The following is a 42,774-nucleotide window of genomic DNA, read 5'->3' on the forward strand; positions in this document are numbered from 1 at the left end:
TGATCGTCTCGGCCGTCGAATGCGAACCGAACCAGTCGGACATGACGATGCCGTCGAATCCCCATTCCTGGCGCAGCACCTTGGTCAGCAGCCACTCATGCTCGCTCGTATAGGTGCCGTTGAGGCGGTTATAGGAGGACATGACGGCCATCACGCCGGCGCGTTTGACAGCCTGTTCGAAGGGCGGAAAGTAGATTTCGCGCAGCGTCCGCTCGTCGACATCGGAAGACATGGTCTGCCGCTCTATCTCGGATTCATTGCCGGCGAAGTGCTTGATCGTCGCCGCGATCCCCTGGCTCTGCACGCCTTTGATATAGGCGACGGCGAGTTCCGCGGTCAGCATCGGATCCTCGGAATAACATTCGAAATTTCGCCCGTTGAGGCCGGAACGATGGATATTCACCGTAGGCGCGAGCAGTACGGCGGCACCCTTGCTCTTCGCCTGGTGGGCAAGCGCCACACCCATGCGCTCAACCAGATCGGGATTCCAGGTGGCGCCGAGCGCGATGGCGGTGGGAAAACAGGTCGCCTTGACGCCGCCGACCAGCGAACCGGCGCCGCGGGCGCCATTCGGTCCGTCCGTCACCTTGATCTTCGGCACATCAAGACGCTCGACGGGAACCGTCGTCCAGAAATCGGCGCCGGACAACAGGGAGACCTGCTCCTCGAGCGTCATCTTGTCGAGAATGGAATCGATCATGCAAAACTCCCCTTCAATGGAATTCGGTTGCCGTGAAGTATTGCCGGAGCAAGCGGTGCTAACTGATCCGGCGGCAAACGCGCACTTCTCAGCACGTAAGGTAGCTCTTAAACCTACCGATTACTCGGTATTGTTAAGATGTCAACTGGCGAAGCCTGATGTATGGATAAAGAGCGCAGGAAAAACGGACGGGAGAGACGATGGTAGAGTTTTCCGAATCGAATACCGGACAGGACGAAAAGCGACGACGCAGATCCCGCAAGGGCGAAGCGCGCCGCGCGGAGATCCTGACGGCTGCGATGCGGCGCTTCGCCGAAGACGGCTACCAGAATGCCGCCATCGCGGATGTTGCCCGCGACGTCGGCCTGTCGCTGCCCGGCCTGCTGCACCATTTCCCGACCAAGGTCGATCTGCTGCTCGCCATTCTGGACAAGCGCGATCGCGAAAGCGAAAGCTTCATCGGGCCCCATCGTTCCGATCTCCGCGGCCTGCTCAAGGGCATGGTCGAGGTCTTCCGTCGCAACGCCGATATGGTCGAGGTCATCAGGGCCTTCGCCATCCTGAATGCCGAGAGCTTGATGAAGGATCACCCGGCCAAAGGATGGTTTCTCGATCGCGCCGCCCAACTGCAGAATGACATCGCCGCGACCTTCGAAGAGGCCGTCGCCGATGGCTCGATCGACGGCAAGATTGACGGCAGGGCAATGGCGGCCGAACTGATCGCGGTGATGGACGGCCTTCAGATGCTCTGGCTGCGCGATCCCACCCGCTTCGACATGGTCGGCGGGTTGGAAGCCTATATCAGCCGGCTGTTGGCGAGCCTTGGTCCGCAAGGCTGAGCCTTGGCTTACGGCTCTACTCGCGGGCGGTCGAGGATAACGTCTTATCGGAAACCGGCCTTCCATCAAAGCGCGCTAACCAGACCATAATGCGGCTTACAGCTTCGTGATACCTCTGCCCGACAAGCAGACCGGTATGTGTCGTACCCCAGAGACCTAGATACTCGCTGCCGATGTGACGCGCTGTCGCCCGGCCGCGATGTTCATCGGATTCGTCATTGATGGCGCAGATGACGAGGCTGGGACAGGCGATCTTCTCGCCTTTGATGGAAATCCCCTCCTCCCCGAAATGAAAGGAAAATGCGCTGAATGCCTTTGCAGATTCCATGGAGAGGTACTTCCGCTGGAATTCGATATCCTCGAATGTTTCATCCACACTGATTTGCTCCTCGCGCACGGGAGCAGGCACGACGAGGCCGGGCATTCGCAACGCGAAATCGCGATAGGGGGCCTCCGCATGCACTTCCCTGCAAATGCTGGAATCGATCAAGACCAGCCCGGCTATCTGCACACTTTCCGCCAGTTTCTGGCTCAGGATTCCGCCCATGCTGAATCCGATCACGATGGGAGGAGTTCCACATTCTTCGACGATTTCGGAGATCACCAGCCGGATGTCTTCCAGGTAATCTTCAAACAGGATTTTTGTGAAATCCACCGACCTGCTTTTGTAGTGGCCTCGCAGGTTGACGCAATAAGACTTCCATCCAGCCGACATGAAATGAGGAATGTATTTGCTCCACATCCAACTCCCGGTAAAGGCGCCATGGACGAAGAGCAAAGGCGGCCGGACGGACTGCCTCGAAGCGCCGTATGCGTGAAATATTTCCAGAAATAGGTCATTCTCTCCGACGTATTTTTCCGCGTGCTCGGGTCGTTCTTTTGCATAGTCCCGCATGCGTTCACTCCTTTGATATTGCCAGACGCCGTCCGAATAGGCGGCAATCGAGATCACCCGACCGCTGCGGCTGCAGCCGAAGGATAAGGCCTCGAAAAGCGCCTAGCATCGTGAGACAGAGGATATTTCCTACGCAATATTGATCAATGGTGGCCTGTGGACGTACATAAAGGACAAAATATCTCTAATCGGGTGTTATTGTGGACAGTCTCGCAAGCGTTGTCGCCTTCGTCCACGCCGTCGAACAGCAGAGCTACGTCGCAGCCGCCAGGGTTGGCGGAGTTTCGCCGTCTGCGATCGGAAAGGCAGTGGCGCGTCTCGAAAGCCGACTGGGCGTGCGGCTCTTCAATCGGACAACGCGCAGTATCAGCCTGACTGAGGAAGGAGCGGTCCTCTACGAGCGCTACAAACGCATCATCGACGACATGGATGACGCAGAGGCCACAATCTCACGAAGCCGGGAACGTCCAAGGGGACGCCTTCGCGTCAGCGTTCCGCATATCGTCGGGCATCACCTTCTCATGCCGCTTCTGCCCATTTTTACCGAGCAATTTCCGGAGATCGAACTGGACATCGATTTCGAAGACAAGGTCACAGACCTGGTCGCAGAGGGCCTGGATGTCGTCGTTCGGAGTGGTGAGCTTGCCGATGCTCGATTGATCGCCCGCCATCTTGGCGACCAGCATTTCGTCGTTTGCGGAAGTCCCGATTATTTCAAGCGCCATGGGCAACCGCAGACGCCTGATGACCTCTCCCAACATGCTTGCATTCACTTCAAATACCCATCCAGCGGCCGGCTCGCGCCGTGGGCATTCCGATCACCATACGATCGGCTAATTTTGCCAAGAAGCCTTACATTCAACAATACGGACGCAGGGCTACGGGCAGCACGGGACGCTTTGGGGCTCGCGCATCTGCCTGTCTACGTCGCAGAACCCCATATGCGAACCGGAAGTTTGGTCCCCGTCCTGACCTCCTTCATGGTGCCGTACGGCTCGCTCTCGCTCGTATGGCCGTCCAATCGTCAGCTTTCACCAAAAGTCCGCGCTTTCGTGGATTTTGTAGTTGCGAACTTTGCCGCCCGACCCGACGCATTTCGACCGCTGGATGCGGCCGGCGGCTCATCCAATTCTGGGGGGTAGCGGCCGCTTTCACGAGCGCCCGCCAGTTCTTCAAATCATGGTGCGACATGCTTGCCATAGGCCATTTGATTCCCGGCAGGTATGGCGGTTAGCTGTCAGGTTTTCTTCAGCTTCCAGGTTCGGATTTCGAACGGCATGATGTCGGCAGGTCCCTTCCGCTCCATCGGCTCTTCGAGAATGTTCAGCGGTTGCGATGCTGACCATCCGGAAGGTAGACCGAGGGAGAGGTTGCCGCGCCGGCCAGCTGGTTCGTAAAGGCGCAGGATGAGACCATCGCCTTCTTCCGCCGGCTTCAGGCCTGAGAACGCGACAGGGATGCCGTTGACCACAAGCGGCGCGAAGGTGCCGGTGGAGAGGCCGCTGGCCTCAGCAGCGACGAGCGGTTGATTGAGATCGATCGCCTCGTCGAGGACGCCGCCTTCATGCCAGGTGCCTTCATGCGGCATCAGCGCATAGGTAAAGCTCTGCTCGCCTTCATCGGCCAGCGGATCCGGATAGATCGGACCGCGCACGAGGCTCATGCCGATCACATTGCCGCGGGCGCTATGACCGTATTTGGCATTGTTGAGCAGTGCGACCCCGAAGCCCGGCTCGCTGATATCGACGAAGCGGTGCGCGACGGCCTCGAACATCGCCTGTTCCCAGGACGTATTCGTGTGCGTTGCCCGCTCGACGATGCCGAAGGCGCATTCGAACGTTGCCTTCCGGGCCAATGCGGCGACCGGGTTCAGCGTGCGCAGAAGGGTGCGGCGGTCATGCCAGTCGATCGTCGTTTCGATGTCGAGGCGCCTGGCGTTGGCCGTCAGCACATAGGTCTGCGTGACGCTCGAATTCCGGTAGCGGTAGACGACGCGGATCGCCGCTCGGTGCGGCCCTTCTTCAACGAGCGTGATGGTTTCCGGGGCATCGAGGCGGACGGCCTTTTCGGCATAATCCGCATCGATGTCCCAGGCGTCCCAGTTGCGCGGCTTGTCGGCCGGATAGACCCAGAGCTGATTTGCCGAGCCGTCGACCGCTTCCCGGCCCGTAGCCTTATGGATGAGGCTCACGACCGCCCCGTCCTTGCCGATGGCGACCGAGAGGTGCTCGTTTTCGAGATGGCCGGGGCCGGCCTTCAGCCCACTCGCGGGCTTGAGGGTGCCCTTGTCGAAGACCGCGACGGACAGGGGGGCGACGACATCGGCGGCCGAGACGACCGTGCCGTCGGAGAGCGTTGCGCTGAGCGATCTGGCCGCAAGAGACGGATTGACGACGACGAGGGCATCGCCAACCCCGCCCTTCGGCAGCTTGGCCGACAGCGCCTGCAATGCCCTCGCCTGCTCGATCTTGGCACGGTCGATGACGCCGCCCAGTTCCTGCTCCGCATCCTGATAGACTTCACGGATGCTCGAGCCCGGCAGAATGTCATGAAATTCGTTCTTCAGCACGACGCGCCAATCGGCTTCGAGGCTCTGGGGCCTGTCTGCTCCGAGCATGTGCCCAAGCGAAGCGATGGTCTCGGCGGTGATTAACGCACGTTCGGCCTGGCGGTGCTTGCGCTTGACGCCGCTTTGCGACGTCAGCGTGGCGCGGTGCAGTTCGAGATAGATTTCGCCATCCCACACCGGAAGGCTCTTTTCCCCCGCGGTGCGGTGCGCCTGCTCGTAATAGCTTTTGACGGTGCCCCAGCGTGCCTGCGGGATCGCCGGGAAATCGCGCAACTGCACTTCGCGCTCTACCATCTCGGGCGTGACGCCGCCGCCGCCGTCGCCATAACCGACGGCCAGAAGCGAGGTATCGTGCTGCGTCTTGCCGCGGAAATTCTTCCACGTCGGCACGTAGCAATCGGGTTGCACGAAGCCGTTATAACCCTGCATCGGATTGTCGAACGTATGGGTCAGCACCTGGCTGCCGTCGAGGCCCTTCCACCAGAAGAGGTCGGAGGGAATATGATTGGTCTCGCTCCAGTTGACCTTGATGGTGAAGAAACTGTCGATACCGCCCTGTCTCAGGATCTGCGGCAGCGCGCCTGAAAAGCCGAAGCAATCCGGCAGCCAGCAGACCGTATGGCGCGTGCCGAAGGTCTTCTCGAAATAGCGCTGGCCATAGAGAACCTGACGGGCGAGACTTTCGCCGGTCGGCATGTTCGTGTCGGGCTCGACCCACATGCCGCCGACGGTTTCCCACTTTCCTTCCGCAACCTTGTTCTTGATGCGCTCGAGAAGGTCCGGGTCTTCCTCTTCCATCTGCGCGTAATAATGGGCGGTCGATTGATTGAAGCGGAAATCGTCGGAGCGCTCCATCAGCGAGAGCGCCGTATTGAAGGTGCGCCGCATTTTCCGACGCGTCTCGCGATAGGGCCAAAGCCAGGCAAGATCGATATGCGCATGGCCCGTCAGCAGCAGTTCTCCGTTCGGCGGAAAGCGCTTCTGCAGCTCCTTCAGCCGCGCCGTCAGAGCCTCGAAGGCCGCGGCTGCCGAAGCACTTTGCTCTTCCGTGAGGCCTGCCGGATTAGCTTCAAGCTCCGGCAGTTCCCAGATTTTCTGCTGCATGACGGCGCCGGATGTGCGGGAGATATAAGCCGCCGTATCCGACGGCCAATCGAGACTGCGCAGCGCATGCTCGGCGGCATCCATCAGATGCGGAACGACTTCATGTTCACCCAGCGCATCGATTGCCTCGGCAACCTGCTTCAACAGAAGGTGCAGGCGGTGAGCTGGGCCATCGAGCCAGATAAACCGGGACTTGTTGAGCCGCGGAGCGCGATTGGGTTCGCCGAATGGAAAGCGGGCGACGGTTTCCGTTGCGATCGAAAAGCGGCGACCCTTCACCGGGAATTCCTGATGATAGGGATCGAGGCCGAATGTTTCGGTCTCACCGCCGGGGTAGCTCAGCGTAATCAGGCTCTCGCCGCCGAGATCGAGCTGCAGGCGAATGTCTGCGAGAGGCCACGCCTCCGGCGCTTCAGCGGTCGCGGCAAAATGCACCACCCCCTGGCGGTGCGGCCAATCCTGCTGATGCGCGATCGGCTCGCCCTCGAAAGTCCAGCCGTCGATCACAGCACTTTGTCGATCCCGCCAATGAGCCAACTCGGCAATGCGAACTTTGAGACGATCGAGGCGCTGGGCAATGGTCAGAGGCATGGCTTATCCTGTTGAAAATCGACGGCTGACAATTTTGTCGTCATGCTTTGGGGCCGGGGTCATGGTTTGGGGGAGATGAAGATGGCGCGATCAAGATCGCGATTTGCCCGGCCCTCTCCTCCAAGCAGGCCTGCAGCCTTAGATTAAGTAACTTTGATTTCCCGTCAAGTCCGTAAGAAATTCATTGCGGCAGACGAAGGCGTGTTACAAAAGCGTCGTATAGCTCTAAGGACGGCGACTATGCGGTATCTTCGATCAGGGCCGCGTCGGCTTCAAACCCAGGACACAGGCGCCCCGCGCGCCAAAACAGTCGGTCTGCGGTCCGGTGAAATTGCCGATCGAAATATTCGCGTCATTCTGGAAGCCATCCGCCGCCACGGCCCGTTGACGCGGATGGAGCTTGGCCGGCATTGCGGCCTTACCGGCCCCGGCATTACCAATATTCTCCGCCGACTGGCCGAGGAAAAGCTTGTCACCTCCAACCGCCGCAATGGCCTTGGCGGAGGCGCCACCGCTACCGAGTTTGCCTTGCGCCCGGAAGGTGCTTTCTCGATCGGCGTCAAGCTTCGCCAAAGGCGTGGCGAGGCCGTGCTCATCGATCTGAGTGGTCAGGTCCATGACCGGGTCTATATCGAGCTGGACCCCGCAGACAAAGTCGGCCTCGTGCATGCGGCGGTCAGGGATATGGTCGACCGTCATGCCGCATTGCCGATCATCGGCCTTGGCATCGCCGCCAACGACTGGACGCAGGATCAAAGCGATCAGATCGCCGCGATGTCGACGATCGCGCGTCCCTATGTCGAGAACGAGTGTACGGCGAGCCTTCTCGCCGAACGCACGATCGGCAGCTCTGGCAGGGAAGGCGGACTTGCGATGATCATTATCGACGACGACGTTCAAGCCGGCTTTCTCATTCGCGGTATTCCCTATTCCGGCGTGCATGGTCGGGCAGGCAGCATCGGCGAAATGCTGACCGGCCCGGATAATGTCCAGCTGAACACCGTCGTCGGTTTCGAATCCCTGCGATCGCGGATCGGCGACCAGGACTTCACCCGCCTGCTGCAAGGAGAAGAATTCCCCTCGTCGTCACTGTCGCAATGGATACGGGAGGCCGCTGGTCATCTGCTCGACCCGATCATCGCCATGGCTGGATTCCTCGCTCCGAGCGTCGTCATGATCGGGAGCGATCTGCCACAGGGTGTGATCGAAGCGCTGATCCATCAGCTTTCCATCGAGCGGCGCGACACCTCGACGAGGCCGTTGCTGACGCCCTGGATTTCGCCGATGAAACCCGCGAGCTTCAGTGGCGGCGGCGTTGCGCTCGGTGCAGCCCTTCTGCCCTTCCTCAACACTTTGCTGCTGCCGCCTGCTTCGGCCTGATGGCCGGCTCAGCCGAGTGCTTCATCGGCGTGGCTAAGATCGGAAGCCAGCGCCTTGTCCAGGACTTTCTGGATATTGGCCGCCCGCCGGAATGATGGTTCCTGCGTCTTTCCCGCCCGTACGGCCTGGACGAAACGCTGGTAGTTGGTCTCGACCGGATCGAAGGGAACGTCACGCCAGGTCGCCGTGTGCACGTCTTCTCCGAGACAGGCGCGCAACGTCGAGTTTCCGGTATCGTAGATCATCTCGATCGAGCCGGTTTCGCCGTAGACCCTGAGGCGCAGCTGATCCATCTGTCCGGCCGCGGTGCGCGTCGCCTGGATCGTCCCGATCGCCCCATTGGTGAAATCGACATTCATCGTAAAGCTGTCATTCGCATCAAGATCATATTCGCCGATCTTGTGGCCCGGCGCCTTGTCGAAGGTCTTCAGCCGCGCGAAGACATGGGCAACGTCAAGCCCTGAACCGTAGGACGCAAAATCGACGATGTGAATTCCGATATCGCCGAGCGCGCCGTTGGATCCATGTTTTTTGCTCAGCCGCCACAGCCATTTGCTTTCGCTCTTCCAGTCGCCCCAATGACGACCGACCAGCCAGCTTTGCAGATGCGACGCCTCGACATGGCGCACTTGCCCGATTTCGCCGGCGAGCACCATCTGCCGGCCTTTCTGGAGAGCCGGCGAGTTGCGATAGGTGAAATTGACCATGCCGACCTTGCCCGATCGCTCGATGGCTTCGGTCATCTCCATGGCCTTGATCGCATCGGTGGCGAGCGGTTTTTCGCAGAAGACGTGCTTGCCGGCTGCGATCGCCTGCAGCGTCGTCGGGTGGTGAATGCGGTCCGGCGTGACGTTTGCCACTGCGTCGAATTCGCCCCAGGCGAGAGCTTCCTCAAGGGTCGTGAAATGGTTGGCGATGCCATGTTCGGTGCAAAAGGCCGCGAGCCTTTCCGGGACGATATCGACGCCGCCCACGACACTGACGCCTTCGATCGCCTTGAACTTGGCGGCATGCTGGTTGGCCATTCCGCCGGTACCGAGAATGAGTAAACGCATCTTATCCTCCCCTAGCGCATCCTATCGGATGCGGGTGTGTCAGAGCTGAGCTCCGGCGTGCAGCCGGGCAAAATCGCACTCCTGCCATCGCGGCCATCCGCGATCGGCTTCTCTCTGTTTCAGGAAAACTGCGGTCGATGCGCCGTGCGCCCGACAGGACGCTCCATCATGTTAATGGCGCGGATCCTTTTCCGAAAATCGATCTCGATTTTCGGAAATTATGCACTAGCTGCTGTTGATTGTCGCCAGCATCTCAACCTCCCAGGTTCTGGCCTCCCAAGCTGTGGCTTGACATCAAATCAAAGTAACTTAATCTAATTAATGCAGCACGGAAATGAGGAGAGGTCAACCGACCGCCAGGCTGTATCCGTTCAAAATGGGGAGGAGACCCATCATGAAGAGCGCCACCATCAGCGTATTTGCGCTGAGCACCATGTTATTTTCAGCATCTACTTCATTTGCCCAGGAACTTGCCACGAAGGACAGGATTGGCCTTGCCGATGCGCCAAAATCCCTCGTCGTCCGTTTGACGAACGACAGTCCCAACAATTCGGATCCGGCGATCGCCGAGGGCTATCAGAAGCTCTTCGTCGATTTCATCAAGAAGCATCCGGACTGGAAATTGCAGATGCAATTCATGTCCTCTGACATCGGCACGGAACAGGCCAAGATGCTGGAGCAGGCCAAGGCCGGCAACGCGCCTGATTGCGCCGCTGTCGACTCCTTCGTCCTCTCGCAGTTCATGGTCAATCACGTGCTTGCGGACTTCACGCCGTATTTTTCGAAGGAGGAAGTGGATGACCTGTTCCCCTTCATCCGCAGCGGCATCACCGATAAGGACCAGACGGTCCGCGCCTGGTGGTGGGATACGGACCTTCGTGTGCTCTACCGCAACAAGTCGATCGTTGCGGATGCGCCGCAGACATGGGACGACCTGAAAAAGGCCGCGCTCGCCTCCACCAAGGAAGGCATGGAAGGCGTTCTCTTCAATGGCGGGCGCTGGGAAGGGACGACGTTCGACTGGCTCGCGAATTATTGGGCGCTCGGCGGCAAGCTCGTCGACGACTCGGGCAAGCCGGTATTCGGCGAAGGCGAGAACAAGGAGAAATTCCTGAAGGCGCTGAATTATTTCAAGGATCTCGTCGATTCCGGCGCCGCGCCCAAGCGCGTCAGCACGATCGCGAATTACGACGATATGAATGCAGCGGCCGCAGCGGCGACGACAGCTCTCTTCATCGGCGGCAACTGGCAATATGCGCAGCTGAAGGCCACGCTCGACGAAGACGAGTTCAACAACTGGACCTTCTCGCCGATTCCCGGTCCCAGTGCCGATCAGCGCTCGACCGGCACCGGCGGCTGGACGATCGCCTCCTTCAGCAAGGACAAGGACAAGGTCGAGATGTGTGCCAACCTCGCCCGCGAGGTCTATATGGGCCCGGCAAACGCGCTGCAGCAGCAGTTGCCGACCAGGAAATCGCTGTTCGACAAATATGAGGTCTTCTCCACCGAAGCCAACAAGACCTTCGCCAAGGCTCTGGTCGACGGACAGGCGCGCCCTGGTGTGCCGATCTATCCCGAAATCTCCAACCAGATCCAGATCATGATGGGCGACGTGCTCTCGGGGACCAAAAAGCCGGAAGACGCCTTGGATGCCGCCTTCAACGCGGCGCTGGAGGCGTACAAGCGTCTCTAGTGCTTCCGACCGTGACGGCGCCTGCCTGCCAGGCGCCGTCGACCTACGGCGCGCGCCTTTTAATACGCGCAAAGGACGCTGTAACACTTTGAACCTACGCATTCTGCTTTCCGAAAGTCGATTCCGATTTTCGGGCCGATGCGCAAGCCAAACCCGGACAGAGAAGCTTTAATGAGCCCCATCGCCATCGAGGCTGTCAGCCCGCCTCAAAGCAGATCGTTCATGCGCCGTTTTGCCGGCGCGCCCCTGCCCTGGATCATGCCCGTGATCATCGTCATCGGCATCTTCTACCTTTATCCCGTCATCGACGTTTTCAGACTTTCATTCACCAACGCCACGCTGATCGGCGACAATCAGGATTATACGCTGGGGTCGATCACCAATGCGTTGAGCTCGCCGCAGCTGCCCGACATTTTATGGGCGACCCTGATCTTTGTCGGCGGCAGTGTCATCGGTCAGCAGATTTTAGGTCTTGCGGTGGCTGTCGTGGTCATCCGCGGTGAAAAGCGCGGCTTGTTCGGCACCACCATCCTCAGAACGACGGCGCTGGTTGCCTGGGTCGTGCCCGGAATTGCCGGCGGCATCATCTGGCAGATGCTCTTTTCCGAAGCGCCTTATGGCGCGCTGAACAGCATTCTGAGGCTGATGCACATGCCGACCGTCGCCTGGCTCTCGGACCCTGCTATTGCGCCGTGGTCCACCCTCATCTCCAACATATGGCGCGGCACCGCATTTTCGATGGTCGTCATGTATGCGGCGCTGAAGTCGATCGATCCCTCGCTCTATGAAGCGGCCGAGGTCGACGGCGCGACGGCATCGCAGCAGTTTTTCTTCGTCACCCTTCCGCAGCTGCGTGCGGCGATCCTGGTCAATATGATCCTCATCACGATCCAGACGGTGAATACCTTCGATGCGATCATCACGCTGACGGGCGGCGGTCCGGGGCGTGCGACCGAGGTCATCTCACTCTACGTCTTCAATATCGTCTTTAGAAACTACGACCTGTCCGGCGGCAGCGTGCTCTCCGTGCTCATGCTGATCATCAGCCTCGGGCTCGCCTTCGTCTATGCGTCGTTCCTGCCGAAGGAGGAAGAGCAATGAGCGGACGGACCGGAACGCGGCTCGGCGATGCCATGAGCTATCTCTTCATGCTGGTGATGTTCGTGTTCTTCGCCGGCCCCCTCACCTATCTCCTGTCGATGGCGATGCGTGACAAGCGCGAGATCTATCGCGGCGCGGCGCGATATATTCCAAACAATCCCACCATCGATAACTTCATCACGGTTTTGAACAACAGCTACTTTCCGATCTATCTCTGGAATGGTCTCAAGCTTGCCGCCCTCAGTGGGCTGGGCGTCCTGATCGTCGCACTGCCAGCGGCTTACGCCTTTTCCCGATTTCAATTCCGGGGCAAGGGCCTGTCGATGATGGGGCTGCTTCTCTTCCAGATGATCTCGCCGCTCGTCATCATGGTGCCGCTCTATCGCTACATGAACCGTCTCGGCCTGCTGGATACGCATTTTGCCGTCGTCATGGTCTACATCGCGCTGGGAGTTCCGCTGGCGACCTGGCTGTTGAAGAGCACGGTCGACGGCATCCCGCGCAGCCTCGACGAAGCGGCCATGATCGACGGCTGCAACAGGTTTTCCGTCTTCTGGCGCATCGTTCTGCCATTGTCGGCGCCGGGCATAGCCTCGGTCTTCATCATCACGGTGATCGCCGGCTGGTCGCAATTTCTGGTGCCTTTTCTGTTGCTCACAAAAAATGATCTGATGCCGATCGGCGTCGGCATCTTTAACTTCCGCGGCATGCAAACCGACTCGTCCATCCAACTGCTTGCCGCCGCCTGCCTGATCGCGGTCGTTCCGGCGATCGTCGCCTTCCTGTCGCTCCAGCGGCTGATCCTCGGTGCGATGACCAGCGGCGCAGTCAAGGGATGAGCGGTCAGTCTATGCGCAAGGAAGGATTTCGAGCATGAACCAGACACTCGGCGCCAGGCTGTCCCCGGATCTGACCGGCGCCAATGTCGAAGATGCTGGCGAGCACAACAGGGCGGTCGTTCTGCGCTGCATTCATCGCCAGGCGCCGATTTCGCGCGCCGAAATCGCCAGGCGGACGGGTTTTACCAAACCGGCAATCGCCCGGATCGTCGATCGCCTGCTGGACGAGGGGCTGATCATGGAAGCCCGCCGGCGGCATGGGTTGAGAGGCCAGCCGGCAATCGAACTCGAAATCAATCCGGATGCCTGTTTTGCCATCGGGATCAACATCGATCGCGACCATCTGACGATCCTGGCCGTCGATGCCGTCGGCAATGTCCGCGCCCGCGTGCATCACGAGAAACGTTTCATCCTGCCGGCGGAATTCCTGCAGCTAACGGCCGATGCGATTTCGCATTTCCAGCGCAGCCGGCTCATTGACGACGCGCGCCTCGCCGGCATCGGTCTAGCGATGCCGGATTGGCTTGGCGAGATTTCGCTCCTCGGCAAGCCCAAGACCTATCAGGAATGGACAGCATTCGATGTGCGCGCAGCATTGGAAAACCTGACGCAGCACCCCGTCTTCATCGAAAACGAAGCCAATGCCGCCGCCCTTGCCGAACTCGACTATGGACTGGGTGCCGAAAGCAGCAGCTTCTTCTACATCGCCATCAATCCATGCCCGGGTGGTGGCCTCGTGCTCGATGGCAACGGTCATCGTGGCGCCATGGGCCTCAGCGGCGAAATTGGCTGGCTTCCGATTGCCGACGGCGGGGACGGGAAGGCCCATAAGGTCCAGCTTCTCGGCGAGATATTCTCGCTGTTCTTCCTCTATGATTTCCTCGCGCAGCATGGCGTCGAGGTGAGTGTTCCGCACGATCTCCTGACGTTGGATGCGCATGGCAGGCGCCTCGTGTCGCAATGGCTGAAGGAAATGAGCGCGCATCTGGCAGTCGCCGTCAAGCATATCGGCATGATCGTCGACCCCGACGCCGTCCTCGTCGGCGGCCGACTGCCGATCCGCATCGTCGACGAATTGCTGCGCTACGTGCACGAGCATCTCGATGCCGAGGACACCAGCCTTCCCTCGCTTCATCGCGCCTCGCTCGGAGAGGATGCCTCGGCCATGGGAGCGGCGGCCATGCCGATGGCAGCAGCCCTGATGCTCGCATCGGCGGATGCTGCTCAACGCACACGTTCGCCGCTCAAGAATATGGACCGCCTGAACAGTTGAAACGGCCGGCAAGGCCCCACGGATTTTGGTGAAGACGGGAGGATTTTGGTGAAGATCGGCTTTTACACCTCGACATTCAACGATCGCCCCCTGGAGGAAGTGGTGGATTTCGCCGCATCGGCAGGTTTCGACGCAATCGAGATCGATGTCGGCGGCCATATCAAGACGCCCGATCGGGTGGAGGCAGCCGTCGCGCTCGCACGCAGCCGCAACCTCTTCGTGTCGTCGATCACCTATTTCGGCAATCAGCTGGATGCTGACCGCGCAAAGCGTGAGGCGCTTCGGGCGAAGACCGCCGAATTTGCCGGCGCGATCGGTGAAGCGGGTGTCCCAATCTTTGTGATCTTCCCAGGCCGGGACGACACCGCAAGCGACGAAGCCAACTATGATGATTTCGCCGATTTCGCCAACGGCCTGATCGCGCAGACGCAGTCCTACGGCCTGACCTTCGCAATCGAGAACTGGCCGGGTCCGAAGGACAATTTCATCGGAACGACGCCAAGAGGATGGCAGGAGCTTTTTCAGAGAATCAGCGATCCCCGCTTCGGGCTGGAATTCGACCCCTCCCACCTCATTCGCATTGGCGTCGATCCCTACGAGGCGATGGCGACAGTGAAGGATCGTATTGCCATCCTTCACGCCAAGGACACGGCAATCGATCCGGGGAGCCTGCAGGCTGTCGGCTACCACGGCAAGGGTTGGTGGCAATACAAGCTGCCGGGGCTCGGCCTCATCGATTGGCCGAGGTTCCTGCGCCAGGCTCGCGCGGCTGGCTTCGACGGCACGTTGTCGATCGAACATGAGGATGCCGCCTATGGCTGGCCGGGCAAGGACTTAGCCGCTCGCAAAGACGGCGAGCGCCTCGGCCTCGATTATTTGAGAAATGTCCTGAGCGGACTTTGATAGCGATTTCGGGAGGACGGTTATGGCCCATGTTTCGGTCAACAATGCGCGCAAGGATTATGGCGCGTTCAAAGCCATCAAAGGCGTATCGGTCGACATTGGCGACGGCGAGTTCGTCGTTCTGGTCGGCCCCTCTGGCTGTGGAAAATCCACGCTTTTGAGGATGATTGCCGGCCTGGAGGGCATTACCTCAGGGCAGATCCAGATCGGAAAGCATATCGTCAACGAGCTTGCGCCCAAGGATCGGGACATCGCCATGGTGTTCCAGAATTACGCACTCTACCCGCATATGACCGTTGCAAAGAACATGGGCTTTTCGCTGCGGCTGAAACGAATGCCGCGGACGGAGATCGATCAGCGGGTGGGCAACGCCGCGAAGATTCTCGGCCTCGAAAGTCTCCTGGAGAGATATCCGAAGCAGCTTTCTGGCGGCCAGAGACAGCGCGTGGCGATGGGCCGGGCAATCGTGCGCGACCCGGCCGTCTTTCTCTTCGACGAACCCCTGTCGAACCTCGATGCCAAGCTCAGGGTGCAGATGCGCTCGGAGATCAAGGAATTGCATCAACGGCTGCAGACGACGACCATCTATGTCACCCACGACCAGATCGAAGCCATGACCATGGCCGACAAGATCGTCGTCATGAAGGACGGTCTGATCGAGCAGTCGGGTTCTCCGTTGGAATTGTACGATCGTCCGAACAACCTTTTCGTCGCCGGATTCATCGGCTCGCCGGCGATGAATTTCATCAGTGGCCACATGACGGAAGATGGGTTTCGAACCGCCGATGGCCTGCTCCTGCCGAGCGAGCGCCGTCCGCCTGAAGCCGTGACCTACGGCATTCGTCCCGAGCATCTCCGGTTGGACCCGGGCGGCATCGAGGTCACAACGGTGGTCGTAGAGCCCACGGGTTCGGAAACGCTGCTCATCGCCCGGTTGGGAACGCAGACGCTCACTTGCGTCTTCAGGGACCGGATCAGGGCAGCCCCCGGCGAGGTGCTGAGGATTGCGCCAATCCACGATGCGGTTCATCTGTTTGCCGGAGACGAGCAGCGGATCACATCAGGCGAAGCTCCGTTGAACTGACCCGGCCGATTGCCCCCTCCCCTTCGGCCGGCGCCAGCCGGGGGCGCGTTTTCCGCGCCCCCGGCCCCGAAACTCTCAGTCCTTCACGGTCGGTTTTCCGCGCTCGGTTCAGGCTGCGTCGCGATACGTTCGGGTGTCGGGCCGTGTCCTGCCCAATTCGAACTGCGTGACCAGTTCGCGCAGGCGCTCGGCCTCGCTGGCGAGCGTGATGCTGGCGGCTGTGGTTTCCTCCACCATCGAGGCGTTCTGCTGGGTCACCTGGTCGAGCTGGACCATTGCCGAATTGACCTCCGACAGGTTCGTCGCCTGTTCGCGCGCCGAGGCCGCCAGCGCTTCCATGCGCTGATTGATATCGGCAATGAAGCGGCCGATATCGCCAAGCGCTGCGCCGGTGTGGCTGACCAGTTCAACGCCGCTGGCGACGTTGGCGGATGCCCGCCCGATCAGGTCCTTGATCTCTTTGGCGGCTTGGGCCGAGCGTTGCGCAAGTTCGCGCACTTCCTGGGCGACAACGGCGAAACCTTTGCCGGCTTCGCCGGCCCGGGCGGCCTCCACACCGGCATTGAGCGCCAACAAATTGGTCTGGAAGGCAATCTGATCGATGACGCCGATGATGTTGTTGATCTGCTTGGAGGATTCCTGGATCTGATCCATGGCCTCGACCGTCTGGGCCACCACCTTGCCCGAAGCCATGGCGCTGCGGTTGGCGTCGTCGGCGACGCTGCGAGCCTCTTTGGCGATCTCGAAAGCTTCCGTGACCTTGGCGGTAACGGCGTTCAGCGCCGCGGCGGTCTGTTCGAGCGTCGCCGCCTGCCGTTCGGTGCGGCCGGAGAGTTCGTTGGAGCCGTTGCTGATTTCGCGAGTGCCTGAATTGATGATCGAAACGCTTTCGGAAACGGAAAGAAGCGTATCGCCGAGTTGCTTGACGGAGGCGTTGAAATCATGCCTCAGCGGCTCGAATTCCGGCGCAAACGCATCCGCAAGCTTGAAGGCGAGATCGCCCTGGGCGAGCCGCTTCAGGCCGGCGGCAAGGCCTGATGTGGCGACCGTCAGCCGTTCCGCCGCGCTCAGCTCCGCCTGCTCCTGGTCCGCCAGGCGGTTTGCTTCCGCCAGGCGACGGTTCTCCTCGGCCTCGCTTTCGAGTTGGCCGCGGGCGATGGCATTCTGACGGAAGACTTCCACCGAACCGGCCATCAGGCCGATTTCGTCGCGACGCCCCGCATAGGGGATCACCTTATCCGTCTCACCGGCTGCGAGTTCCTGCATGGATTGGGTGATGCGCTGGATCGGGCGCGACACATGCCGGGCGATGGCGATGAGAATGCCGAGGCCAACGATCGCGGCAATGGCCCCCAATGCCAATTCGATTTCGATCTTCGATTCCAACGCGCTGCCCGCGGCGGCGACGCTCTCGGTTGCTATTTTGTCGACGATCGTGTTGACGGCGGCAATGCCGGTAAGGATCGCCTGCTGCGAGCGCGCCAGCTTCTCGGCCGTCGGGACTTCGTCCGCTTGCTGCAGCCCGAGACTGATCCTGACGTCCTTTTCCCAGGCATCATGGGCCTGGCGGAGCGACCGGACGCCCTCGGTCAGCGAACCGGCGAGATCGACGCTGCCAAGCTTATCGAGCGACTGCACCAGCGCGCCGTTGCTCTCTTCGAACCCGGCCTTGATCTCGGCCGCCGGGACGAAATTCGTCATCGACAGCACCCGGTCCACCACGGAAGTGGCTTCCTTGAACTGCTGTTCGATATGGGCCGAGGCTATCTTGGCGTTCACCGCCTGCTGCACCACCGCAGCGACCTGGGTCTGGCCGAGGATCGCCTGGTAGCCGATCAGGAATGCGCTGCCGAAGCCGACGATGATCGTGACCACCATCGGAGCGAGAATCTGCATGCGTATGGAGAGTTTCATTGCCTGCACCTCAGTTCGGCAGCGTCGGCAGGGGGATGTCTTGCTTTTCGGCGGTCAGAGTTCCCAAGAACGCGATCAGATCTTTGTTCTCCTGGTCCGTCAGCAGGAAGGGAGACATCGCCCGATCAAGGGACGGACGGCTGACGCCGCCGCTTTCATAATGGACGATCACCTCATCCATGCTCTTCAGGCTGCCGTCATGCATATAGGGGCCACGGTAGAGCGTGTTGCGCAGGCCGGGCGTCTTGAAGGCATATTTGTTGTCAGGGCTGCTCGCATCGATCTTGTAGCGGCCGATATCGTCGCTCGGCAAGCCGATGTCATGGAACTTGTTGTCGGTGAAGTTCCAGCCTGTGTGGCAGGAGGAACAGCCGGCGGCGCCGGTGAACAGCTCGAAGCCCCGTTTGGCGCTGTCGGAGACCGCCTTCTCGTCGCCGTCCACCCAGCGGTCGAAGGGCGACCAGTTGGAAACCACTGTCCGCTCATAGGTGGCGATCGCCGTCAGCATCGTCTCCTTGGTGACTCCCTTGTCAGGGAATACCTCGTCGAACCACTTCTTGTAATCAGGTATACCTTGCATTTCGGTCACGGCGGTGTCGAGCTTGCCGTTCATTTCCGCGGCAGCCGTAATCGGACCTGCCGCTTGCTCCTCCAGGTTCGGCGCGCGGCCATCCCAGAAGAAGGGCGAGACCCAGGCAACATTCAGGACCGTCGGCGCCTGGCGCGCGAGCGCGGTATTGGCCGCGCCGATCGGCGTCGTCACCGGTGTCTCGAAGCCGAAGGAAGGGTTATGACAGCTGGCGCAGGTCATGTTCTTGTTGCCGGAAAGCCGCGGGTCGAAGAACAGCATCTTGCCGAGCGTCGCCAGTTGAGGGGAGTAGGCCGTCACGCCCTCGAAAGGGACTGTCAGCGGCCGCTTATACGCGGAAAGATCGGCGGCCGCGCCAGGCTGGACGACGGTCAATGCGAGTAAGGAGGCTGCAATCAGGAAACGCATCGTTCTAGCAAGTCCGAACTTGGTTCTGGATTATGCTAAAATTAGCGTCATTACGTTAAATCTATGTAAAGCAATCAATACCTGAGTTACACACGAAAGTTTGGGGGGCCAACGTGACGCTCGCGGATATTGATCGCCTCGAAAGACAATATCAGGCTCCAACTATTGCCCTTCAGAATGACGACCACGGTTCCGGCCTTGCTTGGCGCACTCAGGAACGAGCCGAGCAAATGTCGAGATATGAGGCTTTGAGGAGATCGACCAGCTGGAACCAGCGAAACGATCTATGCAAACTGGAAAAGTTCTCCGCACCATCACGCGGCAAACTGCAAACGACTTCAAGGTAGCTTGTTTGAGCAAACCTCATCCCCGCTCTAGCTGACGGCGCTTCTCTTGCCGAGGAGGGCTGCGCGGATCTGTTCGCTTTTGCTCAACGAGGTAGGAGGAACCGGTGGTGTCGGCTCTGGCGCGTCGGCTTTGCCGGTGGTCTGCTTGACGCTCAGGAAGCGTTTTTGCGCGACCATCCGGTCTTCGGACGACAGTGGTTCGACGGGTTCGCCGTCAAGGCCGTGGCGCATGGAATCGGGCTGGGCGCTGGCAAAATAGTAGCGCCGGCAGTGGACATAGGCAGCGGTCGCCCGCCGCAGCGTCGTGACGCCGGCATCGGGCTTCAGGAGCGGTCGGAGTTCATTGAAAAGGCCGACGGCAAAAGGGAGGACCGGATCTCCCGCCTTGGCCGGAAGGACGCCGACTGGCCGGATCAGCAACGTGCTGATCGCGTTTGCCTTCTCCACGTCGAGCTCGGTTGCCGCAATCGGTCCGCGGCTGATCTTCCAGGGCTTGTCCATGCGTCCTCCATGTAACGTCCATAGCGACCGACTGTGATAGTATCTTGACGGACAGGGTGAGCAACGGAAGTCGCACATCGTCGGTTCCACTGCAAGCCTGCGAACGCAGCGCGGGAGCCGTGTGGCGAAATGCCGTTTCCCAGAGCTAATGGAGCATGGTGTCGTCGGCTGCCATTTGCATCTAATCGTTTTTATCGAGAAATATGCATTGACCTGCCACATCGATTACACTTCATATCCGCGCCCAAGATGGAGTGACCGGCCGGGGGAGGATATATGCGGGTTTTCTCGAGCATTGACGAGCTGCGCCATACGCTCGATGCGCTGAGGCGGCAGGGTCGGACCGTCGGCCTCGTCCCGACGATGGGCTATCTCCACGCCGGTCATATGGAGCTCGTCTCGCGCGCTCGCGCCGAAAACGACATCGTCGTCGTCTCGATTTTCGTCAATCCGCTGCAGTTCGGCCCGGCGGAAGACCTCAGCAAATATCCGCGCGATCTGGAGCGCGATGCCACCATGCTGAGGCAAGCCGGCGTCAATTTCCTCTTTTCGCCCGGCGTTGAGGATATGTATCCTCGCCCGATGCTTGCTGTCGTCGACGTTCCCGATCTCGGCCGCGAACTCGAAGGGGCGGTCCGGCCCGGACATTTTGCCGGCGTCGCCACTGTCGTCTGCAAGCTTTTCAACATCGTCCAGCCGCAGACCGCCTATTTCGGAGAAAAGGATTACCAGCAGGTCGTCATCATCAAGCGCATGGTGGACGATCTGGCCGTGCCGGTGCGCGTGATATCCGTGCCGACGGTCAGGGATAGCGACGGCCTCGCATTGTCGTCGCGCAACGTCTATCTCAGCGAGGCGGAGCGGCGTGCCGCGGTGATTGTCCCTCAGACCCTTGACGAGGCGGAGCGCCTGGTCGCCGGCGGCCTTGCCGATCCGGCGGAACTCGAGGCAAGGCTCACGGCGTTTCTTAGTCGCGAATCTCTGGCAAAGCCCGAGGTCGTCGCCGTCAGGGATGCCTCGACGCTGCAGCCGGTGACGTCGATCGCAGAGCCTGTCGTCGTGGCGCTTTTCGTTCGGGTCGGCTCGACACGGCTTCTCGACAACAGGGTTGTTGTCGACAACCGAGTTGCCGGGAGCAACCGGGTTATCGGCGGGCGGGGCTTGCCGGGAAAGGGAGTGACCAGATGAGCGCGGCCGGAATTCAGAAGCGCCTGACACCAGCGCGCATTTCAGCCATGAAGGGCGGCAAGCCGATCGTCTGCCTGACCGCCTATACGACGCCCATGGCGCGGCTGCTTGACGAACATTGCGACCTCTTGCTGGTCGGGGATTCGCTCGGCATGGTGCTCTATGGCATGGAGTCCACCATCGGCGTCACGCTCGACATGATGATCGCCCACGGCAAGGCGGTGATGCGCGGCGTCGACAAGGCCTGCGTCGTTGTCGACATGCCGTTCGGCACCTACCAGGAATCGAAGGAGATCGCCTTCCGCAACGCTGTCCGCATCCTGCAGGAAACCGGCTGCGATGCCATCAAGCTCGAGGGCGGCGAGGAGATGGCCGAGACCATCGCCTTTCTGACCAAGCGGGGGGTCCCGGTCATGGGGCATATCGGTCTGATGCCACAGCAGGTCCAAACCGCAGGCGGCTATCGTTCTGTCGGTCATTCCGAACACGAGACGTCGAAGATCCGGCGCGACGCTCATGCCATCGGCGGCTCCGGCGCCTTTGCCGTCGTCATCGAGGGCACGGTAGAGCCGCTCGCCCGCGAGGTGACCGGCGCCATGCACATCCCGACCATCGGTATCGGCGCCTCTTCCGCCTGCGACGGTCAGGTTCTGGTCTCCGACGACATTCTGGGGCTCTTCAACGATTTCATCCCGCGTTTCGTCAAGCGCTACGACGAACTCGGCAAGAGGATTTCGGCCGCCGCCGCCGCTTATGCCGGCGAGGTCCGGTCGCGACAGTTTCCGGCCACGGAGCATACGTTCAAGCGGCGATCCTGAGGCGAGGCAATACCAGGTCCATCACCGCGCGACATACTGTTCGCGCATGCTGTCGGCCGAGCGGCGAACGGCCTCGGAAACCTGCACGAGCTGCTTGGCCATGGGCGTCGAATGGCGCCAAATCATTCCGATCGTTCGCGACGGCTGCGGAGACTGGAAGCGCGAAATCGAAACATGCGCCGAGCGCGTTTCGAGAGGAACAGCCATCTCCGGAATCAGGGTGATGCCAATACCGGCGCTGACCATCTGAACCAGAGTGGATAAAGAGCTGCCTTCCATGACTTCCCGGGGCCGGGCCGGCCCTATCTTGCAGAACGACAAGGCCTGATCGCGAAAGCAATGGCCTTCCTCAAGCAGCAGCAACCGCATTTCGCGCAGCGCCTCGCGTTCGGGCACCGGCTTGCCCTCGTCTTCGGGCCGCCGGACCAGTACAAACTCTTCCTTGAAGAGCTCGTGCTCGGTTAAGGAGGGTTCGGACACGGGCAAAGCAACGATTGCAGTGTCCAGCTGGCCTTGCGCCAACTCCTGAACCAGCTTCGACGTCTGCGTCTCGCGCACCTCGATTTGGATACCGGCAAAGCTCCTGTTCAGATCGTTGATGATCGCTGGCAACAGATAGGGTGCAATCGTTGGGATGATGCCGATGCGCAGCCGCGTCAGGAAGGGATCGCGCGAGGTCCGCGCCAGCTCCGCCAACTCATCCACGCCACGCAGTATATCGCGGATCCTGAGAGCCACGGTCTGACCGAAGGCGGTCAGCTTCACCTCACGCGCATTACGCTCGAAAAGCTCACCGCCCAACTCTTGCTCAAGTTCTTTGATTTGCATTGACAATGCCGGCTGGGAGATCGCACAGGCGTCGGCAGCGCGTCGGAAGCGGCCATCTCTGGCCAGTGCTTCAAAATAACGTAGCTGTTTCAGGGTAAGGTTCTTCATAACCTCAGCTTATCGCAACGATCAGTAAATCCAACTTAAAATTATGACGCGCTTCCGATATGAAGACTGCCACAAGGGGAGAGTGGGGCGTAAGCTCGGCTCATCTTTTTTACGCGCAGACAGATCAAGCAACGAAGGAGACGATCATGGACAATCCCACTGACAGCGCAGGCAAATGTCCTGTTGCCCACGGCAATACGCCTCGCAGCCGATCGAATCGCGACTGGTGGCCGGACCAGCTGAATGTGCAGATTCTTCACCACAATTCCGGCCGCGCCGACCCGCTCGGGCAAGCCTTCGACTATGCCGAGGAGTTCAAAAAGCTCGATCTCGACGGCCTGAAGAAGGATCTTCACGCGCTGATGACGGATTCACAGGATTGGTGGCCGGCCGATTTCGGTCATTACGGCGGCCTGTTCATCCGCATGGCCTGGCACAGCGCCGGCACCTACCGCATCACCGACGGTCGCGGCGGCGCCGGCCAGGGCCAGCAGCGTTTCGCGCCGCTCAACAGCTGGCCTGACAATGCCAACCTCGACAAGGCCCGCCGCCTGCTGTGGCCGATCAAGCAGAAATACGGCAACCGCATCTCCTGGGCTGACCTTCTGATCCTCACCGGCAACGTCGCGCTCGAATCCATGGGCTTCAAGACCTTTGGTTTCGCCGGCGGCCGCGCCGACGTCTGGGAGCCTGAGGAACTGTTCTGGGGCCCTGAGGGAACCTGGCTGGGCGATGAGCGCTACAGCGGCGAACGCGAGCTGGCAGAGCCGCTCGGCGCCGTGCAGATGGGCCTCATCTATGTCAACCCCGAAGGCCCGAACGGCAATTCCGATCCGCTGGCTTCCGCCCGCGACATCCGCGAAACCTTCGCTCGCATGGCGATGAACGACGAAGAAACCGTGGCGCTGATCGCCGGCGGCCACACCTTCGGCAAGACGCATGGCGCCGGCGACCCGTCCCTGATCGGCGCCGAGCCGGAAGGCGGCGCGATCGAGGACCAGGGTCTCGGCTGGAAGAGCTCGTTCGGCACCGGCGTCGGCAAGGATGCCATCACCGCCGGCCTCGAAGTCACCTGGTCGCAGACACCGACCAAGTGGAGCAACTACTTCTTCGAAAACCTCTTCGCCTTCGAATGGGAACTGACGACGAGCCCGGCCGGCGCGAAGCAGTGGCAGGCCAAAAATGCCGAAGCCTCCATTCCGGATGCCTACGACGCCTCGAAGAGGCACCTGCCGACCATGCTGACGAGCGATCTCGCGCTGCGTTTCGATCCGACCTACGAGAAGATCTCGCGCCACTTCCTCGAAAATCCCGGCGAGTTCGCCGACGCTTTCGCCCGCGCCTGGTTCAAGCTGACCCACCGCGACATGGGACCGAAGGTGCGCTATCTCGGCCCGGAAGTTCCGGCCGAAGACCTGATCTGGCAGGATGTGATCCCGACCGTCGACCATCCGCTCGTCGACGACAAGGACATTGCCGAACTGAAGGAAAAGGTTCTCGCCACCGGCCTTACCGTGCAGGAACTGGTCTCGACCGCCTGGGCGTCGGCCTCGACCTTCCGCGGCTCCGACAAGCGCGGCGGCGCCAATGGCGCGCGCGTCCGTCTTGCCCCGCAGAAGGACTGGGACGCCAATCAGCCCGCCCAGCTCGCCAAGGTGCTCGGCGTTCTCGAAGGCATCCAGAAGGACTTCAACGCCGCCCAGACCGGGGCCAAGAAGATCTCGCTGGCCGACCTGATCGTCCTCGCCGGTGCTGCCGGTGTCGAGAAGGCGGCAGCGGCCGGCGGCAACGCCGTCAGCGTGCCCTTCACGCCGGGCCGCATGGATGCTTCCGAAGCCCAGACCGACGCGCATTCCTTCGCAGCGCTCGAGCCGCGTATCGACGGCTTCCGCAACTACGTGAACGGCAAGCGCCATCAGTTCATGAAGCCGGAAGAAGCGCTCGTCGACCGCGCCCAGCTCTTGACGCTGACCGGACCTGAAATGACCGCCCTCGTCGGCGGCCTGCGCGTGCTGAAGGCCGGCGCCCCCGAGCACGGCGTCTTCACCTCGCGTCCCGAGACGCTGACAAACGACTTCTTCGTCAACCTGCTCGACATGGGCACGCAGTGGGTTCCTGTCGCCGGCAAGGAAGGCGTCTATGAAGGCCGCGACCGCAAGACCGGCGCTGCCAAGTGGACCGGCACCCGCGTCGACCTGATCTTCGGCTCGCACTCGCAGCTTCGCGCCTTCGCCGAAGTCTACGGCCAGGCCGACGCCAAGGGGAAGTTCGTCAAGGACTTCGTCGCCGCCTGGAACAAGGTCATGAACGCCGACCGCTTCGACCTCGTCTGATCGGCAGCATTTTACCCGGGCGCAGTTTCGGCTGCACCCGGGCATTTTTTCATCGGAGGCGGGAATCTATCGCCCGACCGTCCAGTCCTCGACAAGCAGACCATCGACGCGGCGGAATTTCCCGACATTGTTGGTGACGAGAACCAGATCCCGGGTCCTCGCCTGAGCGGCGATCAGAACATCATAGGGGCCGATCGGCGTTCCCTTTGCCGCCAATGCGGCACGGATCTCCCCAGCGGCCAACGCATCCTCCTGCTCGAAGCCGACGACTGAGAAATCCGCCACGAACAGGCGCAGGGTTTCGAGATTGTAGGAAATTTTCGTGCTTTTATAGGCGCCATAATAGAGCTCGTGCATCACCACGGTCGACAGCCCGATCGATCTCTCGTTGCTGTCGATCACGCGCTTCAGCAGTATTTCGGATTTTCTGCCGATCAGGGCGATTACCGCATTGGTGTCGACAAGATGTGTGATCACTTGAACAGGTCCTGAAGATCAGGCCTCTCCTGCCCTTCCGGCTGCTCTCGCCCTTCCGCCATGAAATCGTCGCTGAGGCCGCGCTCCAAGGCGCTATGCAACGATGCCCACCTCATGCAGCGATCGGCCCGTGGCCGAAGGATCACAGCATCGCCCTCCCGCGTCACCTCCACCTGGTCGACGTCGAAGCGGAATTACTTCGGCAGCCGGACGGCTTGCGAATTGCCGGATTGAAAGACACGCGCATATTGCGGCATAGGGACTCCTCCGCAGTTTGTATATATGCCGTTGTATACACGCGATTGGCGGTAGTGATGCAAGAAGCCGTCTCTGCGCCTTCGAACGGATTTAGATTTTAGGCCGAACAGGCCTAAAATCATCCTGTTCTAGCGAGGCAGAATGCCGAAAGGCGAAAGTGACAGCAGATCGGGATCAGTCGTCGCCGTTACTGTCGCTACCTGGGCATGGCTTATGCTGTAGCCGTAGGTGAGGACGCGGTCACCGTCGATCATGAAGAATTGCGCCTGATCCAGGCCGGGTCGCAGGTTACCCGTCACGGTGACACTCTCGTACATTCTTGCCAGGTGCAATGGCTCTTCCGGAACGACACGAACCAGTTGGTTGGGTGGAGGAGACGGCATGTGACTGCAGGCTCCGGCCCAAGGCACGAGCATGAATTCGTAGACAAGATCGCCGTCCTGGTCGATCGGCAAAACGAAGCCCGTCAATTCGATTGGATGCACCTCGCCATGCCAGGCGAGTGTTTCGCCCTGTGGGCCGCTCACCGCCTTGCCCGACAGCGGCACTGTCGCTTTGGGCTGATCGGCCGGCCGTAAAGCGCTCCAGAAGATAGGCTGTGCGGCAGCGAAGGCGTTAGAAATTGGCCATGCGGAACCAAATGCCAGCGCCGCGAACGTCAGGAGGAAAGGTTTGTCTTTCATCATTGCATCTCCACCGGGCCGGCCGCTTTGACCACCTTGCCGCTGCCGTGAGGATGCTACTCTCGATCCGGTTCGGCCGTCAAAGCTTCCGGCGCGCTCGGCAGAGGCCCGAGCATGACGAAAGAGACGTTGGCGTGCTTCGTCAGCAGTCAGGAGACCCCGCGTGGGGTGAACACGGGGTCTCCCTGACGGACCAACAGAACGATGAAGCCTTACTTCTCCGGCATCATCGAAGAGTGGTGCGAGGTGATCAGCCAATTCCCGTCCTTGAACTCATAGGTATAGGTGTAGCGGGCCGGAACCTTCGAGCCGTCCTTCAGGCTGAAGGTGTAAGTGCCGACGTCGACGGCCCAGTTACATCCGATCTGGATGTCGCGGCTGTCGATGTGGCCTTTGGGCTCGTTCGCCAGGAAATGCTCGAAATAGTCGATCCGCTCCGTCTGCGTCAGACGAGGTTTGTCCGACAAGGTCGCGAGAAGCACGGAGTCCTCACTGTAGTTCTTGGCGACCTCCTGGGGGCTCAGCGTCGCGAGCGAGGTATTCCAGCGGTCGAAGAGCTTGGCGATTTCCGGCTCGCTTGTCGGCGCACAGGTTGCGATTTCGGTAGCAGCCGCGGCCGACTGGACCTGTACGAAACCGAGAACGAGGGCGGCAGCAATGATGGTACGCATTTTGACTTTCCTATGTGGCGGTTCCGGCGGACATCGCATCGGTCAACCGCATGACCAGCAATTTAAGTATCCTGTGCTGCCGCCTCATCTGCCGGGTGGCTTCGATCCGATCTGCCGAACGGCATAGATGACATTCCCGCCGGAATGACTATCGTGCCGGCGTCATTCATCTTCGGAGCAGTCCTGTTCGGCATGGAGCACGATACAAGTCCAACGCACTCGCCAAACGTTGCAGAACTGCGGGCTCTTTACCGGGCGGCGGAAGCGCGGGCGGCTCGTCTGCGTTTCATCATCGAAGTGCAGAACCTGCTCGATGCCGCGGCATTCGAAACGGCTGCCCTGGACGTTCTGTCCCGGCTTGCAGACTTCGCGGGAGCATCGCTTGCCAAGCTCGTTTTTCCGTCGTTCCAGGGAAAAGCACCCGTGCAACTGTCGGTGGGTAAGTCAACGAGCCCGGAAAGCGATAACATCTTATTTGCCTCGCAAGCCGGTTCCGATCTCTGCCTGACGATCATCGGATCGTCAAAAGCGCGCGCCATCGATGCCGACGACCGGCAGACATTGGAGGTGGTGGCGGGGCAGCTCGCCGACGCCTACAATCTTAACCGGCAGGCGGCGGAAAATCAGGCGCTTCTCGGCGATCTCCAGCGGCAGCGCAGTGAGCTCGCGGCCCTTGTCGCGCAGCTGATCCAGGCGCAGGAGCAGGAGCGGCAGCGGGTGGCGCTCGATCTTCACGACGGCTCGGCGCAACTTGTAGCAGGCCTAAGCTATCGGCTGCAGGACCTTGCGGCCCGCATCGGCGACGCGCACGCCCTGAAACCCGAAATCGACCAGCTCGCCGCGCTCGCGCGCCATTCCGTTGCCGATCTCAGGGCGGCCATCGCCGATCTTCGCCCGCCCGAGCTCGATGATCTCGGCGTCGCCGCGGCCCTGCGTACGCGTCTCGATGCGATCGATGATCTCCAGGTGGTCGCCGATCTCGATGCCGCCGCCGATCGCTGGCCGGCATCGACGGGAATCATCTTCTATCGTGTCGCGCAGGAAGCGATCACCAATGTCATCAAGCACGCCGAGGCGAGCCGCCTGGTCGTCCGTCTCTTCGAGGATGGCGCGGGCGAAGCGCATCTCGAAGTGATCGATGATGGCAAAGGCATCAGCGAGCTGCGCCATCCCCAGATGCGGGGCGGGCGCCTAGGCATTGTCGGCATGCGTGAACGGCTGGCGCTGCTCGGCGGCCGGATCGAGATCAGCGTCGGGTCTTCGGGGGGCACACATGTGCGCGCCACCGCTCCGATTTCGCAGGAGACGACATCAGAATGACGGCATCGATCCTTGTCGCCGACGATCATGACATCGCCCGTGCAGGCCTTATCGCCATGATCGGCGGTGAAGACGATTTTCATGTCGCCTGGGACGTGCGCGACGGCGTGGAAGCGGTGGAGGCCTGTACGCTGCACAAACCGGATCTCGCTCTCCTCGACATCCGCATGCCTCGCCTGGACGGCCTCGCCGCGACGAGGGAGATCCGGCGCGTGTCGCCGGGAACACGCGTCATGATCATCACGATGCATGACAGCCTCGACTACCTGGAAGCGGCGATCGAGGCCGGCGCTACGGGCTACCTGCTCAAGGACGCCAGCCGGGAAGACATTCTCCGCACGATCCGGCGGGTCCTTCAGGGTGATGCCTTCTTCGACGGTCCGCTCGTCGCAAAACTATTGCGCCGCGCCGCCACCAAGCCGCAGACCAACAGCAGCGCTTTGGAGACCCTGACGATCCGGGAGCGCGAAGTCCTGTCGAAGGTGGCCGAGGGCCTGACCAACAAGGAGATCGCCAGGGCCCTGAAGATCTCGCCCGGTACCGTGAAGATCCACGTTGAGCGCATCATCGGCAAACTGGGCGCCGGAGACCGGACGCAGGCCGCGGTCATGGCCGTCCGCGGCGGGCTCGTCGAAGCATCGAAAGAGCAGCAACCATGACCGCGACAATGACCCCGACGGGGCGCCTGACGGCGTGGCGCTTTGCCGACCTTCCCCTTCGCGCGAAGGGTATCGTCATCATCACGGTGCCGCTGGCGCTGCTGCTTGCAGCCCTCGCCTCGGTCTTCGTGGCCGACCGGCAGAGCCGGATTGCCGAGGATCAGGTGCGGGTCACGCTCGAGATCCAGTCGGGCATTCAGGAGATCCATGCCTCGATCGCTGAAGCGGCGACCGCGATGCGGGGTTATCTGTTGACCGGCAGAACCGATTTTCTTGATCCCTTCAACCGGGCTGAGGAAAGACTGCCCGTCGTGCTCGACGAAGTCGGTCGCCGGTTGCGGGATGAAGAGCAAAAGAACCGTCTCGAACGCATCCGCACCCTCGTCGTCGCGAAGGTCGATCGTCTCCAACTCCTGAAACAGGCCGACATCCTGCGCGCCGGCGGACGCGAAGACCTTGCGGCCAAACTCATCGAGGGCAAGCAGGTACTCGACGTGCTGAGACAGGAAATCGACGCGATGAGCCGGCGGGAGGCGGATCTGCTTCACGCGAGGACCGAGGCCGCGGACCGGGTTCGCACTCTGTCCCGAAGCCTGATGATCGCTGCCGGTTTCCTTGGTTTTGCCGGAGCGCTCGTCGCCGTCTTCCTGTTTTCGGCAAGCATCGTCCGTCGGGTGCATGCCCTGAAAGCCCAAGCGCATCGACTGTCGCGGGGCGATGTCGTCAGGGTAGTGGATCCCTTCCGTGATGAACTCGGCAGTCTCGAACAGGCGCTCGAAGATGCAAGCGTGCTTTTGAAGAAGCGCGAGGCTGATCTGACGGAAAGCGAGGAGCGCTTCCGGCTATTGGTCGAGGGCGTCAGCGACTACGGTATTTTCGGGCTCGATACCACAGGGCTGGTTGTGAGCTGGAATGCCGGCGCGGAGCGGATCAGTGGCTATGCGGCCGAAGAGATCATCGGCCAGCATTTTTCCCGTTTCTATCCCGCCGAAACCAGGGAGGCGTTGCCGGCAGAAGAGCTTTCCAGGGCGGCCCGCGACGGACGGGCCGAGGCGGAAGGCTGGCGCATCCGCAAGGACGGCTCTCGGTTCTGGTCTCACGTCGTTGTGACTGCCCTGCATGATGAGGCGGGCCGCCTGCGCGGTTTTTCCAAAATCACGCGAGATATTACCGAGCGCAAGCAAATCGAAGAGGCCCTGCTTGCCGCCCGCGAGGATGCGGTTCGCGCGAGCAACGCCAAGAGCGAATTCCTGTCACGGATGAGCCACGAGCTACGCACGCCGTTGAATTCCGTCCTCGGCTTCGCACAGCTTCTGGAAATGGATGTCACCGATGCGGATTCCAGGGATAGCGTCGCCCAAATTCTAAGGGCCGGCAGACATCTGCTCAGCCTGATCGACGAGGTTCTCGACATGGCGAGGATCGAGGCCGGGCGCATGGATCTTGCCATCGAACCGCAAGGCGTCGCCGATGTGATCGATGAAGCGGTGTCGCTTGCGAGGCCGCTCTGCGGCAAGCAGCAGATCCGGATAGAGGTTGTCGAGCCCGAGCGAGATCTGGCGGTCCTGGCTGACCGGCGGCGTCTCCTCCAGGTGTTCCTGAACCTTCTCTCCAATGCGGTGAAATACAATCGTCAACAGGGAAGCGTGACCGTCAGCCACCGCGAGATTGGCGGCGACACTATTCGGATCGAGGTCAGCGATACCGGTCCCGGCATCCCGGCGGAACGCGTTTCCCGGCTCTTCACCCCATTCGATCGGCTGGGAGCAGAACGTATCGGTCAAGAAGGGACCGGTCTCGGGCTTGCGCTGTCGCGTCATCTGATCGACGCCATGGGCGGCGCGCTCGGCTTCAGCAATCGTCCGGAAGGTGGCGCCACCTTCCACGTCGATTTGCCGCGCCCGCCCGTGGCGACGCAGGGAACCCGAAGACGAGGCCTCTCCGTCGAAAGTCCGCCATAGAAGACGTCGCCTATGATTTGATCGCGCGCTGATATCCTCCAACGCCTTTGACGAAACGTTTGGCCCATGACAGACCCCACCGACATCTTGCGACGATCGACGATCCTGATCGTCGACGACGAGCCCGCAAATGTTTCCCTGTTGGAACGCATTCTCAAACGCGAAGGCTTCAACGAACTCATCAGCACCACCGAGCCACGCGAGGCGTTGCGGCTCTTTCGCGAACATCCGGTGGATCTCGTTCTTCTCGACCTGATGATGCCCGATCTTGATGGCTTCGCTTTGCTGGAGACCTTCGCAAGGCTCATTCCTGAAAACAGCTACCTGCCGATCCTGGTTCTGACCGCCGATGCAACATTGCCGACGCGCCGACGGGCGCTTTCTCTTGGCGCGAAAGATTTTCTGACGAAACCGTTCGATGCGATCGAAGCCATCCTGCGCATCTTCAACCTTCTCGAAACCCGTATCCTGACCCTGGAGCTTGCCAAACACGGGCTGGCAACGCCGAAATCGGAGCGTCCCCGGATTGATTGACCGGGATCGGTTGATGGCACCAGCCATCTTGGCGTATGGGCGTTAGGCCATCGGCAAATGTTGACCGAGCAGTGCGGCGGAAATCGCCAGCAACGAGAGAGACGGCTGAACCAGGCGCGCAGCGCCGATAATGGGGCCGGCGAGGAAGCCGGCCCCACTCAACTCAAAACATGGTGTTCTTGTTTGCCGCCTCTTTCGGAACGGCCTGGATCACGTCCCAGTGTTCGACGATCTTGCCGTCCTTGACGCGGAAAATATCGACGATCGCCTGGCCGAGATCGCCTGCGCCGTTCGTCGCGTGTACATGCAGCCAGACCAGATCGCCATCGGCGGCGCTGCGGATGATCTCAGCCTTCGATTGGGCATTGTCCTTGAAGAAGCCGGCGAAGAAGGAAACGAGAGGCTTCTTTCCGTCGGGAACTTGAGGATTGTGCTGCCGGTAGTCGTCGGCGACGACCGAGGCGGCCGCGATATCGTGCTTGTTGAAGAACCGGTCGTAGAACTCGACAACCAGCTTCCGGTTGGCTTCTTCGATCTTCAAATCCCGCGTGGCCGATTCAGCAAAAGCGCCGGCCGGCGCGGCGATGCCCGCCAAAATGACGAGTGCGAAAAGCGATTTCCCGAATGTCATGCATTAAGCTCCTTGGTATGGATCGGCGAGCTAGTCTAGAAAACAGACTATGACGCTTGGTCTATGAAACCGCTGCATCTCAGGCAAGAAGGCAGTTTCTGGTGCCAAGGTCAGCCGGCGATGACCGAGAATTGCAGGAGAAAGCCGTGTCAGAGACGCATGACCCAAGACAACAGCCCGGCGCTGGATGCCCGATCAGAGGCGTGCTCGATCGCATCGGTGATCAATGGAGCCTGTTGACACTCGATGCGCTGGAAAACGAGAAAAAGCGCTTCAACGAACTGCTGCGTGAAATCGGAGACATCTCGAAGCAGATGCTGTCCAAAACGCTGAAGCATCTGGAGCAGGACGGCTTCGTGCGGCGCACCGTCTATCCGCAGGTTCCGCCTCGCGTGGAATATGAACTGACGGAACTCGGGCGATCCTTCCTCATCCCCATGAAAGCCTTGGTCGGATGGGCCGAGCAGAACCATGCGGCAATCAGCATCGCTCGGCTACGGCACGAAAACGCCTAGCGGCGAAGCCCTGTGTCAGGCCAAGAGCACCTTGCCGCCCGTTCGGAAGGGAAGCGCGGACTGCAGGGCTTGCCGGACATTTTCCAAAGGGAATACCTCCCGCACCTCGGTCGCGATGACCTTCGAAACGATCTGCGCCGCGACCTCGGAATAGGCCTGTTGGACATCGCCCATAGCTTCGGAATGAACCCATTCCCGAAGGTGAAAATAGGAAAAGGAAATATCGGGATGGGACGCCCAGAATGAATTCGGGATGCTCTGCCCCGAGAGCAGGCCGTAATGCACGAAACGTCCGCCCCGCCGCAGCGCACCGGCGAGGACTGCGGCGCGCGCTCCTCCGACGCAGTCGAGCACTGCGTCGAGCCCATGCCGGCCGGCGAGCCCGGCAACCAGATCGCTTTCGCTTTCTTCCCTATCGATGATGACAGCCTCGACCCGGCCGCGGAGGCGCTCAAGTGATCCTTCGCTGCGGACGATGGCGACCGGCTCCACCCCTGCGGCGTTGGCGAGACCGATCAATATCGCTCCGATCGAAGAGGCGGCGGCATTGATGGCGATGCGCATGCCCGACCTCAGCCCGATCTTGGCATGCAGCATCAACCAGGCCGTCATCGGATTGACGTAGCTCGTCGCAGCCTCGAAGTCGGTGAGCTCGTCCGGCACACGAAGGCACCAGCCGGGATCGGTATCCTTGAATTCCTGCCAGCCGCCGGCGCTGCGCACCGGCAGCACGCGTGCTCCGGGGAAAAGCCCATAAACCTCTTCACCGCACTGCTCGACAACGCCGAACGCTTCGAAGCCGGGAATGAAGGGCAATGTGGTGCGTCCGCTATAGGCTCCTGATATGGTGATGATATCGGACGGATTGATCGCCCGCGCCAGCAGACGCACCCTCACCTCATCGCGCCGCAGCGGCGGCAGCGCAGCCTGCTCGAGTTCGACGACATCCTGAGCCGGGCCGAATTTTCGCACGACCGCCTGATATTGCATTGCATCCCCCACACACTGCGGTTAGATCACCCCGTCGAATTTTCGGTGATCGAATGAGCGTTGACGACAGGCCTTTAGCATCGTTCCGGGTCTCGATGCGAGACATCGACATCTATGGTCATGTCCACAACTCCCGTTATCTCGACTATTGCGAGGATGCAGTCGTCGAGTTCCTGCGGCAACGGCAAATTCTCAGCCATTTCCGTCACACCTCTTCCGGCGTCGCCTATCACGTGAAGAAGGCGGAGATCACCTTTCACAGCCCCATCGACCTTGACGATGTTGTCGAGGCAAAGGTGGACGTGGAGAAAGTCGGGCGCACGAGCCTGTCCTTTGCCATCGAGCTCTTTCGCCAGCGCGATGGCGCTCATTGCGCATCGGCGCATTTCGTCTGGGTCTGCGTCGGCCTCTCCGACAGCCGCCCGACGCCGATTCCCGAAGCGACCAGAGCCGCTCTGTCTCCAGGCTGATGGCCGATCATTCAAACCCGCGGGTGTCCATGCCGATCCATGTGCAGCTTCTTCGACATGCAACGGAGACACCGGACAAGCCGGCGCTGGTGATCGACGGGCGTTCGCTCAGCTATGGCGAGCTCTATGTCCGCGCCAAGGCAATTTATCGGTTTCTCCGAGATCTCCCTCGCTCGAACCGCCGCACGCTCGGTCTGCCCGGTGTGGAGAAGCTTGCCGCTCTCAGCCTTGGCAACCATATCGGCTTTGCCGAGTATTTTGCGGCGGCCACCGCTTTTCCGAATGCCTGCGCGGTCATCGACCCGATGATGCCGGCCGAACGGATCGAACGCATAATCGAGCGGCTGGCGCCTGACGTTCTGATCGTCGACGACGATGCTGGACCAAGCGCCGAAATTGCCCGAAGACTCGGCATTCCCCTCGTCGCTGCCGGAGCGGAGGCTTTCGACCTCGCCTCGAGGCAAGGTGCAGCCGAGCTGCCGGACGATGCCGATAAGATCTTTCTGATCGGCTTCACGTCAGGGACTACCGCCGAGCCGAAAGCCTACTATCGCTCGCGCGAGCAGTGGCGCCGGAGCCTCGATCGCGGACGCGTCGTTTTCGAGCTCGAAGACGCCCCCTCGACAATGTGCCCGGGAGCCTTGGCTCATGGCCTGGCGCTTTATGCGCTGGTCGAAGCTCTTGATGTCGGGGCAACCTTCCATTCAGTCCGGAAATGGGAGCCTAGTGCGGTCGCACGCGCCCTCTTCTCGGAAGGGATCGAACGGCTGGTCGCCGTTCCCACCCATATAGCCGGTATTGCCAGGGCCTGGACGGGTGAACCGGCCCTGGCCTCCCTGCGCGACGTCCTCACCGCCGGCGCAAAGCTTGATGTCAACGGTGTGGAATCCATGCGCCGCCTTTTTCCGAAGGCGCGCATCCGCGAATATTACGGCGCATCCGAGATTGGTTTCATGACCGTCTCGACCCTCGCGGGCGGCGAGATCGATTTTCCGATCGACCGGGTCGGACGAGCCTATCCCGGCGTGGAAATCTCCATTCGCGACCCCGATGAAAAGGATGTCGGGATCGATGTGGCGGGAACCATATTCGTCAGCAGCGACCTGATCGCGGATGGATATCTCTGGGGCGATGACGGTCAGGCCTTCCGGGTCACACAAGCCGGAGCGACGGTTGGAGATCTCGGCGAACTCGATGCCAATGGCATGCTGCGGGTGATCGGCAGGGCGGGCGGCATGATGATATCAGGCGGCAACAATGTTTATCCCGCCGAAGTCGAGAGTGCGCTCAAGGCCTGCCCCGGTGTAGAGGATGCCGTTGTCTTCGGGCTGCCGGACGCCTATTTCGGCCAACGGATCGTCGCCGTTGTCTCGGGAGAGACGATGGACCCGAAAATCCTGGCCGATCATTGCGCGCAGATGCTCGGGAAGTACAAGATCCCCAAGCAATTCTACCATATAAGGTCCTGGCCGATGACGAGCAGCGGGAAAATCTCGAGGGGGCAAGTGGAGCGGGCCGTGGTTTCTGGAGACGATCTTGTCCTACGCCTTTCAGCCTGACGAGGATTGGCAGCCAGTCGTGGTTGCCGCCTACCGGTCGCCGATCGGCCGGGCTTTCGGATCGCTTGCGACTGTCGCGGCGGAAGACCTGCTTGCGCCGATCATTCATCGGATCCTTTCCGAAACGGGAATTGCACCCGACACCATAGACGACGTTCTGGTGGGCAACGCCGCAGGTGGCGGTGGAAACATCGCGCGGCTGGCAGCCCTCACCGCAGGTCTGCCCATGGCGGTTCCGGGCGTGACTATCGATCGGCAATGCGGCTCGGGTCTGGAAGCGATCATCACCGCAGCCCGTCTGATCCAGGCGAAAGCTGGGTCGTGCTTTCTGGCCGGCGGCGTGGAGAGTGTAAGCACCGCGCCATGGCGCGTCGAAAGACCAAAGGCGAATGGGATGCCGCCGCGATTTTACGGGCGCGCCCGGTTTTCGCCTGAAACGATCGGCGATCCGGAAATGGGAATTGCCGCCGAAAACGTCGCGCGGCAGTTCGGCATAACGCGCCAGAGACAGGATGAATTCGCCCTGCGCAGCCACCGGCTCGCCGTGCAGGCGGCCGAGGTGGGCATCTTTCGGCCCGAGATCGTCGAAATTCCCACCAGCCATGGTCAGATCGAACGGGACGAATGCCCGCGCGCGTCCACCTCTCTTGAGGCTCTCGCAAACCTCCGGCCGGTCTTCCTGGCCGATGGTTCGGTGACAGCAGGCAATGCCTGCCCGCTCAACGACGGCGCCTGCCTGGTGCTTGTCATGAGCCGCGCAATGGCGAGAAGCATGGGTATCGAAAAGGGCCTTGCCTTCATCGATAGCGCCGCTGCCGGTGTGGATCCCAATCTGCTCGGTATCGGGCCGGTCGCCTCGACCAGGAAGCTGCTGCAGCGTCAGTCCGGGCTCTCGCTCTCCGACATCGATGCCATCGAATTCAACGAGGCCTTCGCGGCCCAGGTTCTGGCATCGCTGGATCAGCTCGATATTCCTGCCGATACGATCAACAGGAACGGCGGGGCGATTGCCTTGGGCCACCCGTTCGGGGCGTCCGGCGCAATCCTCGTTACCCGACTATACAGCCAGCTGATCCGCGACCTCAGCGGATGGGCGCCGGGCGCGACCGGCCTGGCCATGATCGGTATCGGCGGAGGCATTGGGCTGACCGCCATGTTCGAGGCTACCCAGCTTTCCTGACCAAAATAGGGTAACGGCATCCGGCGCGCGACCATACGACGGTATTGCTTTCCCTCACCCTTGAACCAATCGACTACAACCCCGCTCGCGTCATAGCCTCCATTTGCTCGGGAACGACATGTCTGTTGCTGGAGCGGATGAGGAGCAAAGCATGTCGCAGTCAGATACCAACATCCTCGCTGATGAAGCTTACTTTTCCCACACTCGACCGGATGCGATTGCCTTCGATGCAAATTCTGCCGACGGCATATTCGGCGTCGTCCACGATCTGGGCAATCTGATCCAGGTCGCCACCTCCGCGCTGAACATGATTTCACGCAGTCCGGACATCGAGATGGCCCCTACCCTCCTGCCGATCTTCGCCAGTGCCAGGATTTCGCTTCAGCGTGCAGGAACGCTCGTTCAGCAGACGATGCGCCTTGCGAGCGACGGCAATGCCGCCGCCGAGCCGGTCGACATCAGGGCTTGCCTGATGGAGATCGAAGCCCTGGCCAAAGCGACCTGGGATCGCAATATCGCGTTCGAGATATATGCCAGCGAGACGCTTCCGATCTTCCGATGCAGCCGCGTAGGGCTGCAAAGCGCCATTATGAACCTCCTGCTCAACGCGCGCGACGCCATGCCGGATGGCGGCGTGATTTCAATCATAGCCACCGCCATCGACGACGAACGCGCCGCAGCCGGGATCGAATTGCGGATTTCGGACAATGGTCTCGGGATGACAGAAGATGTGCTACGCAGGGCGAGCGATCCGTTCTTCACGACGAAAGCATCGGGGCTTGGCGGCCTCGGATTGCCGATGGTGAATCGATTCGTTCGGGAAGCACGGGGCCATCTCCGTCTGGAAAGCGAGCTCGGCCGAGGCACGGTGGTGACACTGCGATTGCCCGTCGAAGGCTGAGGCCCAGCAATCCCGGGCCAAATTCATGGCATAGCCGGGCGAAGCTTTTCGCCAGGCTCATTCCTAACGCAGCTGTCAGGCGGCGGCGCGTTTGTGATCTGCCGGATGCTGAAGCCGAAAGCCGATCGCCAGCCTGTTCCAGGCGTTGATCATCGCAACACCGATCGAAAGGGCCACGAGCTCGTCATCCGCGAAGTTGGCGTGTGCCTCTTCATAAACATCATCCGGCGCATGGCTTTTCGCGATCTGAGTGAGAGCCTCGGCCCAGGCGAGTGCGGCCCGCTCCCGAGTGGTGAAAAGCTGCGACTCCCGCCACGCGTTCAGAAGCAGCAGCCGGTCATCCGTTTCGCCGAGCTTCAGCGCGTCCTGGCGGTGCATGTGCAGGCAGTGAGCGCATCCGTTCATCTGGGAAACGCGCACCTTGACGAGTTCGAGCAACTTCGGATCGAAGCTTTTGGCAATCCAGCCTTCAACGGCCACGAGGCCGTCGATGCCGCTGTTCTTATGGGCCATGAAGTTCAGACGCTTGATCATTCTTATCTCCATCGTGAGAGCATTGATGACGCAAGCCTCGGCTTGCAGGCCAGTGAATACGCCTTGCCTTCCGGGTCGACCATCTGCCCCAACGGTTTATCAAGCCGATGCCTGTTGACGTGATGTTCCGCCATTTCGGCCAGCTGGCCTACTGCGTTGGCATAGGGTGACAGCGACCGAGGAAGAATAGTTTGGGACCGCGATCCGGCGCATCCTCCTGCCCATCGGTTACCGGCCGCACCGGCGACGGTCCCTATGAAGTCGCTTCGCTCATTGGGGACGCGGTGGGCATGCCGAGCAGTTGCCTGCTCACCTTCAGGTCACCAGAGGACATCCTCGTAAAGGACAAGGAGACTAAACATGAAAATCGTCGTTATCGGCGGCACTGGCCTCATCGGCTCCAAGACCGTGGAAAGATTGCGTAACAAGGGGCACGAGGTGTTGGCGGCTTCGCCGAACTCGGGTGTGGACACGATTACCGGCAAAGGCCTGGCGGAAGCGCTCGCTGGAGCACAGGTGGTGCTCGATCTCGCAAACTCACCCTCGTTCGAGGACAAGGCCGTCCTGGAATTCTTCCAGACGTCGGGCCGCAATCTGCTCAAGGCAGGGGCTGCCGCCGGCGTCAAGCATCACATCGCGCTGTCGATTGTCGGCATGGAGCGGCTGCAGGGCAGCGGCTACATGCGCGCCAAGATGGCCCAGGAAGAGCTGATCAAGACTTCCGGCATACCCTACACCATCGTGCACTCCACCCAGTTCCATGAATTCATGGCTGGCATCGCCCAGTCGGGTACCGTCGGCCAGACCGTGCATCTGTCGCCGGCTTATGTGCAGCCGATCGCCTCGGACGACGTCGCCGACGTCATGGCCGAGGTGGCGCTCGGCACGCCTCTGAACGGCACGATCGAGATCGGCGGGCCCGAGAAAGTCCGCCTCACCGAAATCGTGACGCGTCTCTTCAAGGCGACGAATGATCCGCGGCAAGTGGTGGCGGATCCGCATGCCCGCTACTTCGGCGTGGAGCTCGAGGATAATTCGCTCGTGACCGGCGCCAAGGCGCGGCTTGGCCAGATCCGCTTTGACGATTGGCTGAGCCGGCAGCCGCCCCAGAAGAAGAGCGCCTGACACCGGGCGCCAAGCGACCCATTCCCATCAACTGAGGAGACCAGACATGCTCAAAAAAATGATCTCGGCAGCAGCGCTTGCGATTGTCCTTGCCGCCGGCACTCAGGCTTATGCCGCAGGCGGCGACGCGAAGGTTCGCGTCGTTTTCGACCAGAAGCTTCCCAATGTTCCCGGCAAGAGCATGCGGGCGGTGCTCGTCGAATATGCACCGGGCGGGTCGTCGCCCGGCCATACCCACCCGGCCTCGGCCTTCATCTATGCGACCGTTCTCGAAGGGGCGATCACCAGCAAGGTGAATGACGGGCCGGAGAAGGTCTATAAAGCAGGCGAAAGCTTTCCCGAATTTCCGGGCGATCATCACGCCGTCAGCAAAAACGCCAGCAAGACAAAGCCGGCGCGCCTGCTTGCGGTCTTCGTGCTGAATACCGACGAGACGGAACTGACGACCGACGACAAGTGACGTGACCCACGATGCCCGGCACCGCCGGGCATCGATTTCTCCCGCCGCATCAGGCGCCCTGCAGCGCCAGTTCCAGATCCGCCACCAGATCATCCGGATGTTCGATGCCGATCGACAGCCGGATCGTCGATTCCAGAACGCCGATCCGCTCCCGGATATCGGCGGGCACGCCGGAATGCGTCATGGTTGCCGGGTGGCTTGCGAGCGACTCCGTGCCCCCGAGGCTGACCGCGAGCTTGAAGATCTGCAGCGCGTTCAGGAATTTGAACGAGGCGGGCTGACCGCCGCGGATGTCGAAAGAGAAGGTGGAGCCCGCGCCGCTGCATTGCGCGATGAAGGTCCGGCCGGCCGGCGATTCCGGATCGTGGTAGGGCAGGTAGTGAACCTTCTCGACCTTCGGGTGATCTCGCAGAAAGTCTGCAACGGCCCGCGCATTGCTGTTGGCCCGCTCCATGCGAAGCTGCAGCGTTTCCAGCGAACGGCCGAGCATCCAGCAGGAATGTGGATCGAGCTGCGTGCCGATCGCGCCGCGCAGGGCCTTGATCTGCTTGATCACCGCCTTGCGACCAAGAACGGCGCCGGCGATCAGGTCCGAATGACCACCGACATATTTGGTCAGCGAATAGAGCGAGATATCGGCGCCGTGCTCGATCGGCCGCTGGAAGACCGGTCCGAGCAGGGTGTTGTCGCAGACAATGATCGGCATATGGCCCTGTCTTGCACCAATCATGTCGGCCACGCGTCGGATCATCGCGACATCGACCAGACTGTTGGTCGGATTGGCAGGCGTCTCGATCAGGATGACGGAGACGCGGCCCTTGGCCATCGCCTCTTCCGCCGCCTTTTGCACCGATCCTTCGCTGACGCCGTCGGCAAATCCAATGGCGGCGACGCTGAAGTTCAGAAAGGTCTTGGCCAGCAATGTTTCGGTTCCCCCGTAGAGCGGCTGCGAATGCAGGATCGCATCCCCCGGCCGGACGAAGGCGAGCAGAGTCGTGGCTATCGCCGCCATGCCGGATGAAAACAGCACGCCGCTTTCCGTCCGTTCATAGACGGCCAGCCTGTCTTCGACGATCTCGCTGTTTGGATGGTTGAAGCGCGAGTAGACGAGGCCGGCCCCCTTCCCCTCGGGCGGCTCGCGGCGGCCCGACACGTAATCAAAGAAGTCGCGGCCATCCTCGGCTGTATTGAAAACGAAGGTGGAGGTGAGAAACACCGGTGGCTTGACCGCCCCTTCCGAGAGTTCGGGATCGTAGCCGTAGTTCAGCATCTGCGTCTCGGGATGCAGCGCATGATTGCCGATATGGGTTTTGGAAGGATGCGGGGCGGTCATCAACGTCTCCTGTGTCGGGACTGCAGAAATGGCAGAATACATCAAAACCATATGAGGGGAGCAATCATCGCGGTCAGCTTATGGTCTTGCCCAGAGTGTCGGCGACATAGGCCCCGCGCGATCCCATCGGCAGCGGCGCTCCCGTCGTCGTGTCCTTCGCGGTCTGATGCTCCAGTTCGGCGTTCAGCTCGCCTCCGATGATGAGAATGACGACCGAAAGCCAGATCCAGATGAGGAAGCCGATCAGTGCGCCGAGTGTGCCGTATGTCGCGTTGTAATTGGCGAAATGATCCAGATAGTAGGAGAAGCCGAGAGACATGGCGGTCCAGGCGACCGTGGTCAGAGCCGCGCCCCACGTCATCCACCGGAGTTTGGCAGGCTCCCGGCTGGGGCCGAAGCGATAGACTGATGTAACGGCCACAGCGACGACCAGCAGAAGCAGCGGCCATCGCATGAGAAGGGCCATGTGCTCCTTGAATTGATCGAGCCAGAGATAGGAGAGGACAACAGGCATGACCCCGACGAGCGCCACCATGACAATTGTCAAAAGCATTGCGCACAAGGTGAAGCAAAGGCCGATCAGGTTCAACCGGACAAGCCCCCGCTTCTCCTCTTCCTCATAGGCGACGTTCATAGCGTCGAAGATCGCCAGCGTGCCGCTATGCGTGCTCCAGAGGGCGATGCCGAGACCGACAAAAAAGGTGATGCCGAGCGTAGCGTCGCGACGATCGACGAGTTCCTTGATCTGGTCGGCAAGAAGATCGAACGCGCCTGATGGCAGAAGGCCAGCCAATTCGCGAAGATGTTCGGATATGGTGGTCGGATCTGCAACCAGCCCGTAGAGTGATACCAAAGCCGCCATGGCTGGGAACAGCGCCAGCAGCAGATAGAAGGTCACGCCCGCGGCAATCAGCGTGACCCGGTCGGCGAGGACCTCGTGGAAGACGCGCCAGAACACGTCGCGAAGGCCGCTGAAGGGAATAGCCTCGGGCGTGCTAGCGCTGCGGCCATGATCGTCACCCGCGTGACCGACATCCGCAGATGGGGCAGCCGACCTGCGCTCCGTCGCCTGCATCAAGACAAATGCGCCGATCGCTGCGGCCATGATTGTCGCCGCAATGGGGAATTTCTTGAGGTGAAGCACATCTGGCATGAGGATGTTCTCCGATCTGGTGCGGAGATAACGCGGGGTTCCGCTAAAGGATGCAAGCCGTTGCTTTCCTGCGGACATTTAAGCAGGGGCGAGGTCAGCAGGTTCCCGCGGTCCGGGTCAGGCGGCAGGGATTGGAGGTGATTGAGGGGACGTCAAGTCGCGCAGCCACTGCGCTCGGTACCGCCTAAGGTAACTGGAGCAGATCTGGTGGCAGAAGGGATTCCTGTTTTTTGTGAATCATGATTCACTTCCTTTATGACGAAGCGCCGCCTCCCCATGGTCGAGCATGCCGATACGCTG

Annotated in this window: 39 protein-coding genes and 1 pseudogene (1 of these 40 cut by a window edge); 23 read left to right on the top strand and 17 right to left on the bottom strand. The window is 60.9% G+C overall.

Annotation, left to right across the window (positions count from 1 at the left end; all coding sequences use genetic code 11):
* On the bottom strand, window positions 1-700 hold the beginning of the coding sequence (locus MOV76_RS01315; protein WP_247263608.1) for a glycoside hydrolase family 3 C-terminal domain-containing protein. The gene continues 1,763 nt to the left of window position 1, outside the view; the window shows 700 of its 2,463 coding nt (coding positions 1-700); it begins with the start codon at window positions 698-700; its stop codon lies off the left edge, out of view.
* Between the two features lie 200 nt (window positions 701-900).
* On the opposite strand from MOV76_RS01315, the gene MOV76_RS01320 reads away from it, so the two are divergent.
* Window positions 901-1,539 (top strand): TetR/AcrR family transcriptional regulator, encoded by a 639-nt coding sequence (locus MOV76_RS01320; RefSeq protein ID WP_247263609.1) that lies wholly within the window; start codon window positions 901-903, stop codon window positions 1,537-1,539.
* Between the two features lie 16 nt (window positions 1,540-1,555).
* Here the strand turns inward: MOV76_RS01320 and MOV76_RS01325 are convergent, their stop codons facing one another.
* On the bottom strand, window positions 1,556-2,434 hold the full coding sequence (locus MOV76_RS01325; RefSeq protein ID WP_247263610.1) for an alpha/beta hydrolase: 879 nt from the start codon (window positions 2,432-2,434) through the stop codon (window positions 1,556-1,558).
* Between the two features lie 200 nt (window positions 2,435-2,634).
* On the opposite strand from MOV76_RS01325, the gene MOV76_RS01330 reads away from it, so the two are divergent.
* Window positions 2,635-3,576, top strand: coding sequence for a LysR family transcriptional regulator (locus tag MOV76_RS01330; RefSeq protein WP_247263611.1), 942 nt, complete (start codon window positions 2,635-2,637; stop codon window positions 3,574-3,576).
* Between the two features lie 95 nt (window positions 3,577-3,671).
* Here MOV76_RS01330 and MOV76_RS01335 read toward each other — a convergent pair whose 3' ends face one another.
* The gene (locus tag MOV76_RS01335) at window positions 3,672-6,698 is read right to left on the bottom strand and encodes a glycoside hydrolase family 38 C-terminal domain-containing protein (protein WP_247263612.1); all 3,027 of its coding nucleotides are present in this window, start codon (window positions 6,696-6,698) and stop codon (window positions 3,672-3,674) included.
* A gap of 240 nt (window positions 6,699-6,938) precedes the next feature.
* Between MOV76_RS01335 and MOV76_RS01340 the strand changes: the two genes are divergently transcribed.
* Window positions 6,939-8,078, top strand: coding sequence for an ROK family transcriptional regulator (locus tag MOV76_RS01340; RefSeq protein ID WP_018245500.1), 1,140 nt, complete (start codon window positions 6,939-6,941; stop codon window positions 8,076-8,078).
* An 8-nt stretch (window positions 8,079-8,086) separates the two neighbouring features.
* On the opposite strand, the gene MOV76_RS01345 is transcribed toward MOV76_RS01340, so the two are convergent.
* Window positions 8,087-9,133 (bottom strand): Gfo/Idh/MocA family protein, encoded by a 1,047-nt coding sequence (locus MOV76_RS01345; RefSeq protein ID WP_210069233.1) that lies wholly within the window; start codon window positions 9,131-9,133, stop codon window positions 8,087-8,089.
* Between the two features lie 394 nt (window positions 9,134-9,527).
* On the opposite strand from MOV76_RS01345, the gene MOV76_RS01350 reads away from it, so the two are divergent.
* The 6 genes from MOV76_RS01350 to MOV76_RS01375 all read left to right on the top strand — a co-directional run bounded on the left by MOV76_RS01350 (window position 9,528) and on the right by MOV76_RS01375 (window position 16,026).
* Window positions 9,528-10,826, top strand: coding sequence for an extracellular solute-binding protein (locus tag MOV76_RS01350; RefSeq protein WP_026188676.1), 1,299 nt, complete (start codon window positions 9,528-9,530; stop codon window positions 10,824-10,826).
* A gap of 171 nt (window positions 10,827-10,997) precedes the next feature.
* Window positions 10,998-11,927, top strand: a complete 930-nt coding sequence (locus MOV76_RS01355; RefSeq protein ID WP_018245497.1) for a carbohydrate ABC transporter permease — start codon at window positions 10,998-11,000, stop codon at window positions 11,925-11,927.
* Window positions 11,924-12,766, top strand: a complete 843-nt coding sequence (locus MOV76_RS01360) for a carbohydrate ABC transporter permease (RefSeq protein ID WP_018245496.1) — start codon at window positions 11,924-11,926, stop codon at window positions 12,764-12,766. The genes MOV76_RS01355 and MOV76_RS01360 overlap by 4 nt, the downstream gene beginning before the upstream one ends.
* 34 nt (window positions 12,767-12,800) lie before the next feature.
* A complete protein-coding gene (locus tag MOV76_RS01365; protein ID WP_018245495.1) occupies window positions 12,801-14,039 on the top strand; it encodes an ROK family transcriptional regulator in 1,239 nt (412 codons plus the stop codon).
* A 48-nt stretch (window positions 14,040-14,087) separates the two neighbouring features.
* Entirely contained in the window at window positions 14,088-14,942 is an 855-nt protein-coding gene (locus MOV76_RS01370; RefSeq protein WP_018444616.1) for a sugar phosphate isomerase/epimerase, read from the top strand.
* 22 nt (window positions 14,943-14,964) lie between these two features.
* Window positions 14,965-16,026, top strand: coding sequence for an ABC transporter ATP-binding protein (locus tag MOV76_RS01375; RefSeq protein ID WP_018516913.1), 1,062 nt, complete (start codon window positions 14,965-14,967; stop codon window positions 16,024-16,026).
* A 108-nt stretch (window positions 16,027-16,134) separates the two neighbouring features.
* Here MOV76_RS01375 and MOV76_RS01380 read toward each other — a convergent pair whose 3' ends face one another.
* The 3 genes from MOV76_RS01380 to MOV76_RS01390 form a co-directional block, all read right to left on the bottom strand.
* Window positions 16,135-17,940, bottom strand: a complete 1,806-nt coding sequence (locus MOV76_RS01380; protein ID WP_247263613.1) for a methyl-accepting chemotaxis protein — start codon at window positions 17,938-17,940, stop codon at window positions 16,135-16,137.
* A 10-nt stretch (window positions 17,941-17,950) separates the two neighbouring features.
* Complete coding sequence (locus MOV76_RS01385) at window positions 17,951-18,937, bottom strand: cytochrome-c peroxidase (RefSeq protein WP_131702379.1); 987 nt, start codon at window positions 18,935-18,937, stop codon at window positions 17,951-17,953.
* Window positions 18,938-19,311: 374 nt separating this feature from the next.
* Window positions 19,312-19,785, bottom strand: a complete 474-nt coding sequence (locus tag MOV76_RS01390; protein WP_168278769.1) for a ProQ/FINO family protein — start codon at window positions 19,783-19,785, stop codon at window positions 19,312-19,314.
* A 276-nt stretch (window positions 19,786-20,061) separates the two neighbouring features.
* Here MOV76_RS01390 and panC point away from each other — a divergent pair, with 276 nt between their 5' ends.
* Both panC and panB read left to right on the top strand, forming a co-directional pair.
* A complete protein-coding gene (panC, locus tag MOV76_RS01395) occupies window positions 20,062-20,973 on the top strand; it encodes a pantoate--beta-alanine ligase (RefSeq protein WP_168319008.1) in 912 nt (303 codons plus the stop codon).
* The gene (gene panB, locus MOV76_RS01400; protein WP_047620097.1) at window positions 20,970-21,791 is read left to right on the top strand and encodes a 3-methyl-2-oxobutanoate hydroxymethyltransferase; all 822 of its coding nucleotides are present in this window, start codon (window positions 20,970-20,972) and stop codon (window positions 21,789-21,791) included. The genes panC and panB overlap by 4 nt, the downstream gene beginning before the upstream one ends.
* 21 nt (window positions 21,792-21,812) lie before the next feature.
* Here the strand turns inward: panB and MOV76_RS01405 are convergent, their stop codons facing one another.
* On the bottom strand, window positions 21,813-22,727 hold the full coding sequence (locus MOV76_RS01405; protein ID WP_018245487.1) for a hydrogen peroxide-inducible genes activator: 915 nt from the start codon (window positions 22,725-22,727) through the stop codon (window positions 21,813-21,815).
* Between the two features lie 146 nt (window positions 22,728-22,873).
* On the opposite strand from MOV76_RS01405, the gene katG reads away from it, so the two are divergent.
* Complete coding sequence (gene katG / locus MOV76_RS01410) at window positions 22,874-25,060, top strand: catalase/peroxidase HPI (RefSeq protein ID WP_210069224.1); 2,187 nt, start codon at window positions 22,874-22,876, stop codon at window positions 25,058-25,060.
* Window positions 25,061-25,126: 66 nt separating this feature from the next.
* On the opposite strand, the gene MOV76_RS01415 is transcribed toward katG, so the two are convergent.
* The 4 genes and pseudogenes from MOV76_RS01415 to MOV76_RS01430 all read right to left on the bottom strand — a co-directional run bounded on the left by MOV76_RS01415 (window position 25,127) and on the right by MOV76_RS01430 (window position 27,149).
* Window positions 25,127-25,537 (bottom strand): type II toxin-antitoxin system VapC family toxin, encoded by a 411-nt coding sequence (locus MOV76_RS01415; protein ID WP_247263614.1) that lies wholly within the window; start codon window positions 25,535-25,537, stop codon window positions 25,127-25,129.
* Window positions 25,534-25,794: pseudogene (locus MOV76_RS01420) on the bottom strand (antitoxin). Before MOV76_RS01420 ends, MOV76_RS01415 begins: the two are co-directional and overlap by 4 nt.
* A gap of 129 nt (window positions 25,795-25,923) precedes the next feature.
* Entirely contained in the window at window positions 25,924-26,481 is a 558-nt protein-coding gene (locus MOV76_RS01425; RefSeq protein WP_047620100.1) for a DUF3299 domain-containing protein, read from the bottom strand.
* A 209-nt stretch (window positions 26,482-26,690) separates the two neighbouring features.
* Complete coding sequence (locus tag MOV76_RS01430) at window positions 26,691-27,149, bottom strand: SgcJ/EcaC family oxidoreductase (RefSeq protein ID WP_018245483.1); 459 nt, start codon at window positions 27,147-27,149, stop codon at window positions 26,691-26,693.
* Window positions 27,150-27,293: 144 nt separating this feature from the next.
* Between MOV76_RS01430 and MOV76_RS01435 the strand changes: the two genes are divergently transcribed.
* The 4 genes from MOV76_RS01435 (at window position 27,294) to MOV76_RS01450 (ending at window position 31,623) form a co-directional block, all read left to right on the top strand.
* Window positions 27,294-28,469 carry a sensor histidine kinase gene (locus MOV76_RS01435; RefSeq protein ID WP_247263615.1) on the top strand — a complete coding sequence of 392 codons (1,176 nt, stop codon included), beginning with the start codon at window positions 27,294-27,296 and terminating at the stop codon, window positions 28,467-28,469.
* Window positions 28,466-29,128, top strand: coding sequence for a response regulator transcription factor (locus tag MOV76_RS01440; protein ID WP_018245481.1), 663 nt, complete (start codon window positions 28,466-28,468; stop codon window positions 29,126-29,128). The genes MOV76_RS01435 and MOV76_RS01440 overlap by 4 nt, the downstream gene beginning before the upstream one ends.
* Window positions 29,125-31,089, top strand: coding sequence for an ATP-binding protein (locus MOV76_RS01445; protein ID WP_247263616.1), 1,965 nt, complete (start codon window positions 29,125-29,127; stop codon window positions 31,087-31,089). Before MOV76_RS01440 ends, MOV76_RS01445 begins: the two co-directional genes overlap by 4 nt.
* A 66-nt stretch (window positions 31,090-31,155) precedes the next feature.
* On the top strand, window positions 31,156-31,623 hold the full coding sequence (locus tag MOV76_RS01450) for a response regulator (RefSeq protein WP_247263617.1): 468 nt from the start codon (window positions 31,156-31,158) through the stop codon (window positions 31,621-31,623).
* Window positions 31,624-31,786: 163 nt separating this feature from the next.
* Here MOV76_RS01450 and MOV76_RS01455 read toward each other — a convergent pair whose 3' ends face one another.
* Window positions 31,787-32,254: a nuclear transport factor 2 family protein gene (locus tag MOV76_RS01455; protein WP_247263618.1), complete on the bottom strand. Its 468-nt coding sequence runs from the start codon at window positions 32,252-32,254 to the stop codon at window positions 31,787-31,789.
* 146 nt (window positions 32,255-32,400) lie between these two features.
* Here MOV76_RS01455 and MOV76_RS01460 point away from each other — a divergent pair, with 146 nt between their 5' ends.
* Complete coding sequence (locus MOV76_RS01460) at window positions 32,401-32,769, top strand: helix-turn-helix domain-containing protein (RefSeq protein WP_018245477.1); 369 nt, start codon at window positions 32,401-32,403, stop codon at window positions 32,767-32,769.
* Between the two features lie 15 nt (window positions 32,770-32,784).
* On the opposite strand, the gene MOV76_RS01465 is transcribed toward MOV76_RS01460, so the two are convergent.
* On the bottom strand, window positions 32,785-33,759 hold the full coding sequence (locus MOV76_RS01465) for a zinc-dependent alcohol dehydrogenase family protein (protein WP_247263619.1): 975 nt from the start codon (window positions 33,757-33,759) through the stop codon (window positions 32,785-32,787).
* A 53-nt stretch (window positions 33,760-33,812) separates the two neighbouring features.
* Between MOV76_RS01465 and MOV76_RS01470 the strand changes: the two genes are divergently transcribed.
* The 4 genes from MOV76_RS01470 (at window position 33,813) to MOV76_RS01485 (ending at window position 37,869) form a co-directional block, all read left to right on the top strand.
* Window positions 33,813-34,229 (top strand): thioesterase family protein, encoded by a 417-nt coding sequence (locus tag MOV76_RS01470; protein ID WP_222030024.1) that lies wholly within the window; start codon window positions 33,813-33,815, stop codon window positions 34,227-34,229.
* 29 nt (window positions 34,230-34,258) lie between these two features.
* Window positions 34,259-35,788, top strand: a complete 1,530-nt coding sequence (locus tag MOV76_RS01475; RefSeq protein WP_247263620.1) for a class I adenylate-forming enzyme family protein — start codon at window positions 34,259-34,261, stop codon at window positions 35,786-35,788.
* Entirely contained in the window at window positions 35,766-36,968 is a 1,203-nt protein-coding gene (locus tag MOV76_RS01480; protein ID WP_247263621.1) for a thiolase family protein, read from the top strand. Before MOV76_RS01475 ends, MOV76_RS01480 begins: the two co-directional genes overlap by 23 nt.
* Before the next feature lie 151 nt (window positions 36,969-37,119).
* A complete protein-coding gene (locus MOV76_RS01485) occupies window positions 37,120-37,869 on the top strand; it encodes a sensor histidine kinase (RefSeq protein WP_247263622.1) in 750 nt (249 codons plus the stop codon).
* Between the two features lie 75 nt (window positions 37,870-37,944).
* Here MOV76_RS01485 and MOV76_RS01490 read toward each other — a convergent pair whose 3' ends face one another.
* Complete coding sequence (locus MOV76_RS01490) at window positions 37,945-38,403, bottom strand: carboxymuconolactone decarboxylase family protein (protein WP_018245471.1); 459 nt, start codon at window positions 38,401-38,403, stop codon at window positions 37,945-37,947.
* A 360-nt stretch (window positions 38,404-38,763) separates the two neighbouring features.
* Here MOV76_RS01490 and MOV76_RS01495 point away from each other — a divergent pair, with 360 nt between their 5' ends.
* Both MOV76_RS01495 and MOV76_RS01500 read left to right on the top strand, forming a co-directional pair.
* Window positions 38,764-39,528 (top strand): SDR family oxidoreductase, encoded by a 765-nt coding sequence (locus tag MOV76_RS01495; RefSeq protein ID WP_018516925.1) that lies wholly within the window; start codon window positions 38,764-38,766, stop codon window positions 39,526-39,528.
* A gap of 46 nt (window positions 39,529-39,574) precedes the next feature.
* A complete protein-coding gene (locus tag MOV76_RS01500) occupies window positions 39,575-39,988 on the top strand; it encodes a cupin domain-containing protein (protein WP_018245469.1) in 414 nt (137 codons plus the stop codon).
* A 49-nt stretch (window positions 39,989-40,037) separates the two neighbouring features.
* Here the strand turns inward: MOV76_RS01500 and MOV76_RS01505 are convergent, their stop codons facing one another.
* Window positions 40,038-41,321 carry a cystathionine gamma-synthase family protein gene (locus tag MOV76_RS01505; protein WP_018444596.1) on the bottom strand — a complete coding sequence of 428 codons (1,284 nt, stop codon included), beginning with the start codon at window positions 41,319-41,321 and terminating at the stop codon, window positions 40,038-40,040.
* Between the two features lie 73 nt (window positions 41,322-41,394).
* Window positions 41,395-42,474 (bottom strand): YihY/virulence factor BrkB family protein, encoded by a 1,080-nt coding sequence (locus MOV76_RS01510; protein ID WP_018516926.1) that lies wholly within the window; start codon window positions 42,472-42,474, stop codon window positions 41,395-41,397.
* Between the last annotated feature and the right edge of the window lie 300 nt (window positions 42,475-42,774).

Source organism: Rhizobium sp. PRIMUS64, assembly GCF_023006465.1.
In the GTDB taxonomy this organism is placed as follows: domain Bacteria; phylum Pseudomonadota; class Alphaproteobacteria; order Rhizobiales; family Rhizobiaceae; genus Rhizobium; species Rhizobium leguminosarum.

What these genes read in the sequence shown, in the direction of transcription:
- MOV76_RS01320 (WP_247263609.1), top strand. Translation starts at nt 901, where the DNA reads ATGGTAGAGTTTTCCGAATCGAATACCGGACAGGACGAAAAGCGACGA.
- MOV76_RS01325 (WP_247263610.1), bottom strand. Translation starts at nt 2,434, where the DNA reads ATGCGGGACTATGCAAAAGAACGACCCGAGCACGCGGAAAAATACGTC.
- MOV76_RS01335 (WP_247263612.1), bottom strand. Translation starts at nt 6,698, where the DNA reads ATGCCTCTGACCATTGCCCAGCGCCTCGATCGTCTCAAAGTTCGCATT.
- MOV76_RS01340 (WP_018245500.1), top strand. Translation starts at nt 6,939, where the DNA reads ATGCGGTATCTTCGATCAGGGCCGCGTCGGCTTCAAACCCAGGACACA.
- MOV76_RS01345 (WP_210069233.1), bottom strand. Translation starts at nt 9,133, where the DNA reads ATGCGTTTACTCATTCTCGGTACCGGCGGAATGGCCAACCAGCATGCC.
- MOV76_RS01350 (WP_026188676.1), top strand. Translation starts at nt 9,528, where the DNA reads ATGAAGAGCGCCACCATCAGCGTATTTGCGCTGAGCACCATGTTATTT.
- MOV76_RS01355 (WP_018245497.1), top strand. Translation starts at nt 10,998, where the DNA reads ATGAGCCCCATCGCCATCGAGGCTGTCAGCCCGCCTCAAAGCAGATCG.
- MOV76_RS01360 (WP_018245496.1), top strand. Translation starts at nt 11,924, where the DNA reads ATGAGCGGACGGACCGGAACGCGGCTCGGCGATGCCATGAGCTATCTC.
- MOV76_RS01365 (WP_018245495.1), top strand. Translation starts at nt 12,801, where the DNA reads ATGAACCAGACACTCGGCGCCAGGCTGTCCCCGGATCTGACCGGCGCC.
- MOV76_RS01375 (WP_018516913.1), top strand. Translation starts at nt 14,965, where the DNA reads ATGGCCCATGTTTCGGTCAACAATGCGCGCAAGGATTATGGCGCGTTC.
- MOV76_RS01380 (WP_247263613.1), bottom strand. Translation starts at nt 17,940, where the DNA reads ATGAAACTCTCCATACGCATGCAGATTCTCGCTCCGATGGTGGTCACG.
- MOV76_RS01385 (WP_131702379.1), bottom strand. Translation starts at nt 18,937, where the DNA reads ATGCGTTTCCTGATTGCAGCCTCCTTACTCGCATTGACCGTCGTCCAG.
- MOV76_RS01390 (WP_168278769.1), bottom strand. Translation starts at nt 19,785, where the DNA reads ATGGACAAGCCCTGGAAGATCAGCCGCGGACCGATTGCGGCAACCGAG.
- panC (WP_168319008.1), top strand. Translation starts at nt 20,062, where the DNA reads ATGCGGGTTTTCTCGAGCATTGACGAGCTGCGCCATACGCTCGATGCG.
- panB (WP_047620097.1), top strand. Translation starts at nt 20,970, where the DNA reads ATGAGCGCGGCCGGAATTCAGAAGCGCCTGACACCAGCGCGCATTTCA.
- MOV76_RS01405 (WP_018245487.1), bottom strand. Translation starts at nt 22,727, where the DNA reads ATGAAGAACCTTACCCTGAAACAGCTACGTTATTTTGAAGCACTGGCC.
- katG (WP_210069224.1), top strand. Translation starts at nt 22,874, where the DNA reads ATGGACAATCCCACTGACAGCGCAGGCAAATGTCCTGTTGCCCACGGC.
- MOV76_RS01425 (WP_047620100.1), bottom strand. Translation starts at nt 26,481, where the DNA reads ATGATGAAAGACAAACCTTTCCTCCTGACGTTCGCGGCGCTGGCATTT.
- MOV76_RS01430 (WP_018245483.1), bottom strand. Translation starts at nt 27,149, where the DNA reads ATGCGTACCATCATTGCTGCCGCCCTCGTTCTCGGTTTCGTACAGGTC.
- MOV76_RS01435 (WP_247263615.1), top strand. Translation starts at nt 27,294, where the DNA reads ATGACTATCGTGCCGGCGTCATTCATCTTCGGAGCAGTCCTGTTCGGC.
- MOV76_RS01440 (WP_018245481.1), top strand. Translation starts at nt 28,466, where the DNA reads ATGACGGCATCGATCCTTGTCGCCGACGATCATGACATCGCCCGTGCA.
- MOV76_RS01445 (WP_247263616.1), top strand. Translation starts at nt 29,125, where the DNA reads ATGACCGCGACAATGACCCCGACGGGGCGCCTGACGGCGTGGCGCTTT.
- MOV76_RS01450 (WP_247263617.1), top strand. Translation starts at nt 31,156, where the DNA reads ATGACAGACCCCACCGACATCTTGCGACGATCGACGATCCTGATCGTC.
- MOV76_RS01455 (WP_247263618.1), bottom strand. Translation starts at nt 32,254, where the DNA reads ATGACATTCGGGAAATCGCTTTTCGCACTCGTCATTTTGGCGGGCATC.
- MOV76_RS01465 (WP_247263619.1), bottom strand. Translation starts at nt 33,759, where the DNA reads ATGCAATATCAGGCGGTCGTGCGAAAATTCGGCCCGGCTCAGGATGTC.
- MOV76_RS01470 (WP_222030024.1), top strand. Translation starts at nt 33,813, where the DNA reads ATGAGCGTTGACGACAGGCCTTTAGCATCGTTCCGGGTCTCGATGCGA.
- MOV76_RS01475 (WP_247263620.1), top strand. Translation starts at nt 34,259, where the DNA reads ATGCCGATCCATGTGCAGCTTCTTCGACATGCAACGGAGACACCGGAC.
- MOV76_RS01485 (WP_247263622.1), top strand. Translation starts at nt 37,120, where the DNA reads ATGTCGCAGTCAGATACCAACATCCTCGCTGATGAAGCTTACTTTTCC.
- MOV76_RS01490 (WP_018245471.1), bottom strand. Translation starts at nt 38,403, where the DNA reads ATGATCAAGCGTCTGAACTTCATGGCCCATAAGAACAGCGGCATCGAC.
- MOV76_RS01495 (WP_018516925.1), top strand. Translation starts at nt 38,764, where the DNA reads ATGAAAATCGTCGTTATCGGCGGCACTGGCCTCATCGGCTCCAAGACC.
- MOV76_RS01500 (WP_018245469.1), top strand. Translation starts at nt 39,575, where the DNA reads ATGCTCAAAAAAATGATCTCGGCAGCAGCGCTTGCGATTGTCCTTGCC.
- MOV76_RS01505 (WP_018444596.1), bottom strand. Translation starts at nt 41,321, where the DNA reads ATGACCGCCCCGCATCCTTCCAAAACCCATATCGGCAATCATGCGCTG.
- MOV76_RS01510 (WP_018516926.1), bottom strand. Translation starts at nt 42,474, where the DNA reads ATGCCAGATGTGCTTCACCTCAAGAAATTCCCCATTGCGGCGACAATC.